Genomic DNA, 57148 nt, shown 5'->3' with positions numbered 1-57148 from the left:
CGGCACCACCGTCGAGTGGTACGACTTCTTCCTCTACGGCTCGGCCGCCGCATTGGTGTTCAACCAGCTCTTCTTCCCGGCTGGCGATCCGCTCATCGGCACCCTGCTGGCGTTCATCACCTACGCGGTGGGGTTCGTGGCGCGACCGTTGGGCGGGTTGGTCTTCGGGCACTACGGCGACCGGCTCGGCCGCAAGAAGCTGCTGGTGCTGAGCCTGATCATGATGGGCGGCGCGACGTTCCTGATCGGTCTGCTGCCCACCTACGAGTCGATCGGCGTGGCCGCGCCGCTGCTGCTCACCGCGTTGCGGTTGGTGCAGGGCTTCGCGATCGGGGGCGAGTGGGGCGGCGCGGTGCTCATCGTCTCCGAGCACGGTTCGGCACGACACCGCGGGTTCTGGGCTTCCTGGCCGCAGGCGGGCGTGCCGTTGGGGAACCTGCTCGGCACGGCGGTGCTGGCCGTGCTGGCCGCGGTCCAGACCGATGAGGCGTTCCTGGCGTGGGGCTGGCGGGTGGCGTTCCTGCTGTCCGGGGTGCTCGTGCTGATCGGGCTGTGGGTGCGGCTGGCGGTGGCGGAATCGCCGCTGTTCCTGGAGGCCGCGAACAGGGCCGCCGAACGCGGCGAGCCGGACAAGGCGCCGATCACCGAGGTCCTCCGGCGGTACCGACGGGAGGTCGTCACCGCGATGGGCGCGCGGTTCGCGGAGAACGTCGTGTACTACGTGCTGACCTCGTTCGTGCTCACATACGTCGCGACCTTCCTGGAACTGCCGCGCGGTGTCGCGCTGAACGCGTCGCTGATCGCCGCGGTGGTGCACTTCATCAGCATTCCGCTGTGGGGCGCGCTTTCCGACCGGGTGGGTCGGCGGCCGGTGTACCTGCTGGGCGCGATCGGCACCGGGGTCTGGGCGTTCGTGTTCTTCGCGATGCTCGACACCAAGTCGTTCTTCGTGATCACCTTCGCGACCACGGTCGGTCTGGTGTTCCACGGCGCGATGTACGGCCCGCAGGCGGCCTTCTTCGCGGAGCTGTTCGGGACCCGAGTGCGGTATTCCGGCGCGTCGATCGGCTACCAGTTGGCCTCCATCGTCGCCGGCTCGCTGGCTCCGATCATCGCCACCGCGCTGCTGTCGGTCTCCGGCTCGTCGATCCCGATCTCGATCTACGTGGCGCTTTGCTCGGTGGTCACGATCGCCGCGGTGGTCTGGTCGCCGGAAACCCGGCAGCGCGACCTGGCCGCCGACCACGCGGTCTGAGCCGGGCCCGCTTCCCGCCCATCGCGGGCGCACGGCCCACCTGGGCGGAATTCGCCCAGGTGGGTGCCCACGCTCGCGGTCGGGCCGACAGCCCGGCTGCCGCGTCCGCTCAGCGGCCGAGGCGACCGCGGCCGAGGCGCAGCAGGATCATCGCGAGCTCGCGACCTTCCGGGCCGAGCTCGCGGTAGCGCGCGAGCACGTCCATCTCGCGGTTGTAGACGATGCGAGGTCCGCCAGCGGCCATCCGGGCTGCCCCGACCTGGCGGGAGACCTCGGCGCGGCGCTTGACCAGGCGCAGGATCTCGGCATCCAGGTAGTCGATCTCCTCGCGGAAGTTGCTGATGACCTCCGCGGCGGCCTGCTGCGCCGGGGCGGTCTCGGACTGCGGCTGGTCACCGTCCACAGTGGCGTTCATCGGGCGTTGTCCTCCGGCTCCAGCCCCGGCCCCAGCCCGGAACGCGCGAACGCCCCGAGTCCGAGGACTCCGGGGCGTCGTAGTGGTTTGAGCTCACGCAGCTACGGGCGCCGGAATCCCGGGCCCGTAGTAAAACTCGTAGGTCTGCGTTCGCACGTGGCCAGTTTGCCACAGCACGCACGGGTCGGCCATGAGGTGGGCCACTCTTCCCGAATAGTGGACGAAGAGGTTCGCCTGCACTGTCCGCGTGAGGGCGACGTGGAAGAACCCGCGGGCGGTCATTTCGGGCAGCCGGACGTGGCTGGCCTGGTTCGACCCGGTCGCGAAATCATCGATCACTAGTTCGAGTTAATCGCTTGCCAATGCTCCGGACCAGCGAGGATCTTGGTCGCATGACGATCAATTCTCTCGATGACCAGAACGACTTTCGACCGCGACAGGTGGGTCCTTCGGCGCCTGCTGCCCGGACTGCCGCCGAGCGCTGCGGATCACGGTGCCGATCGCTACAGCACCGCCCGCACAGGTCAGGCCCAACGCCGCCCAGCCGTAACCGACCACTCGTGCGGCCTCTCCGAGCGCCACCGCCAGGGCGGTCAGCACGGCCGCCCACAGCGTGGCGCCGATCGCCGCGAGTCCGAGGAATCGGCGGAACGGCAGCCGCAGAGTGCCCACCACGGCGGGCACCACCGCGTGCACCACCGCGATGAAACGCGTGGTGATCAGTGCTCGCGCACCGGTGTCGTGCACGATCGCCTCGGCCGCCTGCCATCGGCGCGTGCCGATCTTCCGTCCGGCCCAGGTGTTGCGGAGGCGGGGGCCGATCAGCCGACCGAGCCAGTAGCCGCCGGTCTGCCCGATCAGGTTGCCCAGCACAGCCGCGACGAACAGCGCCGGTGCCCACCGGGGGCCGAGCACGGCGGCGAGCATCAGCAGCGTCGCCTCACCAGGGATCAACAAGCCGATGAAGAGGGAGGTTTCCAATGACAGCAGGCCCAGCGCCAGCAGCACGCACAACCACGGGTTCAGCGTCGCCGCCCAGGAGATGAACTCCCGGATCGAGATGTCGATCTGGTTGATCAGATCCATGGGTTGACTCATTCCGTGGCAGGTGCGGGAGGTCGTGTTCACCGTCCTGGCCCGTGGCGCGCGGCGGATCGGGGTTAGTCCCTGGCTGATCCCGGAGTCGATGTCAGGGCGTGGTCGGGGGACCGCGGAGGTGTTGGAGATTGCGAGGCTGACAGCGCAGTGCACGTGACCGCGCGTTCGCGTCGGGCGGCGGCTCTCTGTCGTCCTGACAACTACCGCTGCGGGTTTTCAGAACTCGTCTCGCGAGGACAATCCAGGTGTGGTGGTTCGGACCCGCGCGGTGTCGGTGATCTGGTCGACATCAGCGGTGTGCGGAGGTCCACCGAGCACACTGCCCCGCAAGGCGATCTCGGACCCGGAACCCACCGGGATTCGGGTTTTGTCCGGGCCCGCCGGTAACGTGGAACAGCGATGAGCACCCCACTAAATCTCCAGTGGCACAGCGATCTCCCGCAGCACGGATCGGTGCAATCGGACGGATCCGGTCGCGCCGTGCGACCCGACCCGGATCCGGACGTCCTGCTGACCGGCCTGAACCCGCAGCAGCGCGACGCCGTGGTGCACACCGGCTCGCCGCTGCTGGTCGTGGCGGGTGCGGGTTCTGGCAAGACGCGGGTGCTGACCAACCGGATCGCCTACCTGCTCGCAAGTGGTGTGCATCCGGGCCAGATCATGGCGATCACCTTCACCAACAAGGCTGCGGCCGAGATGAAGGAACGCGTGGTGGACCTGGTCGGGCGCCGTGCCAACGTGATGTGGGTGTCGACGTTCCACTCGATGTGCGTCCGGGTGTTGCGCCGCGAGGCCAAGACACTGGGGCTGTCGTCGAACTTCTCGATCTACGACGCCGACGATTCACGGCGGCTGATCACCATGATCGCGCGGGAGCAGGACCTGGACTCCAAGCGCTACCCGGCGCGCACCCTCGCGGTGCACATCTCGAACCTGAAGAACGAGTTGCTGACCCCCGAGGTCGCCGCCGAGCAGGTCGGCAACGACATGGAGCGCAAGGTCGCCCAGGTCTACGCCGCCTACCAGCGTCGCCTCGTCGACTCCAACGCGATGGACTTCGACGACCTGATCATGCGTACGGTCGAGCTGCTGCGGGACCACCCTGCGGTGGCGGAGTACTACCGGCGGCGCTTCCGTCATGTGCTGGTCGACGAGTACCAGGACACCAACCACGCGCAGTACTCGTTGGTGCGCGAGCTGGTCGGCACCGAGGCGACTGACAGCGGCATCGAGCCTGGCGAGCTGTGCGTGGTCGGTGACGCAGACCAGTCGATCTACGCCTTCCGAGGCGCGACGATCCGCAACATCGAGGAGTTCGAGCGCGACTACCCGCAGGCCCGCACGATCCTGCTGGAGCAGAACTACCGCTCCACGCAGACGATCCTGTCCGCGGCCAACGCGGTGATCCGGCGCAACCCGAACCGCCGTGACAAGCGATTGTGGAGCGATGCCGGGGACGGTGACCCGATCGTCGGCTACGTGGCGGACAACGAGCACGACGAGTCGGCGTTCGTGGCGGGCGAGATCGACCGGCTGGTCGACGAGGGCGCCGCGACGTTCAACGACATCGCGGTGTTCTACCGGACCAACAACCAGTCGCGGGTGTTCGAAGAGGTTTTCATTCGGCTCGGGCTGCCGTACCGGGTCGTCGGTGGGGTTCGCTTCTACGAGCGCCGCGAGGTTCGGGATGCGCTGGCGTACCTGCGGGTGCTGGACAACCCGGACGACACGGTGAGCCTGCGCCGCATCCTCAACGTGCCCAAGCGCGGCATCGGGGACCGAGCGGAGGCCGTGGTCGCCGTGCACGCCGAGCAGGAGCGGATCACCTTCGCGGCGGCGCTGCGGCAGGCAGCGGCTGGCGAAGTCGCGCTGCTCAACCCCAGGTCACGGAAGGCCATCGCCGGGTTCGTCGCGCTGCTCGACGAGTTGCTGGAGGTGGCGGCGCAGGCCGATGTCGCCGAGATCCTGGAGACGGTGTTGGAGCGCACCGGCTACCGAGCCGAACTGGAAGCCAGCGACGACCCGCAGGACGCCACGCGGCTGGAGAACCTGACCGAGCTCGTCACGGTCGCGCGGGAGTTCACCGAGGCCCGCGCGGGTGTTGCCGGAGTCGGCGAGTCCAGCGCCGAGGTCGATCCGTCGGCGGAGGCAGTGGTCTCGGCGGTGGTACCGGCTGCCGAGGACGAGGAGGAGACGTCGCTCGGGCTGCCCGCCGACGATTCGCTGTCGGCGTTCCTGGAGCGCGTCTCGCTGGTGGCGGATGCGGACTCGCTGCCCGAGGCCGGGGACGGCGTGGTCACTCTGATGACCCTGCACACCGCGAAGGGCCTGGAGTTCCCAGTGGTGTTCTGCACCGGCTGGGAGGACGGCGTCTTCCCGCACCTGCGTGCACTGGGCGACCCGGCCGAGTTGGCCGAGGAACGGCGGCTGGCGTACGTGGGCATCACCCGCGCCCGGCAGCGGCTGTACCTGTCGCGGGCGTTGCTGCGGTCGGCGTGGGGTCAGCCGATGACCAACCCGGCCTCCCGGTTCCTCACCGAGATTCCGGACGAACTGCTGCACTGGCGGCGGATCGAGCCGGAGCGGGCCGCCCCGCAGGTGCGCAGCACGTGGGGCAGCCGAGGCGGTTTCGATCGCACCGGGTCGGATTCGGCGCAAGCCAAGCTGGCCGCGCAAGGCATGCGCAGCACCGGCATGAAGGGCTGGAAGGACACCGTCGCCATCAAACTCGAGGCTGGCGACCGGGTCACCCACGACAAGTACGGGCTGGGCACCGTGCTGTCGACTGAGGGCGAGGGGCCCCGAGCCACCGCGACGATCGATTTCGGCAGTTCGGGCACGGTCCGCCTGATGCTGATCGGCAGCGTCCCCCTGACCAAGCTCTGAACCGTGGTTTCGCGCGAAACCGTCATCCGCTCCCCGCGGAAAGCACCGGTTTCGCGCGAAAACCGCCACACCGCCGCCCGCCGCAGCGCGCGCGACAGGGAAAAGTCAGGTACTGACGACGCTCAACGAGATTCAGTCGGCGGTCGCCAGCCGTCGGCGATCAGCGCTTGAACCGGTCCGAACAGCGGGCTGGGCAGCGCGTCCCAGGCGTGCCAGCTCCAGCCTTCGAGCTTGTCCGGCTCCTGGACCGTCGGCTCGCCGCTAGCGATGACGAGGTGGTGCAGCGTGACGAAGTGCAGCCCTTCGGCGGCGAAAACATCGCTGGTCCAACCGATCGGCGTGACGGCGGTGGCGACCAGGCCGGTCTCCTCCGCCAGCTCGCGCGCGGTGGCGTGCTCCGGCGACTCCCCGGCGTCGACCTTGCCGCCGGGAAACGACCATTCCCCGGCGCCGTGGGCTCCCAACCGTCGCCCGAGCAACACCCGCCCGTCCCGCACCACGACCGCACTGGTCCCGACGAAGGGGCCCCGAAAAAGGTGATCGCTGCTGGATTCCACGAAACCAATCCTGGCAGACGCAAAGCACCTGCGGCGAGCGAGAGTTCCGCAGTCCAAAGAGGACTGATCGGGACCTTGTCCTTCGTCCACGCGGTTTCAAGCGAAATCAACGCCAGTCCCGCGAAATCCCGGCGCGCACGGTCTGGCTACGTACTGACCGGTCGCGGGTGCTTGGGTTCGTAGAGCCCGATTTCGGTGCCGCTGGGTAGGCGGATCGCGGTGAGCAGCCCCCAACCCTCGTCGCTGACCGGGCGCGTGACGTCGACCCCCTTGGCCTGCAACTGGCTGACGGTGGCCGCAACGTCGTCGCACATCAGGTACAGCTCGCAGCTGGGGTCTCCGTCGGTCGGGTGGGTGGCGAGCTCGGCGGGCGGCAGCCCGAAGATCAGCCATCCACCTCCGGCATCCACGGACCTGAACCCGAGCACATCGCGGAAGAAAGCCCGATCCTGCTCGGCGTCCCGGCTGAACAACAACAGATGAGCACCGTTGATCATCGTTTCCACCTCCGGTTCGGCGACCACCGTCCCACGGCTGCGTACCTACCGCCGTCCAGAACTCGCCGTCGGGCACGCCGTGCCTAGCGCGGGACGCAGAACCGGCACTGCGCGAAATCGCTCGGGATCAGAAGCGGTAGCGGAGCATCCTGCCGAGACGGCGAAGCGGAGTGAAGTGCCCGGATGCGTGCAGCGCTGCCCGCACCGGCATCGGGTACCGGTCCAGCTCCGGGGCATCGGTGAACGACCACTCGTCGATCAGCCGCAGGCCCGGCACTGCGGTTTCCAGCGATCGCGGATCGTCGATGCCCCACTCCAGGTGCGCCCCGGCCTGCACCACCGCGGGGTTGAACCGGTTGGACACTCGAACGCCCAGGCAGCTGAAGGCATCGAAAAGCAGCTCCCCGCTCGGGAAGTGTTCGGTGATCCGGCGCAGCAGCGCGATACCGTCCGATTCGGACAGGTACATGGTGAGTCCTTCGGCGATCATCAGGACCGGTCGGTCGCCTGGGATGTCGTCGAGCAGGTCGGGTGCGGTCACCGACGAGGCGATCGTGTGGCGGTGCGGGGATTCCGGGAAGAGGCGCTTGCGCAGGTCGATGACGTCCGGCTGGTCGATGTCGTACCACTCGACGCCCGCTGGCGGATCGACGCGCTCGAAACGGCTGTCGAGCCCGCAGCCGAGGTGCAGCACCGTCATCTCGGGCCGGATGGCCTCCTCGGCCCAGCGGTCCAGGGCCTTGGCGCGGATCGCCACCGAACCGGCATTGCGCGCCCCCATCTTGAACTTGTCGAAGTCGAAATCGATGCGCTGCACCGCCTCCTCGGCCCAGCGGTCGCCGAGCATCGGATCGTCCGAGCGGTTGTCCAGCGCGCGCAGGTAGACAGTGGCGAGCATGGTCGCCTGCGATCCGGTGAGCTCGACCTTCTCCACCGGCCGGTGGACGAAGCTGTAGCGCAGCAGGCGCAGCGCGTTGCGCATCGACCTGGTGCTGTTCATGATCTTCGCGGCGGCCCGTTCACCGGCCGTCATCTTCGCCAGGCCGGGCCGATCCACCAGCGTTTGCTCACGTTGCAGGCGGAGTCCGGGCACCCGCAGCTCCAGGGTGTGCGGATTGCCGATGCCCCAGTGGAATTCGGCGCCGGTCCGGGCCAGGAAACGCGAGTAGCCCGCCAGTCGGACGGTGTAGGGCAAGACGGCGTCGAACATCATCTCGCCGACCTGGAAGCGCTCGACGAGCCGTCGCAGCAGCGCGACCCCATCCGCTTCGGTCAGGTACATGGTCAGCCCTTCGGCTACGACCAGCGTCGGTCGTCCCGTCGGAATCTCATCGAGCCATTCCGGTTCGGTCACCGAACTCGCGATCGTGCGGTAGTTCTCCGGGGTGTCCGGGTACAGCTGGTCGCGCAACTCGATGACGTTCGGCATGTCGACGTCGTACCAGTTCACGCCAGCGGGCAGGTCGAGCCGGAAGGCGCGGCTGTCCAGGCCGCAAGCGAGGTGCAGCACCACCGCGTCGGGGTGTTCGGCGAGGTAGTCGGCGACCCAGTCGTCGAGTTCCTTGGCCCGCAGGATCACCGTCATCCGGTCCCCGACGCTGAGCTTGGCGGAGAGGTCGGAGCCGAAGCGGTTCAGCAGTCGATCGGCGGACTCGTCGCCGAGCACCGGATCGGGCCTGCGGGAGTCCACCGCCCGCGCGTAGAGCGGGCCGAGAAGCGTTGCTTGCACACCGGTCAACTGGATCTGTTCGGTCACGGCGCCCAAGCTACACTGGTTTCACAACTTCGTGAAATATAGAAACCGTATAAAATCTTCCCGATGATCGAGAAGGTTGGTGAGGATCGGGACATGGCGCGCGACGAAGGGACTGGGGAACCGGAGGAGGTTCGGCGGTTCGTCGAGCAATTCGCCTTGGACCTGACCAATGCTGGCCTACCGAGGATGGCGGCGCGGGTCTTCGCGAGTCTGCTGGCCGCCGAGGAGGGGCGCCGCACCGCTGGTGAGCTCGCCGACGTCCTGGACGTGAGTCCTGCCGCGGTCTCCGGCGCGGTCCGCTACCTGGCGCAGGTGAAGCTGGTGGTGCGCGAACGCAGCCCAGGAGAGCGGCGCGATCACTACCGGTTGGTCGACGATCTTTGGTACGCCAGCATCATGAACCGCGACGCGGAAATGGTCGCCTGGGAACGGACGCTCGCCGACGGCGTGGCGGCCCTCGGCCCGGACTCGCGGGCGGGGATGCGCCTGGACGAAACGCGGCAGTTCTTCGAGTTCGTGCGCGGCGAGGTCCCTGAACTGATGGCGCGCTGGCACCGGTTGAGACGACAGTAATCCGGCCGCCACGGCCTGAAGAGTGAGCCGCGTGCTTGCATCCAGGGCAGCGGGTTGATCTTCTTACCGCTGGCGTTCCACACCTCGAAGTGCAGGTGCGTACCGGTGGAGAAGCCGCGATTTCCCATCGTGGCGATCTGGTCGCCTGCCTTGACCTTGTCGCCCTCGTCGACCGTGATGGTGTTGACGTGGCCGTAGACGGTGATCGTGCCGTCGTTGTGCTGAACCCGCACCCACAGGCCGAAACCGCTGGCCGGACCCGCTTCGATCACGACTCCGTCGGCGACGGAATAGATCGGTGTGCCCTTGGCGTTGGCGATGTCGATGCCGTAGTGCGTGGTGCCCCAACGACCACCGAAACCGGAGGTGAAGTTGCCCAAGGCTGGAAGGACGAACTTAGGCGCCCGCGCTGCTTCCTCGGCGGCGATCCGAGCGGCGTCGCGTTCCTGGTTGATCCGCTCGCTCTTGACGAGCTTCTCCATCTCGGCGCCAGCGTCCGAGGTCTTCGCGACCGGGAGCATCGCCGGAGCGGGGGCGCTGCCGCCCATGCCGGTGTAGGAGGGGTCGACCATCGCGTTGTTGAGCGAGGCCGAGGCGTCCGACGGGTCGAAGTCGTGGTCCGGGGCGGCGTTTCCCTCACCGGCGGCCATCGACTGACCGGCGGCAGCGAAGGCGCCAGCGGCGACAGCGGCGACGACCACCCGGCCGCGCCAGACCGATGCGGGTGTGGAATCCCGGGTCCTGCCCGGACTGCTGGAGGGGTCGTCGGGGGACGCCTCCACATAGGCCGGGGGGTGTGCTACGCCGCCGGGGGAGCGGTGTCGAGCCAATGCCTGCCCTTCCGTCTCGGGGAGCCGGATCACGTTTCCGGGCGGGGATCCCGGGGCCGGTCGGGGAACCGGCCGAAGGTTGTCCTTCGTGATCAGACCGTGACAACGGACCGGGGGACAGTAACCAAGCTGATCCCCTAGGGGCAAATCCCGGTCCGTGACGCACCGGATACGGCGCGTGTTCGGCAAGGCCCGGATGTCAGGCGTGCGTGGATACTGGGTGTGGTCGTCGCGCAACGAAACTGCCTGCGGCTTCGTGATCGACGACACCCGCCACCGATTGGCCGATCGCGGGCTCCGAGATGCCTCGATCCAGATATCTCGCAGTAGCAGAAAGTGATGCGAGTCACACTCTAAGAGCGGCTTGATGGGCAGCTGCAAGTGCTCCGTTCGGTCGGTTCGCCATCGGGGATGTCCCGGAGGGGCGCGTCCGGTGGCGGCGCGCGGACTCGGGGTTGCTAGCGTCGGCGCGGTGACTGCGCGGCCTGACATCCCGTCCGGCGGTTCGTCGGCTCCGGCCACGAATCCACGGCCAGCCCCAGCTCCCCCGACGCAACTGCGAGTCGCGATCGCCGTCTCCATCGTCGGCGCCCTGCTCGTCGGCCTCGGGCCGTTGCTCGGACTCGTTGTTCCCAGCGCATCGGCGGCGTTCCCGGCGTGGCCCCTGTTGCTGGTGCTCGCCCTGCTCGCGCCCGCTGCGGCGATTGTCTTCGCTCGCCTGGGGCGGCACGCAACAGCTGCTGCGCTGCTCGTCGGCCCGGCAGTGCTCGCCCTCGGACGCCTGGTGCTGGACCTGCAGTTGGTCGTCGACGCCGGGCTGGCCACGCGCCCCGAACTGCTACGGGTGGCAAGCCTCGAACCCTTCGCCCCGTCGATCGGGGTTTGGCTGCTCATGGCCGGACATGTCGCGGTGATCGTCGCTGGAGTCATCGCGGTGCGCGGCACCGAGCACGGTGACGCGGGAACGGGATCGCACCGGCAAGGTCTGCTCACGCTCGTGCTTTGCGCCAGCGTGCTCGCTGTTGTCGGTGTCCTGATGGCGCCGTTCGGGTCCGATGATCCGTACTTGCTGTCGCACCCGGCCCTCGACGGGCCGCTGCTGGTGCTGATCGGCAGCGTCCTGCTCGCCATCGGCGTGCCGAGCGCCGCTGGGTTCGTGGCGGGTTCCACCGATCCGGACTTCGCCCGCGGCGGGCTGCTCGGCGTGGCCGCCGCGTTGGCCGGTGTGGCTGTGCCGCCGTTGGTCTCCGCCGCAGTGCTCGACGACATCCGGTTCGCCTGGGGACCCGTGCTGGGACTGGTCGCGGTCGTCGCGCTGGCCGTCCTGGCAGTGCCCGCCGGGCGCGCCGAGTCCACCGAGCCCGAAGAGCTGCGCCTGCCAGCGCTGACCCGGTTGATCACCCTGTCGGCCGTGCTCGCGCTGGCAGCCGGTGCGCTGGCGGTGCTCGCGGCGGCCATGCCGCAGGTGGAGATGCCCTTCGGGTTGCGCGATCCGTCTCCGTATCCCGCGCGGATGCTGTGGCCCGCCGGGATCTTCCTGGTGGTGCTCGGGGCTGGCCTGCTGGTGCCGCGTGCCGCGCTTTGGTTGCGTCCGATGCTGGCAGTGGTGTGGGCGGTGATCCCGTTCGCCGCGGCCGGTGTGCTCGACGCGGTGTTCACAGCCGTGCAGGCAGCCGACGCGCATGCCGGATTCGGTGCCTGGGCAGCCGGGATCGCGGTGCTCTTCGCCGGGTTCGCGGCGGCCACTGCTGCCATCGCCGGAGCTGTGGAGCGGGATGACGTCGACCTCACCGAGATCGCGATGCACCGCTTGGTGCTCTTCCCGTCGCTGGTCGCCTTGCTGCTCGGTGCCGGTGCGTTCAGCGTTCCGGTGGTGACCGCCCCGGACTACACCGCGCCCGGCGTGTTCACCGCCTTCGGCACGACGTCCTGGGGATTGGTGATCGCGCTGGTCGCCGTGGTGGGCGCGGCCGTGGTGGCGCCGATGTGCCGCCCCGCTCGGGCTGCCGCGCTGCTGTGCGGGGCCGCGCTGGTCGTCGCGGTCCGGGTGCTCGAATTCCCGCTGACCGCCGAGCGGCTACCGGACTCGACGCCTGGCCTGGGACTGTGGTTCGGCGTGGCCTGCGTGGTGGTGTTGCTCGGCACCGCCCTCGCCGCCGTTCGCAGCCCACGCACCGCGTGATCCGGCTGCGCGCATGGGTGCTGATCAGGGAAAATTCGTACTCGGTCGAGCCGTGAGCGGGGGCGCGGCGGCCTGCCCGAGGCCGAGTTTTCGCAATTCCCTCTGTTTGAGGTCTTGCCCAGGCCGAGCGCTCGGTCGAGAATGCCAGGAACACCGTCACGGTGCGTTGTTCCGTTCGTCACCACGAACGTCGATATCGGCCTGCCAGAGCAGGCGAATCTCCGTGCTGGACGGTTCGACCAGGCTTAACGCCTTATCTCAGGTGAGGCAGTTCACCAGGTGCGCCGCCCCATGCCTCATTGCAGGTCGATATCGTCACCGGAGTCCGACACCGACGTCGCAGGAGAGTCGAGTGGACCTGTACGAGTACCAGGCGAAGGAGATCTTCGCTTCCCACGGAGTGCCGACGCTGCCCGGCGCCGTGGCAACCGACCCACAAGGGGCCAAGGCAGCCGCCGCGGAATTGGGCGGGCCCGTCGTGATCAAGGCCCAGGTCAAGACCGGGGGCCGGGGCAAGGCTGGCGGTGTGAAGCTGGCCGAGACCCCGGACGACGCCGAGGCCAAGGCCGAGGCCATCCTCGGTCTGGACATCAAGGGCCACATCACCCGCAAGGTTCTGGTCGCCACCGCCTCCGACATCGCCGAGGAGTACTACTTCTCGTTCCTGCTCGACCGCGCCAACCGCAACTTCCTCGCGATGGCCTCGATCGAGGGCGGGATGGAGATCGAAGAGGTCGCGGCGACCAAGCCCGAAGCGCTGGCCAAGATCGCGATCAACCCGATCGAGGGCGTCGACCAGGACAAGGCTCGGGAGATCGTCACCGCTGCCAACTTCCCGGCCGATGTCGCCGATCAGGTCGCCGAAGTGATCGTCCAGCTCTGGGAGACGTTCGTCTCCGAGGACGCCACGCTGGTCGAGATCAACCCGCTGGTCAAGGACCCGCAGGGCAAGATCATCGCGCTGGACGGCAAGGTCACGCTGGACGAGAACGCCGCGTTCCGCCACGCCGCGCACGCCGAGCTGGTGGACAAGGCCGCGGAGGACCCGCTGGAGGCCAAGGCCAAGGAGAAGGGCCTCAACTACGTCAAGCTGGACGGCGAGGTCGGCATTATCGGCAATGGCGCCGGGCTGGTCATGTCCACGTTGGACGTGGTGGCCTACGCGGGCGAGAAGCACAACGGTGTGAAACCCGCCAACTTCCTGGACATCGGCGGCGGCGCCTCGGCCGAGGTGATGGCCGCCGGGCTGGACGTCATCCTCGGTGACCCGGCTGTGAAGTCGGTGTTCGTCAACGTCTTCGGCGGTATCACTGCCTGCGACGCGGTTGCCAACGGCATCGTGCAGGCGCTGAAGATCCTGGGCGACGAGGCCACCAAGCCGCTGATCGTCCGGCTCGACGGCAACAACGTCGAGGAGGGCCGTCGCATCCTGGCCGAGGCCAACCACCCGGTCGTGACGATGGTGGACACCATGGACGGTGCGGCCGACAAGGCCGCCGAGCTGGCTGCGGGGGCATGAGGCCATGGCTATTTTCCTCAACGAGAACAGCAAGGTCATCGTTCAGGGCATCACCGGCTCTGAAGGCACCAAGCACACCGCTCGGATGCTGCGCTCCGGCACCAACATCGTCGGCGGCGTCAACGCCCGCAAGGCTGGGCAGACCGTCGAGATCGAGGGCAAGCAGCTCACCGTCTTCGGCAGCGTCAAGGAGGCCATGAAGGAGACCGGCGCCGACGTGTCGGTCGTCTTCGTGCCACCGAAGTTCGCCAAGGACGCCGTGCTGGAGGCCATCGACGCGGAGATCGGCCTGGCGGTGGTGATCACCGAGGGCATCCCGGTGCACGACTCGGCCTACTTCTGGGCGCATGCCTTGGCCACCGGCAACAAGACCCGGATCATCGGGCCGAACTGCCCTGGCATCATCTCGCCCGGCAAGTCCAACGCGGGCATCATCCCGGCCGACATCACCGAGCAGGGCAAGATCGGTCTGGTGTCCAAGTCGGGCACGTTGACCTACCAGATGATGTACGAACTGCGGGACATCGGTTTCTCCAGCTGCGTCGGCATCGGCGGTGACCCGGTCATCGGCACCACTCACATCGACGCGCTGCAGGCGTTCGAGGACGACCCGGACACCGAGGCGATCGTGATGATCGGCGAGATCGGTGGGGACGCAGAGGAGCGGGCGGCCGACTACATCAAGGCCAACATCACCAAGCCGGTGGTGGGCTACGTGGCCGGTTTCACCGCCCCGGAGGGCAAGACCATGGGCCACGCAGGCGCCATCGTCTCCGGTTCCTCCGGCACCGCCGCGGCGAAGAAGGAGGCCCTGGAGGCCGCCGGGGTCAAGGTCGGCAAGACGCCGAGCGAGACCGCCAACCTGATGCGCGAGATCGTCAAGGGCTGAGCCCGATCTTGACAGGTCCTGTTCGGGGCCGGACGCCTTCGGGAGTCCGGCCCCGAAGGCTGTTTCGAGCCGGAACCGCGGTCCCCGACTCGGCTCCGCCGCTGGCGGAACCGGCCTGCGGTCATCCGGCACACTGGTGCCAGTCGACCCGATAACGTCAGCACGCCCAGCCCGGTGTCCCGCGAATGTTCATCGAGGAGTTTGCCCAGCCATGTCAGCGCCCTTCCCCCAGTCGCCACCACCGGCCGCCCCGGAACCCGCCGGTGCCGGGCTCGGCCTGAAAGACATCCTGGCCCTGGTGGCGGCTGGAGCTGGTCTGATCGGCTACCTGATCGGCTTCTTCGACGAGGTCGCCGGGGTTGCCATCGGCAGCCTCGCCGGGTTCTCCCTGATCGTGGCCGCCGCGCTGGCGGGGCTGCGGTTCGTGCCGAAGACGCCGAACGCGCTGTTCGCGGCCGCTCCGCTGGCCGCCTACGCGACGCTCGCGCTGCTGCAGGACCTCGTCGGTGGCACCGCGGGTGGGATCGTGGTGGTGCTCCTGCTGCTGGCGCTCGCGCAACTCGCCGCTGTGGTCGGGGTGCTGTTGATCGACGGCGGGATCATCAATGCGCCGTCGACGCCCGCGAAACCGGCGCGACCCGCGTTCGGCAAGCCCGGCCCGTTCCCGCCGGGCAAGCCTGGCGGTCCCAACGGTCCCAACGGTCCCAACGGTCCCGGCGGCTGGAGCCCGGCTGGGCAGCCCGGTCAACCTGGTCAGTTCGGTCAGCCGGGTGGTGGTTGGGGTCCCGCATCGGGTGCTCAGCCGCAGCAGCCGGGCGGCTGGAATCCGTCCTCGGGCGGCTTCCCAGTTCCGAACCAGCCCGGACAGTCGGGACAGCCCAGCCATTCCGGTCAGCCCGCGTCGCAGCAGCCCGGACAGGCCGGTCGGCCCGGTCCGCAGCCTGGTGGTGAGCCGGGCCAGCCCAACCAGCCCGCGTCGCAGTCGGGCCAGTCAGGTCAGCCCGCAACGCCGTCCAGCCAACCCGGCAAGGGCGGCGGACCGCAGGGCACCCAGCAGATGCCGCACCCCGGAGCCAACCCGCCGAACTTCTGACGTTCGACGTCGAAGGCGACCAAGCACCAGCGCAGGGTCCCTCGATGGGCGGAGGTAGCGGCGTGTTGTGACCCGTTCGACGGAATGCTGGTGCGACATTCGGCGGCGTGTCCGTGCTCGATTCGATCCCCCACGCCATCGCCGACGCACCGCACGAGCGCAGGCTCGGGATCCGCTGGTGGTTGCTCGCCGCGGCGATCGGCGCCGTCCTGCTCATCGGCTACCTCGCCACGGCGGGTCTGATCGCGCTGGTGATGGCCATTGCCTCCGGTGCGCACTTCGACCCGCTCGTGGTCCTGGTGGCAGCTTTGCCGGGGTGGCTCGCGCTGCACCAAACACCGCTGACGATCACGGGTGCGCCGCTGAGCGTCCTGCCGCTGCTGCCGACCGCGTTGGTGGTGCTGCTGATCGCTGCGACAGCCGCGTGGGTCGCCCGGCGATCCCGGCTGCGGCGCCCCGACCAGGCGTGGCCGGTGATCACGGCGATGGGACTGGTGCATGCATTCGTCGGCGCCAGTATCGCGATCGCCCTGGGCGGACCCGTCGGCGCCGTCCCGGTGGATGCCTTCCTGAGCTGCGGGCTGACCGCCACGATCGCCGCGACGGCGGGCGTGGCGAATCGGTGCGGGCTGATCTACCTGGTCTGGGAACGGGTCGAGGCCGAGGTCTGGTCGGGCATGCGGATCGGGCTGCTCGCGCTGGCCGCCCTGATCGCGGCCGGTGGAGTGGTCCTGCTGGTCGGCATTTGCGCGTCGGCCCCGGAGATGGCCGCCTCGCTGGCTCGATCCGGAGCGGCTGGTGACGCGTTCGGATCCACCCTGCTGTCGATCCTGTACCTGCCGAACGCGGTGCTCGCTGGCTGGTCCTTCGCCACCGGGACCGGCCTGGCGGTCGGTCGGCTGACGGCCCAACCGCTGCACGCCACCCCGGGCCCGGTGCCCGACCTGCCGCTGCTCGCGGTCCTGCCGACGCACGACTCGGCGGCCTGGTGGGTGACGTCGTTGGCGCTGCCGCTCGTCGTCGGCGCGCTCGTCGGGACTGCCTGTCGACGGGTCCCCGGCACCCTGTCGCGCAGGCTGCTCGCGCTCGGCGTGGCTGCTGTGGTCGCTGCGATCGGCGCGATGCTGCTCGCTTGCGTGGTCGGGGGCGTCGTCGGCAACGGTCCGATTGGTCCGGTGACGTTGCGGCCCATCGTGCTGGCTGTGGCGACGCTGTGCTGGCTCGCCGTTCCAGGTGCCGCCGTCACCTGGCTCGCCGGACCGGACGCCAGCGACGAGCTCGCCGATTCGGCGGACGATCCAGCCGCACCCGACACGGCTGTCGACAGCGCGGATGCCGATGCTGAGGACACCGAGTCCTCGGCTGACGTCGAACTGGACGACTCCGCACCGGAGATTCCGCATACCCGCGAGGTGGCGGACGAGGATCCGCCCGAGGACAAGCCCAGCGAGATCGACCCCACCGAGTTCGACGGCGACCTCATCGAGGACGACCAGCGGTGAGGGCTGCGCCACTCGCCTGGCCCCTGCCGACCTCGGCGCCGCGATCAGCGCTTACGCTGCTGCGAGAGATCGTGCCGAGGCATGTCAGGAGCGAACGCTGAACCCGAGTACGACCAACCAGCCGAGCACCGCCGCGCACTCCCGGCCCAACCGGTTCGCCACGACCGGCCCAGCGCGGGTGGTCGTGCTGGTGTCCGGCTCCGGCACCCTGTTGCAGGCGCTGCTCGACGCGACCGGTTCGCCGGACTACCCGGTGCGGGTGGTCGCGGTGGGCGCCGATCGCGACGACATCGAAGGGCTCGCCCGCGCCGAGCGAGCCGGGGTGCCGACCTTCGTGCGCCGGGTCGGGGACTACGCCACCCGCGCCGACTGGGATCGGGCGCTTACCGAGGCCTGTGCCGAGCACGAGCCGGACCTGGTGGTCTCCGCTGGTTTCATGAAGCTCGTCGGCGCGGATTTCCTGACCCGCTTCGACGGCCGGTACCTCAACAGCCATCCAGCGCTACTGCCGTCGTTCCCCGGCATGCACGGGGTGCGGGACGCACTGGAGTATGGGGTGCGGGTCACCGGCTGCACCTTGTTCGTGGTGGATGCCGGTGTGGACACCGGGCCGATCCTCGCGCAGGAGGCCGTCGAGGTACGGCCCGACGACGACGAGGTGAGCCTGCACGAGCGGATCAAGGCGGTCGAGCGGCGGCTGCTGGTCGACACTCTGGAACAGCTGGCGTTGCACGGTTGGACCGTGCAGGGACGGAAGGTGAGTATCCCGTGACCGCGAACTCGCAGGAGCGGCGAGGCGTTCGCCGCGCGTTGATCGGCGTGTCGGACAAGTCGGGTCTGCTGGAGTTGGCCACCGGGCTGCACGCTGCCGGGGTGGAGATCGTGTCCACCGGCGGCACGGCTCGCACCATCGCGGCGGCGGGCGTCCCCGTCACGCCGGTCGAGGAACTCACCGGGTTCCCGGAGGCGCTCGACGGCCGGGTCAAGACGCTGCACCCGCGGGTGCACGCCGGGCTGCTCGCCGACCTGCGCCGCCCGGAGCACGCCGACCAGCTCCGCGGCCTGGACATCGCGCCGTTCGAGCTGCTGGTGGTGAACCTTTACCCGTTCGTGCAGACGGTGGCCTCGGGTGCTGCCCAGGACGAGGTGATCGAGCAGATCGACATCGGTGGTCCGGCGATGGTGCGAGCCTCCGCCAAGAACCACGCGAACGTCGCCGTTGTGGTCGACCCGAGCCGCTACGAGTGGGTGCTGGAGCAGGTCCGCGAGGGCGGCTTCACGCTGGCCGACCGAGTCGAGCTGGCCGCGTCCGCGTTCCGGCACACCGCCTCCTACGACGTCGCGGTGGCGTCCTGGATGAGCAAGGTGCCGACCGGCGACGACTCGGTGTTCCCCGGCTGGATCGGGGAGACCTGGGAGCGCCGCTCCGCGCTGCGCTACGGCGAGAACCCGCACCAGCCCGCCGCGCTGTACGTCTCCGGCGGCGAGGCGACCGGACTCGCTGCCGCGGCTCAGTTGCACGGCAAGGAGATGTCGTACAACAACTACGTCGATGCCGATGCGGCTTGGCGCGCCGCGCATGACCACAGCGAGCCGTGCGTGGCGATCATCAAGCACGCCAACCCGTGCGGAATCGCGGTGGCCGATGACATCGCCACCGCGCACCGCAAGGCGCACGAGTGCGATTCGGTGAGCGCGTACGGCGGCGTCATCGCGACGAACCGCGAGGTGTCGGTGGCGATGGCCGAGCAGGTCGCCGAGATCTTCACCGAGGTGATCGTGGCGCCGGGCTACGCCGACGGTGCGGTGGATGTGCTGAGCCGGAAGAAGAACATCCGGATCCTGACCGCGCAGCCACCCAAGAGCGGTCGGATCGAGATGCGGGCGATCTCCGGGGGCATGCTGGTGCAGGGCTCCGACGCGATCGACGCCGAGGGCGACGATCCGGCCAACTGGACGCTGGCCACCGGCGCGCCGGTGGACGAGGCCACCCTGGCGGATCTGAAGTTCGCGTGGCGCGCCTGCCGCGCGGTGAAGTCCAACGCGATCCTGCTGGCCAACGACGGGGCCACCGTCGGCGTGGGCATGGGCCAGGTGAACCGGGTCGACTCGGCGCGGCTCGCCGTGTCGCGCGCGGGCGACCGGGCGAAGGGTTCGGTGGCCGCTTCCGACGCGTTCTTCCCGTTCGCGGACGGCCCGCAGGTGCTGCTGGACGCCGGGGTGCGCGCGATCGTGCAGCCGGGTGGTTCGGTCCGGGACGCCGAAACCATCGCGGCGGCGGAGGCGGCCGGTGTGCCGGTCTACCTCACCGGCACGCGCCACTTCGCGCACTGACGATCACGGGTGGGGTTTTGGGCCGTTGCCGCGGTCCAGGACCCCACCTGTCTGGTATTCGGGATACTCGGCGAACGCGGCGTCGAGTCCGTCACCGCTGCATTGATCGGCCAGTCGGAGCTCGTTCAGGCACTCGGCCCACTCATCGGCGTTCTGCCGCGGCCGGTCGTAGGCGGCCAGGGCTGCTTGTTCTTCGGGATCGAAGGTGTTCGTTTCCGGCATCGGAATTGGGCTCCTATCGGTAGACGTCGGCTCGGTAGGCGATGCGAATGACTTCGACGGCCACGGTCTTTGCCTTGAATCGCGTACACCACGCGGTATGAACTCCGTCGGGCCGAGCGCAGGCCCGTGAACTCGCCGAACAGCGGTTTGCCGAGGCGATGCGGTTTCGGTGGTGATCTTGATCGCACAGGTCACCGCAGGTAGCGCTTCTTGATCTCTTCGGCGCCAACGAAGCGTCCGCCACGCCTTCTCGGATGGCATCCGCCTCGCCAGGGGTTGTCATGAGGTCCAGGGTTTCTTCCAGGGATGACAGGTCGTCGGGCGAGATCAGCACAGCAGCGGGCCGACCGTGCCGGGTGATGGCCACCCGATCATGGGCGCTCTCGACCTGCGCGACGAACTCGGACAGCCGGTCACGTGCTTCTCCCAGCGGGATTGTGATCATGGGGCAATTTAGCCAGGACTTTGGCGACGACGTTCCCGTCGAACAAATGTTCACCCGATCTGGTCGAAACCCTTGACTCGGGTCGGTGCGCAGGGTTTACTTGAGTTTGTTCGAACTGAGGTTCGAGATCGGAAGTGGTCGGTGTCGGGGTCGGCCCACTACCGATGGAGCTGGCGCTGTGTTCGGGTGCAGGCGCAGCGCTGGCTCCACCGCTGTCTTCCCCACAGCGGCTGATGGGTGCCCGCGCCGGGGTCGGGCACCCATGCGGTCACGATGTGGGGAGGCAGCGATGTCCGCGACGGCGTCCTTGACGGCGCTTGGCGCGTCCACGGTTGACGGGGTGGCCGTGGGTGCGCAAGCCGTCGAGGCGGGCGGTGTTCCCGGAGCGGGCCGGGTGCTGCCCACGCGGACAGAACTCGCCGCCGTGCTGCCATGGCCAGGTCTGCGCCGTGGCAGCACGGTGGCGGTGCACGGATCGGTCTCGCTGCTGTTCGCGCTGTTGTCCGAGGCGACGGCGAACGGGTCGTGGGCGGTCGTGGTGGGGCTGTCCGGCCTCAGCCTGGTCGCTGCGGCCGAAGCGGGAGTGGAGCTCGCCAGGCTGGCGCTGGTTCCGCGGCCGGGCAGCGACCCGGTCGGCGTGATCGCCGCGCTGCTCGACGGGGTGGACCTGGTGGCGGTCGGGTGCACCCGGCGGGTGGCCGACGCGGATGCCCGGCGGCTCTCCGCGCGGGCGCGCAATCGTGGTTCGGTCCTGCTGCCGTTCGGTCCGTGGTCGGGGGCCGAGGTGCAGCTGCATTGCGTCGACGCCAATTGGCGAGGTCTTGGACAGGGCCACGGCCACCTGCGGGAACGGGCCGTCACGGTGCGCGCGGGCGGGCGCGGTGCGGCGTCCCGACCGCGTTCGCGCCGACTGCTGCTCCCGACGCGGGACGGGTCGATCGGGGTGCCGGTGGATGAGCCGGTGGAGTCCGCCCGGCCCCAGCTGCGTCCGGTGGCGGGGTGAGTGCGGTGCCACCTCGTCGACTTGTCATCTGGTGCCCGGACTGGCCGGTGGTCGCCGCCGCCCGCGCGGCCGATCTCGGGCTGCTGGTGCCTGCCGCGGTGTTCGCGGCCAACCGGGTGGTGGCCTGCTCGGCAACGGCGCGCGACAGCGGGGTGCGTCGCGGCATGCGACGTCGCGAAGCGCAAGGCCGTTGCCCGGAACTGGTGGTCTGCGAACACGATCCGGCTCGGGATGCGAGGTTGTTCGAACCGGTCGTGGCGGCGGTCGAAGAACTGGTTCCAGGGGTGGAAATCGTGCGCCCCGGACTGGTGGCTGTCCCGGCGCGGGGGCCCGCCCGCTACTTCGGTTCCGAAGAGGCCGTCGCCGAGCGCGTGGTGGACCAGCTCGATGCGCAGGTCGGCGTCGAGTGCCAGATCGGCATCGCGGACGGGCTGTTCGCGGCGGTCCTGGCGGCGCGGCGCGGCCAACTCGTCGAACCGGGGCGCAGTCGGGACTTCCTCGCTCCGCTGCTGATCGAGGAGATCGACCAACTCGCCGACCAGCTCACCGAGCAGCGCGCCACCGATCAGGCGGAGCTGGTGGATCTGCTGCGGCGACTGGGGATTCGCACGCTGGGCGAGTTCGCGGCGTTGGCCCCGTCGGATGTCGCGACCAGGTTCGGCCGGGCGGCGCTGCTGGCGCACCGCGCGGCCAGCGGTCGGGAAGAGCGGCCGGTCCAGCGGCGGCAGCCGCCACCGGACCTGGTGGTGGCCGAGCACCTCGACCCACCGGTGGATCAGGTGGACCGGGCCGCGTTCGTGGGCAAGGTGCTGGCTGATCAACTGCACGCCAGGCTGGGCGGCCTGGGTCTGGCGTGCACCAGGCTGGGAATTTCGGCCCGCACCGAGCACGGCGAGGAGTTGCACCGGGTGTGGCGGTGCGCGGCGCCGTTGACGCCAGCGGCCACCGCCGATCGGGTGCGCTGGCAGCTCGACGGCTGGCTGACCGGCCGCAGTGGACCACAGCGCCCGTCGGCCGGGGTGAGCGTGCTGAGCCTGCGGCCGGAGGAAGTCGTCGGGGCGGGCGGGCTGCAACTGGACCTGCTCAGTGCCGCGACCGGAGAAGCGGATGCCCGTGCTGGGCGTGCGTTCGCGCGGGTGCAGGGAATGCTCGGGCCGGAGGCGGTCCTGACCGGGGTGCTCGGCGGCGGCCGGGATCTGCGCGATCAGGTGCGGTTCGTGCCGTGGGGCGACGAACGCCGTCCGGCGCTGCTCCCCGACCGGCCGTGGCCGGGGCGGATCCCGTCGCCGTCGCCGTCGGTGGTGCCGGATTCGCCGTGGTCCGCGGTGGTGCTCGATGGCGAAGGCCGACCGGTGGGCGTCACCGACCGGCATCGGCTGACCGCCGCGCCATGCCGCGTCGAGGTGTCGGGCGGGCGGTCGCGGCCGGTGTCCAGGTGGGCCGGGCCGTGGCCGGTGGCCGAGCGCTGGTGGGTGGAACTGCTGGCGGCCGGTGCCGGGCAGACGGCTCCGGCCGCGCAGGTGCCGCCGCGGGAGGTGGTGCGGCTCCAAGTCGTGCTCGAAGCGGAGCCGGGGTCCGACGCGGCAGACCTCGAAGCGGGCGAGGTGGCGCTGTTGCTGGTGCACGAAGCGGCCCGATGGTGGGTGCAGGGCGCCTATCGATAGCGACGAACACTCGTTCGAGTGGAGAACCGGTTATTTGTTGGCGTCGATTATTCGAACAGGAGTTCACTGGGTTTCATGAGTTTTTTCAACCCTCCCCAGACCTGGTCGGAGCTGGAGAAAGCACTCTCCGGCCGACCCCCTTCGACCGGCGGCCACGGGCCTCGCGACGAACCGCATCCCGGCGACGGGAGCGACAGTCCAGCGTGGACTCGACGGCGCGCCAGGTACGAAGCGGATGTCGTTCCCACGACTCCGGCGGTGCCCTACGCGGAGTTGCATGCGCACTCCAACTTCAGCTTCCTCGACGGTGCGAGCCATCCCGAGGAACTGGTGGCGGAGGCGGCGCGGCTCGGCCTGGAGGCGATCGCGCTCACCGACCACGACGGGCTGTACGGGGTGGTGCGCTTCGCCGAGGCGGCGCGGGAGCATGGGGTGCGCACCGTGTTCGGCGCCGAGCTGAGCCTGGGGCTTTCGGCGCCGCAGAACGGGATCGCGGATCCCGAAGGTCGGCACCTGCTGGTGCTGGCCCGCGATCCGGCCGGTTACGCGAGGTTGTGCCGAGCGATCAGCGAGGCCCAGTTGAAGGGCGAGGAAAAGGGTCGTCCCGTGTACGACCTGGAGAAGCTCGCCGGTGCGGCGGACGGGCATTGGCAGGTGCTCACCGGATGCCGCAAGGGTGCCGTGCCGATGGCGCTCGCGGCGCACGGTCGGGAGGCGGCCGCCACGGAACTGGACCGGCTGGTCGCGCTGTTCGGCCGGGACCACGTCACGGTGGAGTTGACCGACCACGGCCTGCCCGCTGATTCGGCGCGCAACGACGCCCTGACCGAGCTCGCCGATCGCGCCGGACTGTCCACAGTGGCCACCACGGGTGCGCACCTCGCCCGGCCGGACCGCACTCGACTGGCCGGGACGGTGGCGGCGATCCGGGCCCGCCGCAGCCTGGACGACATGGACGGTTGGCTGCCCGCCTGGGCGGGCAACTACCTCCGCTCCGGTGCGGAGCTGGCCGAGATGTTCGCCCGCTATCCGGGAGCGGTGCAGCGGGCCGCCGAGCTCGGCCGGGCGTTCGCCTTCGACCTGAAGTTGGTCGCCCCGCAGTTGCCCCCGTTCGACGTGCCGACGGGACGCACCGAGGCGAGTTGGCTGCGCGAGAAGACCTACCAGGGCGCACTCGACCGGTACGGCCTGCCGCAGCAGAACCCGGCGGCCTACCAGCAGATCGAGCACGAGCTGGCGGTGATCGAGCGGCTGGAGTTCCCCGGCTACTTCCTGGTGGTGTACGACATCGTGGAGTTCTGCCGCAATCATCGGATCCTGTGCCAGGGGCGGGGTTCGGCGGCGAACTCGGCGGTGTGCTACGCGCTGCGGATCACCAACGCCGATCCGGTGCGCTACGAGTTGCTCTTCGAGCGGTTCCTGGCGCCGGAACGGGATGGCCCGCCCGATATCGACCTGGACATCGAGTCGGACCGCCGCGAGGAGGTGATCCAGTACGTCTACCGCAAGTACGGCCGCACGCACGCCGCGCAGGTCGCGAACGTGATCAGCTACCGGCCGCGGTCGGCGGTGCGGGATGTCGCGCGGGCCCTCGGCTACTCGCCCGGCCAGCAGGACGCCTGGAGCAAGGAGATCGAGCACTGGGGGCCGCTGCCCGCGGACTCCGAGATCCCCGCGCCGGTGCGGGATCTGGCCGCCGAGCTGATGGGTTTTCCCCGGCACCTGGGCATCCACTCCGGCGGGATGGTGATCTGCCACCAGCCGGTCAGCGAGGTCTGCCCGGTGGAGTGGGCGAGGATGCCCGGTCGCACGGTCCTGCAGTGGGACAAGGACGACTGCGCGGAGGTCGGACTGGTCAAGTTCGACCTGCTGGGCCTCGGCATGCTCTCGGCGCTGCACTACGCGATCGACATGACCCTTGAGCACCACGGGGTCGACGTCGACATCGGCGAGCTCGACCTGACCGACGACGCGGTGTACGAAATGTTGCGGCGAGCCGATGCGGTCGGGGTGTTCCAGGTGGAGAGCCGCGCGCAGCTGGCCACGCTGCCGAGGTTGAAGCCGCGGAAGTTCTACGACCTCGTGGTGGAGGTGGCGCTGATCCGACCGGGCCCGATCCAGGGTGGCTCGGTGCACCCGTACATCCGGCGTCGCAACGGGCTGGAGGAATGGGACTTCGAGCACCACTTGATGGCCGGTGCGTTGCAGAAGACCCTCGGCGTTCCGCTGTTCCAGGAGCAGTTGATGCAGTTGGCGGTCGATGTCGCGGGGTTCTCCCCGGCCGAGGCCGACCAGTTGCGGCGGGCGATGGGGGCCAAGCGCTCCGAGGAGCGGATGCGGCGGCTTCGCGGGCGGTTGTTCGAGGGAATGGCCGCCAACGGCATCACCGGGGAGTTGGCCGAGCGGATCTACCAGCGGATGCTGGCCTTCGCGAACTACGGATTCCCGGAAAGCCACGCCCTGAGCTTCGCGCTGCTGGTGTTCGCCAGCGCCTGGTTCAAGCACTACTACCCGGCGGTGTTCTGCGCGGCGCTGCTCAAGGCCCAACCGATGGGTTTCTATTCGCCGCAGTCGCTGGTCGCGGACGCCCGTCGGCACGGGGTGCGAGTGCGCGGGCCGGATGTCAACGCAAGCCGGGCCCAAGCCGACTTGGAGCCGGATGCCGCCAGCAAGGGCGGGCAGGCGGTGCGTCTGGGGTTGGCTTCGGTGCGCAAGCTCGGCGACAGCGTTGCCGAAGGATTGGTCGCGGAACGCGCGGAACACGGCCCGTACGTCGACATGGCCGATGTGGCGCGTCGGGTGCAGCTGAATGCCGCGCGGATGGAGGCGTTGGCGACGGCTGGCGCGTTCGGTTGCTTCGGCCTTTCCCGGCGGGAGGCGCTGTGGAATGCCGCCGCCGCTGCCGGTGACCGGCCGGATCGGTTGCCGGGAACCACCGCGTCGGCTCCCGCCCCGGCGCTGCCTGGGATGGACGGCGTGGAGATGGCCGCTGCGGACGTGTGGGCAACGGGGGTGTCGCCGGACAGCTTCCCGCTGCAGTTCGTGCGATCCAGGTTGGACGAACTGGGCGCCCTCCCGGCGGTGCGTCTGTCCGAAGTGGAGCACGGCGCCCGAGTGCTGGTGGGCGGTGCGGTGACGCATCGGCAGCGACCGGCCACCGCGGGCGGAATCACGTTCCTGAACCTGGAGGACGAAACGGGCATGGTCAACGTCATGTGTTCACCGGGTTTGTGGGCGCGCTACCGAAAAGTCGGGCTGAACAGCGCCGCGTTGTTGGTCCGCGGGATCGTGGAACGAGCCGAGGGGGTGATCAACCTCAGAGCCGATCGGCTGCAGAAGCTGGATGTGCGCATCCCCTCAACCTCACGCGACTTCCACTAGCGGCGCGAAGCCTCGTATCTCGGCCGCCATGCGGTCACCGAACTTGGCGTCGATCCCGCCTGACCGGCAGCGCAACAACACTCCTCCCTCCCAGGGTGTTGTCGAGCTGCCCCAGGCATCGGGGACGCCAAGCGCCCGGACACGACGTGCGTGCTGGCACGCCGTGTCCGGGCCTGCCCGGTGACGGTCGCGTCCTGCGGTGGGCTGGGCGCTGTATTTCCGCAGTACAGCGGTTCGCACATTTACCAGGGCGATCTCGGCACCGGTTGATGAGGTACATCGCGCAGCGGGCGACCGGCGGGCTTCAACGAGAAGAACCACCTGGCAGTGTTCGAGATCTTCGAGAAGACGCGCAGGCTCGGTGACCCTCGCGTCGGCCTGGCGTGCCAGTTAGCGTGAGATGCGTGGACAGGGTCGGGTCCGCGACGCCGTCCCGTCGTGCGTTCTTGCTGGGGATCGGTGGGCTTGCCGTCTCCGGCCCGCTGCTGGCTGGCTGCTCAGCGTTTCCCGAGGCGCAGACCGGCTGGTTGTTCGGCGAGTACCGGGCCGGGTGCACCGACATCGACTACGACGAGGCGGGCCTGGTACCGGTCGTCTTCCCGCACTGCGCCGCCGAGTTGTCCTGGTGGGAGTGGGATCCGGCGTCATGGAACCGGGTGTGGGTGTACCGGTGCCACGTGACCCGCGCCGGGCGGCGGGAGCGTGTCGTGCTGGCCTTCGACGGGGTGCTGTCGGCCGCGGAGGTGTTCGTCAACGGCCGAACGATCGGGCGGCAGGTCGGCGGCTACCTGCCGTTCGATCTCGAGATCACCGATGCGCTCGCCCGGGACGACAACGTGGTGGCCGTGGTCGTGGACTCCCGGTGGGGCATCAACGTCCCGCCGGATCGGCCCCGGCCGTGGCGGCCGCGGTCGATCGATTTCTACCAACCCGGTGGGATTCCGCGGCAGGTGCGCATCCGCCGCCGTCCGCCCGTGTTGATCGCCGATGTGCACGCGGCGCCGATGGGCGTGCTGCAGTCGTCCTCCGGCACCCCGCGCGTTGAGGTGTCCGGGCAGCTCGACTCGCGGGACACGGCCGGGCCGGTTTGGGTTACCGCGGTGCTCGTGGACGGTGTTCGGGTGGTGGCGGAGGCGACAACGCAGATCACTGTGGACAGTGGTGGTCGCTCGTCGTTCGCGCTCACCTTGCAGGATCTGGGCGAGATCCGGTTGTGGGACATCGATGCGCCGAACCTCTACGACGTCCGGGTTTCGGTCGTTGCCAGTGGTCGGCGGGTCGACGAGACGCGCACCAGGATCGGATTCCGGGACGTTCGATTCGAGCTGGGTGGCTGTTACTTGAACGGCCGCCGCTTGCAGTTGTTCGGCCTGAACCGGCACGAGTGGTACCCCTACGTCGGGGCTGCCATGCCGGACCGGGTGCATCGACGTGACGCCGAGATCCTCAAGGACGAGCTGAACTGCGTGCTGGTGCGGTGTTCGCACTACCCGCAGTCCGAGGCGTTCCTGGACGCGTGCGACGAGTTGGGGTTGTTGGTGTGGGAGGAGGCGCCGGGCTGGGACTACATCGGCGATGCGGATTGGCGCGGCCACGTGCTGAGCAATGTCGAGCGCATGGTGCGGCGGGACCGCAACCATCCGTCGATCATCGTCTGGGGAACGCGCCTCAACGAGACCGAGGACGACGTGCAGCTGTATTCCCAGACCCGTGCGATCGCCTATCGGTTGGATGGAACCCGTGCCACCACCGGTGCGGTGAACAGTTCCATCGTGGGCAACGGCCCGGTCATCCCGACCGAGTACCGAGATCCGTTCGTCACCACGCCGCTGGTGCAGGACGTCTTCGCCTTCAACGACTACCTGGTTCCACGCGGCCATCAGCTGCCGTCCCTACGGGAGCCGCGCACGGACCTTCCGTACCTGGTCAGCGAGGCGGTTGGGGTTTTGGTCGGGCCGCCCGCGTTCCGCCGCACGGACCGCGTCCGGGTGCAGGCCCGACAGGCGTTGTTGCACGCGGCGGTGCACGACAAGGCGATGTCCGATCCGCGCTACTGCGGTCTGCTCGGCTGGAGCGCGTTCGACTACCCGTCCGGGCACGGCAACACCAGCCACGGGGTCAAGTGGCCGGGAGTGTTCGACCTGTTCCGGGAACCCAAGCTGGGGGCGGGTTTCTACCGCGCTCAGGTGGACCCGGCGCGACGCGTGGTGATCGAGCCCGCGTTCTACTGGGGTGTGGACACGGTGCCGGGCACCGCGGAGGTCTGGTCGAATTGCGAGCGGTTGGCCGTGTTCGTCGACGGTCGCCCGGTCGCACCACCCGAAGTCGACCGGAAGCGCTTCCCACACCTGCGGTATCCGCCGTTCGTCGTCGAACTGCCGGAGGTCGCCGGTGACCTGCGGATCGACGGTTGGATCGGCGGAGCGGTCGCGCTCTCCCGGTCGTTCTCATCGGACCGCACGCTCGACCGGCTGGCAGTCGTCGCCGACGACGCCGAGTTGACCGCGAACGGGGCCGACGCGACGCGGGTCGTCGCCGCCGTTGTTGATCGCTACGGCAACCGGCGGGGGTTCGCGGGCGGAACGGTGTCGTGGTTCGTGACCGGTCAGGGTGTGCTGGTCGGCGACAACCCGCTCAACCTCGACGACAACGGCGGCACCGGCGCGGTGTGGCTGCGGACCCGACCGCGCTACCCCGGCTCGATCACCCTCACAGCAATCCACTCCGACCTAGGAACACAATCAGTCACGATCATCGCCCGCTGACCACGAACCGACGCGAATGCTGACGTCACCCGGGTGCATCCAAATTTCTCGTGAAATTGCGACCACCCTGATCCGATTCGTAGCGTTATCGCAGCTCAGCGATGGTTCAGTTGGTTCATTTTTGGTGGAGGTTTGGGGTACGGGTCTGATTGCGGTGGGTGCTCGCGGGGCCTTGCGGAACGCTCAAGCGATTCTGCAGCGGCGGATGGCCAGGAGGACGTATGTGCGGGCGGCCTGTTCCAGGTCGCTGAGCGGGGCGTGCTCGTCGTGCGCGTGGGCGTAGCGGACGTCGCCCGGCCCGTACTGCACTGTCGGAATCCCAGCTGCCGCGTAAAGTCGCAGGTCAGTGCCGTAGGGGGCGCCGACTGTCGGGGGCTGCGCGGCTCCGGCCGCAACAACGGCGTTCCGGGTTTCGGCCAGCAGCGGGTGCCCTTCCGGCAGGTGTCCGCTGGCGAACATCCCGCCGGGCCAGCTGACCCGCACCGGGTGCTGCGAGAGCCACCGATCCGCAGCGCAAGCCTTCGCGATGGCGGCGGTGAACTCGGCCTTGGCATCGTCGATCGATTCGCCGAGCCGGACTCCGTAGCGTCCTTCGGCGATCGCGAGATCGGGCACCGTGCTGGCCCAGTCGCCGACCCGAGCCATGCCGACCGACAGCGGATACGGCACTTCCAGGTGTGCGACCAGCGGATCGGGGTTGGCATTGCGGCGGGTCTCCAACTCGCGCAGCACCGGCAACAGTTCAGCGAGCTTGTCCAGCGCGCTCACGCCCTGGTAGCGGGTCGCGCCGTGGGTGCCCTGACCTGGTATTTCGAGCCGGAAGGTGAGCGATCCGCCGTTGGCGGCCACGATGGTCGCCGAACTCGGTTCGGCCAGGACGCATGCAGCGCCGCGATGTCCGCGCTGAAGCGTCGCGAACGCGCCGAGCCCACCGTCCTCCTCGCCGACCACGGTGTGCACCGCTACTGGCCGGGCAAGTTCGATCCCGGCGGTTCGGAGAGCCTGCAACGCCCCGAACACGGCGGCCAAGCCGCCCTTCATGTCGCAAGTACCCCGCCCGGCGGCGACGCCGTCAGCGATCCGCAGCGCGTACGGGTCGCGGTCCGGCCAGCGGTCCAGGTCGCCGGGCGGCACGACGTCGGTGTGCCCGCAGAACACCAGCGCAGGCTCCGGACCGTCACCACGCACCCCGACGCAGCCGTAGGCGACATCGCGGTCGGTTTCCTGACCGGGGAAGTCGTCGCGCTCGGCGAGGGCCTGGACGTCGATGCGCCAGTGGTCCACGCGGTGGCCCAACGCGGCCAGCCGGTCGGCGCACCACTGCTGGGCGTCGTGTTCGCCCGTGGTGCCGCCAACGCTGGGGATCGCGACGAGTTCTCGCAGGTCGTCCAGAATCCCGTTCACGTCCACCGCGTCCAGGGCGCGACGTTCGAGGTCGGAGAGGGTTTGCCCACCGTTCACGTTTCGAGTGTGTCGCATGCGTCCAACGGTCCGACGCGCGCCCACTACCATCTCCGCGTGGCCGAAGGCGACAAGACCGAGCGGGAATTCGAGATCGGCAAGGACGGGCTGGGCGGCATCGTCGTGGGCATGGACGGCAGCCCGGCCAGCTTCCACGCCGCGGCGTGGGCGGCTGGCCTGGCGCGGCGTGAGCGTGCCCGCTTGGTGCTGGTCTACGTCGAAGCGGTGGGCGGCGTCGCCTACTGGTCGCCGATGGGCGTCGCAGTGGCGAGTGAGGCCGCGGAGAGCCTGGTGGAGGAGCTGAAGAAAGAAGTCGTGTCGCACCTGAAGTGGGTGGACATCGACTGGGACTTCGTGCACCACCGGGGCGACCCGGCGGTCGGTTTGGAGCAGGTCGCCGAGCAGTACCGAGCGGATCTGATCGTGGTCGGTCGGTCCCGCCGCCGCGGTGGCCTGCTCGGCACGGTGCCAGCCACCCTGGTGGTCGAGGCGGTCCGGCCCGTGGTCGTCGTGCCGTGATCGTCGTGAGTGCGAAAATCGGCTCCAGCCGGTTTTCGCACTCACGACCCCTTATTCGCGGTGTCCAGCGAACACCGCGATTCGAAGCCGTCTCGTTCGCCGAGCAGCAGGCGACCGCCACGCCGCAGCCGAGATCAACGCTCTCAGTGGCGCGGCGTCTGACATCGGCGCGTTGAAGTCCAGGTCGGCGTGTGCGAGCACGATCGGATCCATCTGGGGCAGGTTGGCAGAGCCATCCGTCAGGTGCCACGGATTCTCATGCGCAGGAATCTGAACCGCTATTAATGCTCACCAGTGCGACAAGGTGTTGAGCGCGGTTCCGCTGGGGGCGCGGCAGAAGAAGCGGCGAACGCCCCACGGCTCGTCGCACGTGCACGGTGCCTTTGATCGGGTGTCGGCGTCGCGTGCCACCCTAGGGGCATGACGAGCTCGGTTGGCGAGGACTTCCAGGATGCGGTGCTGACGGACCAGGAATGGGAGGGTCGGACCTTCGAGCGCTGCGACTTCACCGACGCCGACCTGACCGGCCTGCGCACCCGCAACTGCGTGTTCACCGACTGCGTGTTCGTCGGGGCCGATCTCAACGGCTCCCAGCACATCGCTACCGCGTTCCGGTCCTGCAAGTTCGAGCGAACCGTGTTCGGGAAGTCCACTTTGGATGGATGCAGCCTGTTGGGGTCGAGTTTCGTGGACTGTCGACTTCGGGCGTGGACGCTGCACGAGACGGACCTGACGCTGGTCGGCATGGGCCGGGCGGACCTGCGGGGCCTGGACCTGCGCGGAATTCGGTTCCGCGAAGCCAATCTCAGCGATTGCGATCTGCGCCGATGCGATCTGCGCGAGGCGGATTTCACCGGCGCCCGAATGCTGAACACCCAGCTGAACGAGGCCGACCTCCGCGACGTCCGACTCGATGCGGACGCCCTGGTCCAAGCGAACCTCCAGGGCGCTCGGATCGACACGATGACGGCCCTCGCCTTCGCAGCGGCCCACGGCCTCCGCGTCGACTGACCCCGATTGGCCGTCCAAGGGGCGGTCTGAAGAGGCCTTTGTGGTCAGAGCCTGACCGATCGACCACGGCGCAAACGCCGTGGTGAGGTCGCGGACGTACATGAGTCGGGGATCCCCGAGTCGAGGTGGCTTCTGAGGTTCTTCCCTCCGTACCGCTAGGCAAACGAGTTCATATAAAAGCTCCTAGAAGGCGCGCGGATTGGGGTTCATTTCGTGGCCGTGAGTGGCAGTGGTCGTCATGGCGACCGCCATTCCAACCGAACGAACCACTCACAAGCCTCGGCGCCACGCACGCCAATTCGCGCACCCTCTTATTCGCTTGATGTGCTCGCTCGTGGCGGATTTCGGGACTCGCCGGTTTGAGCTCGCTTCTGCGTCGGTGAGGGCGCCCGCCTTGGAGGTCTGCCGCTTCTGCGACTGCGTCCCAGGCGGCCCGGTTCGGGGAGTCGGACCGGTATTTCACGGTGCGGGGAAAGCGCGAACCGCCGCGCGATCTCGCCGCTCCGCGTGCGTCAGCGGCGATCGGGACGTCGGGGAGGGCTCCGGTCAGCGACTGCGAGAGGTGGACATCGTGGACATTTCGCTGCTCTCCCAAGGAAAGTCCGGCGTGAAATATCGATCGTGCTGGAACCGGGCGTGGATCGTCGTCGCAGATTGCATGTGCAGGCTGATGAGATCCGAAGCCGGTGCCCATATCGTCCCATTTTTCGCAGAGTATCTGGATTCACCGAAGGCGCGCACAGCACGTCCTGTCGGTGCCGGTGTCGTCGCTGTCTCGCTCGCGGCTTGCAGTTCTTCGCCCAACTCGACCTCGCAGCCAGTGCCACCGAAGCCCGGCCAGCGCCGATCCGGCCGGCTTGACGATCCCGCAGGCGTTCGACAACGCGAAGGGCTGGACGGTCATCTACCCACGCCGATAGGAAGGAGCACACCGGGGATGAATCACCGCATCATTCGTGGGAGGGCAGGCGCCACGCTGGGCCTCGCCGCCGTAGGGCTCGCGCTGGTCCTGACCGGCTGCGGATCGGACGGCCTGTCCGACGGCGATACGAAAGCCTGCGCGGCGGCCGTCGACGAGAACCCGCAGGACCTCTACGGCATCGTCTCGCTGATCACCAACGAGGACATCCTGAAGCAGGCACAACGGGTCAAACCCGGCAGCAGCGACTCCAGCGACACCGACGCCATGGCGCAGATCGTCAGCATCTGCGAGCAGCAGGGATGGCAGCCACCGTGCCGCAGTGAAAGCGGACCGGTTCAACCGCTGAGAACCGGTGAGGGGCACCCGTGACCAAGTAACTGGGTCACGGGTGCCCCTCACCCGCAATGCGATTCGGTTACTCCATGGGTGGGCGGTCGGTGGCTGGCATTTCGGCCAGGGTGCCGTCCGCGAGCAGTTCGCTGATCGTCGTCGGCAGCACGAACGCCGTGCCGCCTCCCGGCTGCTCGAACCACGGCACCGCCGTGCCGCGCAGCGCCTGGATCGGTCGCTGCACTCGGTAGCAGGCGTATGTGCGGTTCGCCCACTGCGGCGGCAGCGAGCGGTGGGTGTACGGCGTGCGCATCGTGTACGTCACGTTCCCGTTCGGCTCGCCGAAGCGGTCCAGTTCGGTGCCGGGTTGCAGCATCACGACCCGCCGATCCCGGAACAGGGTCAGCGGCGGCTCACCGCTGAGCGGCTGGATCTGCGAACCACCGCCCTGCGGCTGTCCGCTCTGCGGTTGACCACCGTGCTGACCGCCCTGCGGCTGACCACCGTGCTGACCGCCCTGCGGCTGACCACCGGGCTGTGCGCCCTGCGGTTGGCCACCCTGCGGCGGACGCGGCGGTCCTGGCGGTGGACCTTGCCGGTGCGGACCGGCCATGCCCGGCCCGCCGGGTCCCGGCCGCCGCTCCGCGCCGCCGACCGGCGCCTGCGCGGGTCCGCCCGGCGGCACCGGCGCTCCGCTTTCCCGGCGCGGCTGGCGCTTCGGCAGCGGTGGCGGTGCACCCGGCCCGCCTGCGGCGGGACCGCCGATGGGCGGCTGCGCGGGCTGCCCGACCGGTGGTGACGGCGGAGCTGCCGGGGGCGGCGCGGGACGGTCGAGTCGCGGTGCGGGCTGGAAGCGGGTCGGCTCTTCCACCGGCTTGGCCGCGGGAGGCGTTTCCTGGATCGGCGGTTCCGACGCGGCGGGGGTCGGTTCCTGGTTCGCGGTGAACAGCGGATTCCCGCCGGTCGGTTCCGGTTCCGGCGCGGACCGCTGCGGCAGTTCAGCCGGTTCCGGCGCGACTGGCGGCGCAGCGACCGGAGGTGCAGCGGGCGGAGGTGCAGCGGGCGGAGCCGGAGCCGGTGCGGACCGGTTCATCAGCAGGCTGCCGAGCAGGTATGCGGCGGCGTGGTCGATCCTGGCGAACCGGACGTCCTCGCCGCCTTCGGCGCCGCCGGTGACGATCCAGTCCGGGCCTTCCTGGAGCAGGCAACGGGCATCCGCGCTGCGGCTGCCGACCCGGTAGCCGTCGCTGTCCACCCGGTAGTCGGTGAGCCGGTCGTGCAGCGTGGCCAGCACTTCCTGGGTGTCCGGTACGTCGGCGTCGTCGAGCACGTGCCGGGACCCGGCGGCCTGCTCCGGCGCGTCGAGGAACTCGTCGAGTTCTGCGGCGATATCCGGTTCCACGGCGATGTCCGGTTCCGGGGCGGGCTCCGAAACGTCGGGTTCGGGCTGCTCGGCGACCTCTTGCGGCTCGTCGTCGAAGTCGTCGGCGGGCTGGTCGAGCAGTTCGCTGACGGCCGCTTCGCGGGTGGCGTCGTCGACCTCGACGAGTTCGAAGCGGCGGCTGCGGATGTGCTCGACGAATTCGGTTTCCGGCGGCACGCCGTACTGCGCGAGGTAGAAGGCGACCGCGCCCGGCCACAGCCAGTCGCCGTCGGTGTGCCAGGTGCCCGGCACCGAAGCGGTGCGTTCCGGGTCGAGCTGGTCCTCTTCGTCCTCGCGGGCGGCCAGCACGATCGGAGCGTTCTCCAGGTACTGGCGCAGCGGGCCGATCTCCTCGGTCGAGATCGGCAGCCGGTCGGCCACCACCGGGCGTCCCTGCTCGTCGTAGTCGTCGAAGACGTTGACCACCCGGAAACCGTCGGCCGATTCCACGATCCCCGGCTCCGGGATCGGTGTTTCGGCGGGTTCCGCGCTCGGCGGTTCGACTACCGGAGGGGCGGCGTCGACTACCGGGGGCTCGGCCTCGACCGCTTGGGAGGGTGCTGTGCCGTCGAAGCGCTCCCGCATCCAGTCCGGGATGTTCTCCTCGGAACGCGGGTAGCGGCGCAGCTCGTCGACGTACGCGGCGCGCGGCAGCGGGCGCTGCCAAAGGGGTTCGGAGTCGAAGTTGATATCAATTCGATAGCTCGAAGGGCGCTCCACGACGTAGAGAGCGCTGAGCCAGGTGCCCACATCGGGCCGGTACATGCCTTCGCGCAGGCGCTCGAAGATGTCCTGCAGTTCGGCTGGCGGCTCCCAGGGGCGGGAACTGCCGTCCTGCGCGGCGACCTCACCCAGCAGGTCGTGGTACTCACCGGTGGCGCGGTACTCCACCGTGATCTCCTGCCAGTCCTCGGGAGCGCCCTGTAACAGCAGAACCCCGATCCTGCGGGCGATCTGCTCCTGCTCTTCCGGACTGATCGCTGTCGGACGCGACATGGGTGACATCCTCCCCCTCTCGACGAGGCAACCCGACTCCACCCCGCCAAGACGCTACTCGACGCGGGCACGGCCATGTGCGTTGTGTGTGAGTTCAGTGCCGTTGGTCCAGGACACGTGCTCGCTTTCAAGATCCGCATCACCGTGCGCGGTGATCTCGTCAGGGAAGCCTGCCCGCTTGGCGGCCGGATGACCATCACACCACCAGGTGGATTGGATCAGCGGTGGCTCCGCGGCGGCGGATGGTCGGCGCAATTCACTAGCGGTACGGGTGTGCCAGAAGCCAAAGTGGTTGGTGTGCTTCGTCCCTACCGATTGCTGGCGGCGGTTCCGCACGCTTCGAGCCTGATGACCTTCAGTCTGCTGGGGCGCTTGCACATGCCCGCACTCGGGATGGTGTTGGCCTTCCTGGCGGTCGACTGGACGGGTTCCTACGCCATCGGCGGCGTCATCGGCGCGACGGTGACGGGCGGCCAGGCCGTCGCCGGACCGCTGCGCGGGCGGGCGGCCGACCGCAGTTCCGCGCCGAAGCTGTTGCTGCTGACCGGTTTCGGCTCGGGGCTGGGGATGACCGCGATGGTCGGGCTGACGGGCTGGTTGGATCCGGCGCACTGGTGGCTGATCCTGCCGTTGGCGGTGCTCACCGGGCTGTCCCATCCGCCGGTCACCCAGCTGGGCCGGGCGATTTGGCCGCGGCTGACCAGCGGCCCGGCGCGCGAGGCCGCTTTCTCGGTCGAAGCGACGTTGCAGGAGCTGCTGTTCGTGGTGGCGCCGATGCTGGCCGCGTTCGCGGTCGCCTTCTGGGGACCGGTCGCCGCGATGTTGTGCTGCGCGTCGTGGGCTGTGCTCGGCCCCGCGCTGTTCGCGGCGGCGCTGTGGCGCGCGGGTTTGCGGGAGGCGCCACCCCCGGAGGCAGGCGGTGCCCGCGAATCCGGGTCGCTGTTCCGGATGCCGGGTTTCGCCTCGCTGCTGGCGTTTTTCGGTCTGCTGGTCGGCGGGTTGATCTCGGTGGACTTGGTGCTCGTCGGCTGGGCGCGGGAGCGCGGTACACCGGAGTTGGCGGGCCTGCTGGCGATGGTGTGGGCGGTCGGTTCGCTGGTCGGTGGCCTGGTGGCAGGCGGTTTCAACGGGCGGCCTCGGCTGCTGCGGCGTGCGGCGCTTTCGGCGCTCGGTCTGCTCGCGCTGGTGCCGGTGTTGCCGCCGATCGCCGATCCGGGCTCGCCGTGGTTGGTCGGTGCGATCTTGCTGGTCGGGGGTTCCGCAGTGGCGCCGACGTTGGCCGCCAGCAACGGGCGGCTGGCGGACTTGGCACCTGCTGACCGGCGCAGCGAAGCGTTCGGCTGGATGGCCAGTGCGACGACGCTCGGCGCGGCCCTCGCCGCCCCGCTGGCCGGGTGGATGCTCGACCTGTCCGGCCCAGCGGCGGCTGCCACTGCGGCGGCCGTGCTGGCCGCGATGTCCGTTGGATTTGTCGCACATCACATGGTCCAGGCATCGCGCACGCCGCGGGAGAAGACGCAGAGTGCGGTTACGTGACTGTTTCTCCCGTGCATCAACAGCCTGACCGACCGCAGGTCGGCAAGCGCGCCCTCGGGCTGGCCGCGGCAGCCGGGATCGGGGTGCTGCTCGCGATCCAGGCCCGGATCAACGGCACGCTCGGGGCTCGGATGGACGATGCGCTCGCGGCCGGGGTGATCTCGTTCTCGGGCGGGTTCATCGTGCTGATCGGCTGCACCTTCGTGGTTCCGCGTGCTCGGCGCGGCTGGCTGAACCTGGCCACTGAGCTGCGCAAACCAGGCGGACTGCGGCCGTGGCAGTGCCTCGGCGGCGTGTGCGGCGGGTACCTGGTGTTCTCCCAGGGGATGGCGGCGACCGCGCTCGGCGTCGCGATGTTCACCGTCGCCGTGGTGGCCGGGCAGGTGACCAGCGGGCTCGTCGTCGATCGGCTCGGGTTGGGGCCGGCCGCGCCGCAGCACGCGACCCCGGCCCGGCTGTTCGGGGCCGGGCTCGCCGTGGTGGCGGTGGTGATCGCGGTGTCCACCCAGTTGGGCGGTGCGCAGGCGAGTTGGTTGGTCGTGCTGCCCGCGTTGGCCGGGCTCGGGCTCAGCTGGCAGGCGGCGGTCAACGGCCGGATGCGACACGCGGCCGACTCGGCGTTGTTCGCGGCGATGGTCAACTTCGGCGTCGGGATGGCCGCCCTCGGGTTGGGCTTCGCGGTCGAGGTCGTGGTGCGCGGCCTACCGCAGTTCCCGGCCGACGCGTGGCTGTACACCGGTGGTTTCCTGGGGATTTTCGTGATCGGCGGGTCAGTGGCGCTGGTGCGCTACACCGGCGTGCTGGTGCTCAGCTTGGGCATGATCGCCGGGCAACTGGTCGGCGCCCTGCTGCTCGACGTGTTCGCGCCGGTGGCCGGAGCTGGCATCGCGACGTCCACGGTGGTCGGCGTGCTGCTGACGTTGGTGGCGGTCGGCGTGGCCGCAATGCCGGACCGGGCGGGACGCGCCGCACGTCATCTGCCACGATGAACAGCCGTGAGCGCGACGATTCTCGACGGCAAGGCCACCAAGGACGCGATCTTCGACGAACTGCGGCCGCGGGTCGCCCGGCTCGTCGAGCAGGGGTACGCACCCGGACTGGCCACGGTGCTGGTGGGGGACGACCCCGGCTCGCAGTCCTACGTGCGGGCCAAGCACAACGACTGCGCCAAGGTCGGCATCAACTCGATTCGCCGGGACCTGCCCGCTGACGTCAGCCAGGCCGACGTCGAGGCGGTGCTCGACGAGCTCAACGCCGACCCGGCCTGCACCGCCTACATCGTGCAACTGCCGCTGCCCAAGCACCTCGACGCCGGGCCGCTGCTGGAGCGCATCGCGCCGGAGAAGGACGCCGACGGGCTGCACCCCATCAGCCTCGGTCGGCTGGTGCTGGGCGAGGCAGCTCCGCTGCCGTGCACCCCGCGCGGCATCATCGAGCTGCTGCGCCGCTACGACGTGCCGCTGAACGGCGCGCGGGTCGCCGTCGTCGGCCGCGGCATCACCGTGGGGCGGCCGATCGGTCTGCTGCTGACGCGGCGCAGCGAGAACGCCACCGTCACGCTCTGCCACACCGGCACCAAGGATCTCGCCGCTGAGGTGCGCCGCGCCGACATCGTCATCGCGGCGGCCGGGAAGCCGCACCTGATCACGCCGGACATGATCACACCGGGTACTGCGGTGCTCGACGTCGGTGTGACCCGCACCGATGCCGGACTGGCTGGCGATGTGCACCCGGACGTCGCGGAGGTCGCCGGGTTCCTGTCGCCGAACCCCGGCGGGGTCGGTCCGATGACCCGCGCGATGCTGTTGAGCAACGTCGTCGAGGCGGCGGAGCGCAACGTCGGCTGATGGTTTCGCGTGAAACCGGCTGGTTTTCCGCCTACGACTCCGGGAGGAACGGCGTGAGCGATCGGTTCGGCGCCAGGTCGCGACTTTCGGTGCACGTGCCGTTCGGCTTGGTGCTGCTGGTCGTGCTGATCGGGCTCCTGCTGATCTCCCTGGGGCATTGGCGGCGGGGTTCGATGCTGCTCGGCGGCGCGCTGCTGCTCGGCGCGGCGCTGCGGGCCGTGGTCCCGCAGGAGCGGATCGGGCTGCTGGCGATCCGCAGCCGAACAGTGGACATCCTGTTGTACGGCGGGTTCGGGCTGGTGATCATCGCGGTGGCGGTGACCATCCGGGGCTGGCTGTTCGGCTGACCGACCGGACGGGTAACTGATCTGGTCCTTGGGTGGGTGTTCATCTGCGGTTCGCTCCGCCTGCACGGGGTATTCGTCGCCGACGGCGAGCGTGGGCTTTGTGCGAGTTCTCATTGTCGGCGGCGGTGTGCTCGGCACCATGCACGCGCTGCGGGCCCTGGAACGGGGCCACGACGTGGTGCAGTTGGAACGCGAAGCGGAGGCTCGCGGCGCTTCGGTCCGCAACTTCGGCCTGATCTGGGTGAGCGGCCGCCAGCTCGGCCCGGACCTCGAAGTCGCGATGCGCGCTCGCCACGACTGGGAGCGCATCGCCGCTGACGTACCTGCCCTCGGTTTCCGCAGCAACGGCTCGCTGACCGTGCTCCGCACGCCCGCCGAACTGGCGGTCGCCGAAGACTTCGTCGCTCGCCCGGACGCCGCCGAGCGCGCCACGAAGCTGCTGGACGCCGCCGAGGCCAGGGCGCTGAATCCGGCGTTGCGCGGCGAAATGCTCGCCGCGCTGTGGTGCGAGATGGACGCCGCCGTCGAGTCGCGGACCGCGCAGCCCGCGTTGCGGGCGCACCTCGCCGCCACGGGTCGCTACACCTGGCTGTCCGGCCGCGAGGTTCGGGACATCGGCGAAGGCTGGGTGCGCGACGACACCGCCGAACGCCACGAAGCCGACCTCGTGATCGTCTGCACCGGCGCGGCTCTCGGCGGCTTGGTGAAGGAACTGCGGCCGAACCTGCCGGTGCGGCGCGTGCGGCTGCAGATGATGCAGACCGGTTCGCTCGACGAACCCCTACTGACTTCCGTGGCCGACGCGGACAGCATGCGGTACTACCCCGGCTATCGAGGCCCATCGCTGGACGAGCTCAACGCCTCCCAACCTCAGCCGGAAGTGGCTGCGGACAACGGCATGCAGCTGCTCATGGTGCAGCGTGTCCACGGTGGACTGACCATCGGTGACACGCACGAGTACGACGAGCCGTTCGCCTTCGACGTGCGCGAGGATCCGTACGAACACCTCAAGCAGCGGGCCGAGGAACTGCTCGGCCGACCGCTGCCGCGCATCATCCGCCGCTGGGCCGGGGTTTACGCGCAGACCGAGGACAAGTCGCAGGTCGTGCATCGCGAACAGGTGCTGCCCGGCGTCTGGCTGGTGACCGGTCCCGGCGGTCGCGGCATGACCGGTTCTCCGGCGATCGCCACCGACACCTGGCGGGAGGTGGACGCGTGATCAAACTGGTAGTGCTGGACATGGCGGGCACCACGGTCGCCGATGACGGTCTGGTCGAGCGCGCCTTCACCCAGGCGATCCAGGAGATCGGCGTCGCCGGATCCGCGGTCCCCGGCATGCTCGACTACGTCCGGCGCACCATGGGCGAATCGAAGATCGCGGTCTTCCGGCACCTGCTCGCTGGTGACGAAACCCTTGCGCGGCAAGCGAACCAGGCGTTCGAGCAGGCGTATGCGGCACGCGTCGCCGACGGCGATTGCCGCGAGATCGACGGCGCTGCGGCGGCCATCCGGCAACTGCGCGACGCCGCCGTCAAGGTCGCGCTGACGACCGGTTTCTCAGAGCTCACCCAGAAGCAGATCCTCGACGCACTGGGCTGGGGCGGGCTGGCGGATCTCACCCTGACACCGGCGCAGGCCGGTCGCGGCCGTCCCTACCCGGACATGGTGCTCACCGCGCTGTTGCGACTGCGCATCGACGACGTGCGGCAGATCGCCACCGTCGGCGACACCGCCTACGACGTGCGCTCCGGCCGCAGCGCCGGGGCGTCGATCGTCGCTGGTGTGCTCACCGGCGCGCACGAGCGCGCCGCGCTCGCCGCGGCCGGTGCCACCCACATCCTCGAATCTGTCAGGCAACTCCCGGAACTCGTGCTGTCCGCGAAGGATGATCTGTGAACACCAACGGCGATTTCGCCTCCCACAACGGCTTTTGCGAGAGGACGGGGGACGAGCCGTGTCCGTGATCTCCTTCGAGCGGGTCAGCAAATCGTTCGGCAGCGTGCAGGCCCTCCACGAGGTGTCGCTGGACGTACCGGCCGGTGAGGTCGCCGTGCTGCTCGGGCTGTCCGGATCGGGCAAGTCGACGCTGCTGCGGCACGTGGACGGGTTGCAGCGCGCCACGTCCGGCAGCGTCCGGGTGCTCGGCAACGACGTCGGTGCACTGCGCGGGTCCGCGCTGCGGGCGTTGCGCCGCCGGGTCGGGTTCGTGTTCCAGCAGTTCCACCTCGTGGGATCGCTGACGGTGCTGGAGAACGTGTGCACCGGTGCGCTCGGCGGTCTGCGCGGCCCGCGACTCGGTCTGTTCTCCTACCCGAAGCAGGTTCGCCACGCCGCTCTGGAGCAGTTGGAGCGGGTTGGTCTCACCGACCAGGCGTTGCAGCGCGCCAGCACCCTCTCCGGCGGACAGCAGCAGCGCGTCGCGGTCGCGCGGGCGTTGTTGCAGAAGCCCGAGATCCTGCTGGCCGACGAGCCGGTCGCCTCGCTGGATCCCGACTCGGCCGCGCAGGTGATGAACCTGATCGCGGAGATCGGTCGGGAGGACGGGCTCACCGTGTTGTGCAGCCTGCACCAGGTCGACCTCGCGTTGAGCTGGGGACATCGGATCATCGGGCTGCGCTCCGGGCAGGTCGTGCTGGACACCCCGGTCGACGGGCTGAGCCGGGACGCGGCGATGGCGATCTACTCCAAGGTCGGATCCGAACTCGCGACGACGGGGTGAATTCCGTGACCACCACAGTAGAAGCGCCCCGTGCACGTCGGGTGAAGTCTCCGCCGCACCGCCGCACGCTCGCCCGTCCCCAGCCCGAAGGGGCGATCGCCGCGCTGGTCGTGCTGGCCCTGCTCGGGTCCGCCGTCTGGGCCTTCAGTGCGCTGCGGCTGAACGTGGCGACCATTGTGGACGGTTTCGGCAACGCGGTGGACTTCGCGTCCCGCACCTTGCCGCTGGACTTCCCGTCGATCGGCGAATTGCTGTCGCTCAGCGGGCAGACGCTGGCGATCGTGGTGTGCGCGACGCTGGTCGCTTCGCTGCTCAGCATGCCGATAGCGGTGCTCGCGGCCCGCAACACCGCATTGGGCAGCACCAGCCGGTTCGGGGCGCGCGTGCTGATCGTCGTGGCGCGTGCCGTGCCGGACGTGGTGCTGGCGATCGTGTTCTTCCGGATGTTCGGATTCGGCGGGCTGACCGGTGTGCTGGCCATGGGGCTGCACTCCACCGGCATGATCGGCAAGCTGTACGCGGACGCCATCGAGCAGGTCGACGAAGGGCCGCGCACCGCGATCCGCGCGGCTGGCGGGACCCGGTTGCAGCAGTTGGTCAGCGGGGTGTTGCCGCAGGTGGTGCCGTCGTTCGTGGCGACCTCGCTGCACCGGCTGGACATCAACCTGCGGGTGTCGGTGGTGCTCGGCTTCGTCGGCGTCGGGGGGCTGGGCAAGGCGATCGCCGATTCGCTGCGCACCCTCGACTACCAGCGCGGGATGGCATTGGCGTCGGTGGTGTTCCTGCTGTGCGTGCTGGTCGAGATCGTGTCCGGTTCGATCCGGCAGGCGTTGCTGGGGGTGCGGGAGGAACGCCGCGGCGTGGTCGCGGCGCTGACCCGGCGCGCTGTGGTGCGGAAATCCTCCAGCGCAGTGCCGAAACCCGCGCGCCCGAGTGCGGCGCCGCGGATCAGTCCACCGTGGACCGCCGGGCGGCTGCGGCGGACCGGCTACTGGCTGCTGACCGCGCTGATCGTGGTCGCTTCGATCTGGGGCGCGGACATCTCGTTCGCCCAGTTCGAGCGGGCCGTCAGCGGTTTCGGTCCGACGCTGGGGCTGTTCTGGCCGCCGGAAACCGGTGGCATCCTCGACGAGTTGCTGGGCGAGTTGCTGGTGACCATCCAGATCGCCTTGGCCGCCACGCTGATCGGCGCGGTGCTCGCGCTGCCGATCGGCGCGCTGGCCGCCGACAACGTGGCGCCGAACCCCGCGGTGGCGAAGTTCTTCCGCGGCGTGGTGCTCGCGGTTCGCGGTGTGCCGGAGCTGGTGCTGGCCATCGTGTTCGTGGTGATCACCGGGTTGGGCGCGGTAGCGGGTGCGCTCGCGCTGGGCGTCGGATCGGTCGGGTTGCTCGGAAAACTCGTCGCCGACTCGTTGGAGGAGGTGGATCGCGGCCGCGAGCAGGCGCTGCGCGCCACCGGGGCGAACCGGCTGCAGGTGTTCTTCGCGGCGACGGTGCCGCAGGCTGCTCCGGCGTTCGTCGCGCACGTGCTGTACCAGCTGGACACCAACCTGCGGTCGGCCACGCTGCTCGGTCTGGTCGGCGCGGGCGGCATCGGCTACTACCTGCTCAACGCATCCCGAGTCCTGGACTTCGGCGTGGTGACCACGGTTCTGCTGCTCACCTTCGCCACGGTTCTGCTCGTCGAACTCCTGGCCGTCTGGCTGCGCAGGGTGCTCCGAGGGTCGTGAGTGCACAGCCGGGCTCCAACCCGGTTATGCGCTCACGACCTCATTCCCACCAGAAGGACCAGGTGCGGCGGCCGCGGATCTCCTGGGCGTAGGCCGAGATGGAGCCGGTCTCCTGCAGGATCCGGTCCGGGCAGAACGTCCAGTGCTCCGCCGCGACCGCAGCGGCGTGGTCCGGGTCCTGCGGCGGTGCCGCCACGCTCAGGTCCAGGCGGTCCGGACCGAGCCGCAGCAGCCGCGCCCCGAACCGCTCCTCCCAGCTGCGCGCCATCGCCGAGAGTCCGGCGGTCCGCGACACGTGGTTGGCCGCGCCGGACCAGCCCAGCGCGGTCAGCACGTCCGCGCCACGGCGCACCGGGATCAGCGCGAGCCGGGTGTCGGTGTCGATGAACCGCGGCAACTGCTGGTTGGCCAGAATGTCCGGATCCGCCAGCAGATTCCCGGCCCGCGCCGGTCCCGGACAGGTGTAGTCGAACGGCGCCAGCACTTCCAGGCTGTACGCGGGGCCGAGGTCGTCGTCGACCTGCACCAGGCCGTCCCAGATCCGGGCCATCACGTCGGTCACCCGCCACCGGTCGATGTGTTCGAGCGGTTCCGGCGGTACCACGCCGACCGTGCAGCGTTCCCCGTAGACCTCGTCGCTGTCGCACAGCAGCAACGGCCACAGCCCGCTGCGCCGGTGCTCGGCGCGAAGCGTGGCGACCAGCTGCGGCGCCGGTGCTTCGTCGCTGATCCAGCACAGCGGGGTCGGGTTGTCGGAGAGTGTTGTTTGTTCGGTCAGGACCTCGCCGGGGGGTAGTGGGGCGGAAACCCCCGCACCGGTGCCGAAAACCGCGGACAGGTCGGCAGTTGCCCCCGCTTGCCGGTCGTCTCGCAACACTTCACCGCCTCCTAGCCAAGCCCCTCGTCCGGACCACCTTAAGGAGCGGAGTGCGACACCGGGCGGTCGGGCTGGCCGTCACGCCTCGGTGGCCTCCGGGGAAAGTCCAGGGACCAGCACGATTCTGCCGGTCCGCGCGCCGGAGATGTGCAGGTCGAGCGCTTCGGCCGCGGATTCCAGCGGCAGTCGCCGGGCGATCATCGGTCGCAACTGTCCACTGGCGACCATTTGGAGCAGCCCCGCCAAGTCTGTTCGGAACTGGGCGTTGGACTTGACGTAGTACAGCCGGGCGCGTCGGCCGCCGGTGCGTCCGATCAGGCGTAGCAGTTCCCACCGGGCGAGTCGGCCGACCAGCCGGAGGTACGGGAGCCACCACGGTCCGGTGTCGTGCAGCGTCGCCGCGCTGCCGTAGGTGACCAACGTGCCGCCAGGCGCGAGCAGCTGCCAGGACGCGTCCAGGCTCGCCGGGCCGAGCGGGTCGAAGATGGCGTCCACTCCGCCAGGCGCGAGTTCGGCCACTCGGCTGGGCACGTCCTCGGCGCGGTGGTCGATCAGTTCGATCCCGATGTCCCGGAGCGCGTCGTGCCGATGCGCGGAAGCCGTCCCGATCACCCGGACACCGGCGGCGACGGCGAGCTGTGCGAGCAGGGTGCCGACCCCGCCGCCGACGCCGTGCACCAGCACCGTCTGTCCACGTCGGACTTTTGCCGCGCGGTGCAGCAGTTGCCACGCGGTGACGCCGTTGAGCACCACCGCGACCCCGGTCACGGCATCGACCTCGTCCGGCACCGGAACCAGTTCGCGGTCGCGGATCTCGACGTACTCGGCCCATGCGCCGGTGACCGGCATCGCCGCGACCCGCTGCCCGACCTGCCACGAGGTCACCGCCGAGCCGACTTCGACGATCTCGCCGACCAGGTCGTAGCCGGGCACGAACGGGACCTTCGGTTGTCCCGGATAGCGCCCGTGCACCATCTGTACCTCGGCGAAGGCCACTCCGGCGGCTTCGGTGCGGACCAGCACCCCGTGCGGTCCCGGTGTCGGCGGTGCGCTGCGGCGGGACGTGAGGAGTTCGGTCCCGCCCAGTCCGGTGAGGACGATCTCGGTGCCGGTGGTCGGCTTGCCCATGGCATCTCCTGTTATAAGCCGTCGTGTTAGTTAGAGCTTCTAACAAAACTATGAACCTGTTACGGTTGAGCCGTCAAGGGAAGGGGAGTCGGGCATGGCACCAGCGCCGCGCAGCCCCCGCGAGCGGTTCCGGGAGCAGACCCGGAACGAGGCCAAGCGGGTCGCGCTCGAACAGCTGGCCGAATCAGGGTCGGCAGGGGTCTCGGTGAACGCGATCGCGAAGCGGATGGGTGTCACCGGCCCGGCGCTGTACCGGTACTTCGCCAACCGCGACGCGCTGCTGGCCGAGTTGATCGTGGACGCCTACCGAGACCTCGGCGACGCGCTGGAAGAAGCGGCGCACGCACACCGGCGCAAAGCGCCCGCGGCCCGGTTCCGGGAGTTGGCGGCGCGATTCCGCTCGTGGGGGCTGGAGCAACCGCATCGGTACCTGCTGCTGTTCGGCACCCCGGTGCCGGGCTTCCGAGCCCCGGAGCTCACCTTCGACCTCGCCGACCGGGCGATCCGGCCGATCCTCGAAGTGCTCGCCGACCTGGCCCCGGAAGGGCTGCCCGCGCAGCGCTCCGCGCTGGACCGGCAACTGACCGCCTGGCGCGAACTGCGCGGCGGCCCGGTGTCGCCACCGGCGGTCCTGCAGCGCGGGTTGCAGGCGTGGACGCGGCTGCACGGGCTGGTCAGCCTGGAGATCGAAGGGCAGTTCGTCGGAATGGGCATCGACCCGGCACCGCTGTTCCGCGCCGAGGTGGAGTCGCTCATCGACCAGCCCTGGCGATGACGAAGGCCGGTCGCGCGCCATGCCGCCGATCGGATCGGGGGGCGCGGCGACCGGCCGGTGTCGTTGCGGGTCAGTCGCCCTCGCGGGGACGGGGGGTCTCGATCACGCAATCGCTGCCCGGGAACACCAGACCTTCGTGGCCGTCCTTGTACCGGACCTTGTACGGCGGCGCGCCGTCCGGACCGCGAACTTCCAGGATCTCGGCGAGTTGGTCGGCTTCGTCGACGTGCTTGCTGTGCACGTGCAGTTGATCGCCCACGGCTGCTTTCATCACCCATCACCTCCGCGAACCCAGACTAAGTGACCGGAGCCACACCGCGCATCGGGTGCCGCGCCGAAGAACCCGCGCTGGTTGGGCGTGACCGCAGGTGGTCGTCAGGCAAGCGGCGTCAGCCGCTTTCCGTCACTCTCGCAACTCGCACCGCCGCGGGTTCGCGGTGCCCACCCCTCTGGGGTTCTCCCCGCGAGGACAGCCCCGACGCCGCGTATCGGACATGCAGAAGTCGGGGATCCCGGAGTCGAGATAGCCCGGGGTGCGGGGTGTCCCCGCATAGCACTGTTGAGGTTCCGCTACCCGCACCGCCAAGCAAACCAATCCGCGCACCCTCTAGCTGCCTATCTGGGAGCAGGTCGTGGTTACCTGCTGGTACTTCTCCAGTTGGGTGGTGGTCCACTCGGCGCTGGACTCCAGGTTGATCTCACCGGAGGCGACCTGCTGCACCGACTGCTGCACGTCGAGCAGGTTCTGCCGCAAGGTCTGATCCGCGGTTTGCTCGGCCAGTTGACGTAGTTCCTCGGCCTTCGCCTGCGCGTCGGCCTGCGCCTGCTGCGGGTCGGCGAAGTTGGGCATGAAGTTCGCGACGTTGATCGCCTGCAGGCAGGCTCCCGCCGCGTCCAGGTCCTGCTGGGCCTGCTGGACCTGCTCGTTGGCGTCCTGCAGGCCCTGCTGCGCTTCCTGGATCTCACCGCACGCGGCGAGGCCGACCAGCAGCGGCAAGGACAGCGCCGCCATCACGAACCGCTTTCGAGCTCGCATCTTCCCTCCGGGGCTTCGAGCGGCACCGTGGTGGTGCCGCCCTTGTACCCTATCGACCCCCGAACGTGTGATGGGCGAAATGTCTCATCCGACCGCACGCTGTCCATCAGATGGCCGATTAAGAACTTCCGGTGGCGGTGTGCGCGGCTTGCGCCGGAATCGCGTCAGGACGGGGCGATCCAGGACATGACCTCGGATGGCAGGTCGAGTTGGGCGAGCCAGGGGGCCGCGCCGATCCGGTAGAGGACCACCGAGCTCAGCGCCATGGCGGCGATCGTCAGGCCGGGGCCGACCAGCACCATCTCGACCTTGCCGCCGGTCTTCATCCGCAGCAGCTTCGGCGGGGCCACCGGGAACCAGGTCTTGCCGCCCAGCGGTACCGGCCACAGCATCGGGCAGCCCTGCTCGGTGATCGCATCGCCGATGAAGTGCGCGATGCAACCGATCATCACCGCCAGGCCGAACGCCGCCGCGTCGGTGGGCTGGTCACCGGCCCACGCCCAGCAGGCGAGGGTGAGCAGCAGCGAAGCCACGGTGATCAGCAGCGCGTCCCGGTTCGAGGACCAGGTGTGCAGGAGCCCGCGAACCGCGAGGCCGGCGAAGAAGAACATCAGCACGCCGAGCGCGGCGCCCTCGCTGGTCTGCACGATGGCTGTGGTGATCAGCCCGGCCAGCACCGCGAACACGACGGTGTGCGTGAAGCCGCGGTGCGTGCCCTCCCGGTTGCTGTCCCGCTTGGTGCGGGTCAACCGGTACAGGAACCCGCTGAAGCCGCTGATCCCGGCCGATGTGCCGCGCGAGATGGCACCGAAGGTGCTGGCCACCGTCGACTTGGGGTGGTCTATGTCGGGCAACAGCGCTGCCCCGGCGGACAACGTGGCCCCGACCACCCAGGTCTTCGGGGATAATTGCCCTATCGCGTGCGTGTCGGCCAAGGCGGTCACTGCCGCCCAAGCGGCCAACCCGCTCATCGCGTGCGTCGGTCCAGTCGCCACCGAGCCCCCCTCCAAGATCGCTCGTTCGGGTGTCGAGCGTAGAAGAAGATCACGACACCGGGTCGCCACCGCAGAAGTGGCGCATCGCGCCCCCGCGAGGGTGGTGGCAGGAGAAGGGTGGAGGGCACAATCGAGTTCGATAGCAGTACGCTTGTACCGCTTGCATTCTCGCGAGAGGAGCACCCCGCCACATGAGCAAGATCAAGGTCCAGGGCACCATCGCCGAGCTCGACGGCGACGAGATGACCCGGATCATCTGGTCCTTCATCAAGGACAAGCTGATCCACCCATATCTGGACATCAACCTCGATTACTACGACCTCGGCATCGAGCACCGGGACGCCACGGACGACCAGGTCACGGTCGACGCGGCGAACGCCATCGCCAAGCACGGGGTGGGCGTGAAATGCGCCACCATCACCCCAGACGAGGCCCGCGTGGAGGAGTTCGGCCTGAAGAAGATGTGGCGGAGCCCGAACGGGACGATCCGCAACATCCTCGGCGGCGTCATCTTCCGCGAGCCGATCGTCATCTCGAACATCCCGCGCTACGTGCCGACCTGGACCAAGCCGATCGTCATCGGCCGTCACGCGCACGGCGACCAGTACAAGGCATCCGACTTCAAGGTCCCCGGGCCGGGCACCGTCACCATCACCTACACCCCGGACGACGGCGGCGAGCCGATCGAGTTCGAGGTCGCCAAGTTCGGCGAGGACGGCGGCGTCTCGATGGCGATGTACAACTACCGCAAGTCCATCGAGGAATTCGCCCGCGCCTCCTTCCGCTACGGCCTGGAGCGCGGCTACCCGGTCTACATGTCGACCAAGAACACGATCCTCAAGGCGTACGACGGCATGTTCAAGGACGTGTTCCAGGAGATCTTCGAGGCCGAGTACAAGGCCGACTTCGACGCCAAGGGCATCACATACGAGCACCGGCTGATCGACGACATGGTCGCCAGCGCCTTGAAGTGGGAGGGCGGCTACGTCTGGGCGTGCAAGAACTACGACGGTGACGTGCAGTCCGACACCGTGGCGCAGGGCTTCGGCTCGCTGGGCCTGATGACGTCGGTGCTGATGACCGCCGACGGCAAGGTGGAGGCGGAGGCCGCGCACGGCACGGTCACCCGGCACTACCGCCAGCACCAGCAGGGCAAGCCCACCTCGACCAACCCGATCGCGTCGATCTTCGCTTGGACCCGCGGTCTGCAGCACCGCGGCAAGCTGGATTCGACCCCGGATGTCGTCGGCTTCGCCGGCACGCTGGAGAAGGTCGTCATCGAGACCGTCGAGAGCGGGCGGATGACCAAGGACCTGGCGCTGCTGGTCGGTGGCGACCAGGGCTTTCAGACCACCGAGGAATTCCTCGCCACCCTGGACGAGAACTTGCAGAAGAAGATGGCCAACCGCTGATCTTCGACGCGAACCGCGAACGCCGCTCCCGTTTTCGAGGGAGCGGCGTTTCGTTTCTGGGGCGGCGTTTTCGCCGGGAGCGGTGGGCCGGGCTACCGCGCGCACATGGTGGCCGGGCGGGCGACACCCGAGGCGTTGAACCGCGCGCGCCGTCGGGTGCCTGGGCTTTCGCGGTCGCCGCGCGTCCCGCTATAGCTGGGATGACGCTCCTGACCGGGAGGTATGCCGTGATCCCGCTGCCCCGCACAGTTCTGCTCGCCGGTGCTGGCCTGCTCGGAGTTATCTACCTGATCGGCGCCAGCCAGACCGGTAGCAGCTCCGGCGAGCCCAAGCCGTGCACGTTCCACGTGACCGCCGACGTCCTCAACGTCCGTTCCGGGCCCAATGCCGGTGAGGACCGGGTGGATTCGTTGCAGCAGGGCGAGGAGGTCGCCGCGACGCCGAACGTGATCGGCGGCTTCCGCGCGCTCGACGACGCTCGTTGGGCGGCGGCCGAGTTCTTGGCGCCCATGCCGGGCAGCACCTGCGATCCCTGACGGAACTGGCGCCCGGCGAACATCGTTGGACTCCTGAAAGGTGTTCACGAGAACCGGGGGCCGAGATGCCGTACCAGTACAAGGTCGTGGAGCTCAGGGAGAAGTGGCTCGGCGGCAAGATGTCCGGCGAAAAGCTGGAACGGGTGCTCAACGACCACGCCGCCCAGGGCTGGCAGCTGAAGGCGATCACCGGAGCGGACGTCAAGGGCCGCATCGGGCCGGGTGGCGTGGAAGGATTGCTGGTCACCTTCGAGCGGCCGGTGTGAAACCGGGGTGGGTGCGCAACCACGAGCGGGGCTCGGCTAGGCTGATTCCCGCACGCGGTCGAGCCGCTCAGCGCGATTAGCTCAGTGGGAGAGCGCTACCTTGACACGGTAGAGGTCACTGGTTCAATCCCAGTATCGCGCACCAGTTTTGCCAGTTCGGCGGCACTACGTCGGCTGGGATCGTTGTTGCCGTGCGACGTGTGCGGCGCCTCGTCCTCCTGGGCGGCGCCGATCAATATCACGTCCATTGTGGATACTCCGGTTCGCGATCCGGGTATGATTTTCGAAATGATTTCCACTTTCTTTCATGTATCGTCCACTGAGGAATTGATCAATTTAAGTCGATCTTTTCGGAATGTAACATCCCACTCTTTGTGGTGATCCGGTGCGAGATTCTTCAGAAATGCTGGTAGAGATCTTATTCAGGTGATCTGAAACCTGATCGCCTATTTCGGAAAGTTCTTCGTAGAGAGGGGAAATCATGACCCGCGCTCGCTGGATGTTGGGCACCCTCGGCGCCTTGGCGACGATCGCCCTAGTCCCGGCTCTACCCGCGTCGGCGCAATCCGATCCGGCGCTTTTCACGGAGATCACCAACTCGGCTGACGGATCCCGGTGGGCTGTGCACGGCGACCAGGTGATCAAGACGATCAGCGGACCGGCCAGTTCACCGACCAACAGCGACAAGTGGGTCGTCTCCGAGCAGTCCGATGGTTCGGTGACCATCCGGAACCAGGCGACGCGCGAGTGCGTGGAGTCCCAGCCGTGGTTCGACGGGGCGGTCTACTCCGCGCGGTGCGAGCAGCGCAGCGACCGTCAGAAGTGGATCCTCAACTGGAGCGAGGACGGCTACGTCATCACCCCGAAGAACGCCCCCGACCTCGCGGTTTCCGTCCAGGAACTGGGTGCTTCCGACAGTTGGCTGACGCTCAAGCCGCGTTCCTCGACGCCGTCCGGTTCGGCGCAGGACGACCTGGCGAGCGTTTTCCGGCTCAGCGCCTAGGAGCTGAACCGGGCGTAGCCTGAATTGGTACCGGCCCGCTGATCTGGTGCCCTCGCGCCGGATCAGCGGGCTTTTCCGCGGGCGCTCGATTAATAGACAAATCGATGTGAAATTTCGGCGGCTTTCTTCGGGTGCGACACACTCCTGGGGCGATTGGGGCTACCCGGAGTTGTCATGCTGCCCGGTCCTGTCGCCGGTTCGAATCCCCGCTGAACGATCGTGGTAGTGCTCCGGGGTCACGCGCCGCGCCGCGAGGTGGCGGGCGGTAGCGATTACCGCTTCGGGGGAATCCGATCAGTGATCCTTTTCTGCTCGTTCGGAGAGATCGTTCTAGGTGCGGTAAGGAGAACACCGTTCCTATTCTTTCGGCCAGGACGGAGGATGACGCGAAATGACCGGTATTCGGTTGCTCGGCCGTGCCGTGGTGGGGATCGCATTCGCTGCGGCGGTGCTGGTTCCAGGGGGCGCTTCGGCCGCATCCGACAACGCGGCGCAGAGCACGATCACGCTGACGGTGACGGAACTCCGCGGTTCAAGGACCGTGACCCTGAACTGCGACCCCGCGGGTGGGAACCATCCGCGGGCGACCACCGCGTGCGACGAATTGCGCCGAGTCGATGGGAACCCGGCGCGGATGGACCTGGGCAAGTCCATGATCTGCACCAAGGAGAGCCGCCAGGTGCGGGCGACTGGCGCGGGTGCGTGGCGCGGTCAGCAGGTGGACTTCGACGTGAAGGCGGCCAATCCCTGCGAGCTCAAGGCCCGGACCGGCGCCGTGTTCGACTTCTGAACACCTGGATCTGAACTCGTTTTGCTTTGCGGTGCCAGTGGCGGAACCTCAGACGCCGTCTCGACTCCGGGATCCCCGACTCATGTATGTCCTGATACACAGCGTCGTGGCTGTCCTCGCGAGACGACGTCTGAGAACCCGCAGCGGTGCGAGTTGCGTAGGTGGGCTAAGCGGCCTCGCCGCTTCAAAAACAAGATCGAAGACAGGCGCTGAGCATTCGAACGGGCCCACATTTCCGCGCGATTTGTGCGTACGGATTCGAAGAATTCGGTCCCGGCCGCGAATGCGTCGGGGGCGGACATCGCCTGCTCCCCGACGCATCGTGCGGAACGTCAGCCGCCAGCCATCGCTCCGACGATCAGGTACGGCTCCTTGCCGGTTGCCACTTCGTCCGGCAGCGGGGTGTCCGGGGACTCGTGGGAGAGGTCCTGTTCGCAGGCGAAGAACCGGATGAACGCCCGGCGGCGTTTGGTGTCCTGGTCGCGGACCGTGCCGCGCAACATCGGGAACCGGGCTTCCAGCGCGTCGAGCACCTTCCGTTGGGTGGGCGGACCTTCGACGTCCAGGGTGACCTCGCGGTCCGCGATCTTGGCCAGCGTCCGCAGGTGGTTGGGCAGCGCGACGCGGATCATGGCAGCGTCTGCACCTCGACGGACAACACCGCTGGCAGGTCTCGGACGATCGGTCGCCAGTTGTCCCCGGCATCCGGCGAGACGTACACCTGGCCGCCGGTGGTGCCGAAGTAGATGCCGCAGTCGTCCAGCGAATCCACCGCCATCGCATCCCGCAGCACATCGACGTAGCAGTTGCTCTGCGGCAGGCCGTTGGTCAGCGGCTCCCACTCGTAGCCGCCGGACCGGCTGCGGTACACGCGAAGCTTGCCGTCCAGCGGGTAGTGCTGCTCGTCGCTCTTGATCGGCACGACGTAGACCGTGTTCGGCTCGTGGGCGTGCACGTCGATCGGGAAGCCGAAGTCGGTCGGCAGGTCGCCGCTGATCTCGTACCAGGAATCGCCCGCGTCATCGCTGCGCATTACGTCCCAGTGCTTCTGCATGAACAGCACGTCCGGGCGCTGCGGGTGCAGGGCGATGCGGTGCACGCAGTGGCCGACCTCGGCGTCCTCATCGGGCAGGCCCACCGAGCGCAGCCCGCGGTTGATCGGCTGCCAGGACTTGCCGCCGTCGTCGGTGCGGAAGGCGCCCGCTGCCGAGATCGCGACGTAGATCCGGTTCGGATCGTTCGGCGCCTGGATGATCGTGTGCAGGCACATCCCGCCAGCGCCGGGCTGCCAGCCAGCGGCCGTGCCGTGTTCGCGCAGCGCGGGCAGTTCGTGCCAGGTCTGACCGCCGTCGGTGGTGCGGAACAGCGCGGCGTCCTCGACCCCGGCGTACACCGTGTCCGGATCGGTCAGGGACGGTTCGAGGTGCCAGACCCGCTCGAATTCCCAGGGATGCGGCGTGCCGTCGTACCACTGGTGCGTGCCGGGCGTGCCTTCGTAGCTGAACTTGTTGCCCACCGGTTCCCAGGTCTGGCCGCCGTCGTCGGAGCGCTGGATCAGCTGCCCGAACCAGCCGAGCGACTGCGAGGCGTACAGCCGGTTCGGGTCGACGGGCGATGCCTTGAGGTGGTAGAGCTGCCAGCCGCCGAAGTGCGGGCCGCTGACCTCCCACTGCTCGCGCTTGCCGTCCGCAGTCAGGACGAACGCCCCCTTGCGGGTGCCGACGAGGACTCGGACACGGCTCATGACTACTCCCTGGGACGTCCGCCGCGGAAATGTTTTGCCTGCTGGGGGTCAATGTAGGGCGAGCAGCGGGGACTGTCTTCTCCGATCTTGCGCAATCGGTGACGCCAGCGGCGGGAGCGCGACCAGCACCGGTGTCGACCACTCGGCGGCCACGTCGAGGTGCACCTCGCGGTGGTGGCAGGGCTGTCGCGCGGACACCCGCACCGGCCACGGCGAACCGCCGACCACGTTCCAGGCTGGCACCAGCTGGGCTGGAGCCTCCGCGCGCGACGCGAACGCCGTGGATAGCAGCCAATAGTTGCCCGGCGGGACGCCGGTAAGCGTGAAGTCGCCGGTTTCGTCCAGCAAAGAACCGCTGATCGGGATTCCGCGCGGGGACCGGCGCGGGAACAGACCGACGTAGACCGAGGCGGTGTCCCGCAGCGCCGCCAGCGCGGCCGTGCTGAGGTGGACTTTCCCGGTGACTACGCCGCCGCGCGGCACCGAACCCGGGATGTGAACGGGTTTCGGCGGTGCGTCCGCGAGCGAGTGGGGGAGTCGGCGGAAATCGGTCGGGCAGACGCCGACGTCGGCGGTGAACCGCCTGGTGAACGTGCCGACCGAGGTGAAGCCGACCGCGAAGCAGATGTCGATGATCCGGTCGTCATCGGCGAGCAGCAGTCGCTTGGCGCGTTGGAAGCGGTGCGCGGCGAGGAACTGCCCCGGTGGCACGCCGAGCTGCCGTTCGAACGATCTGGCCAGGTGGAAGGGGCTGTAGCCGACGTGGTCGGCGACGTCGGCCAGCTTGATCCGCTCTTCGGCGCGGGCCGCGATGAAGCGCGCGGCCTCGGTTACGACATCCGGCATGCCCGCACCCTCCAAACGGACCCAGGTCACGGCCCCAGTCGGTGGCTGGCCACGACGGTAGCGCCGGTGACCGACCCGCCTACCCCGTGCAACACTCCAATCGACAACCGCCCCTTCCGCCTCGACCGCGTTCGCAGCGGATCCCGGACGGCCCACGTAGTCGGCGTACCAGGAGGTTTCGCATCGTGACCGGTAGGAAGTCCGCCGCCGCACCCCGAATCGCCTCGTCACTCGCCCTGGTCGGATTGCTCGCAACCGGCTGCGCCACGGCGCAGGGAGCCGAAGGGACGAAATCTGCCGAACCGGCCCCGAACCTGTCCGACCTGAAGCAGTCCATCGTGGCGTACCACGACTCGGGCCGGTGGGACGCCGACATCGCCCGCGCCGACCAGCGGGGCCAGGACTACCTGGCCCGCCGCCTCGCGCAGGGGGTGCCGAAACCGGCCATCGTGCTCGACATCGACGAGACCGGCCTGTCCACCTACGGCTACGAGGTCGAGCACGATTTCGGTTACGACGCGGCGGCTTTCGACGGGTACGTGCTGGCCCGCGAAGCCACCGGGATCGCCCCGACGGTGGATCTGGTGCGCTTCGCCGACTCGCACGGCGTCGCGGTCTTCTTCATCACCGGCCGCCGGGAGGGCCCGGAAATGCGCGCTGCCAGCGCGCAGGACCTCCGCGAGGAGGGCTACCCCGAGCCCGACGGCCTGTACCTGCGACCGGCCGACGACCACGACCCGTCAGTGGTGCCGTACAAGAGCGGGGCCCGCGCGAACATCGAGCAGCAGGGCTACCAGATCATCCTGAACGTCGGTGACCAGGACTCCGACCTGACCGGCGGGCACGCCGAACGTGCCGTGAAGATCCCGAACCCGATGTACGAAGTCGCCTGACCGGCGCACGACCGTTCAATCCCGTGAGAGGTTGGCGCCGGAGGATCTGCTCAAGCCGACAGGAGAACACGGACATGGGATCACCAGCGGCGGCGTACCAGAGCGGTTCTGGGGCGTTGGACGTGGACAGGGAGTTCTACCGGACGCTCGGCGCGACGCAGCGGCGCGAGTTGGTCGAGTCGTTCGTGCTGCCGATCCGGTCCGGGATCGCGTGGCAGGTCCCGGCCGGGCATCTGTGCCGGATCGTGGCGATCGACGGGCCGCAGGTCGGCGACCTCAACATCTGGAACCGGCACGATCCGCGGGAACGGATGTGGGCCGCGCGCACTCGGCAGTTGCAAGCCGCGCACGTGTCGATCTTCGACCGGTTGTGGTCGACGCTGCCGTTCCTGCGGCCGCTGGCCACCATCACCGGCGACAGCTTGGCCGATTACGGGATCGACGGCGAAGGCGGTCGGGTGCACGATCTGCTCGGCACCCGCTGCGATCCATACGTCAACCGGATGCTCACCGGCGAGGACTTCGACTTCCACTGCCACTCGAACCTCACCCGCGCAGTGCTGCCGCACGGGCTGACCGAGTTCGACGTGCACGACGTGCTCAACGTGTTCCAGTGCACCGGGCTGAACGACGAGGACCGGTACTTCATGAAGGCATGTCCCGCGAAACGCGGCGACTTCTTCGAGTTCTTCGCCGAAATCGACCTGCTGTGCGCGTTGTCGACCTGTCCGGGCGGTGATCTGTCGGTCCCGCTGTGGGGACCGGATGCGCGTGATCCCATCGATGTGTGCCGCCCGCTCGGCATCGAGGTCTACCGAGTGGACCCGGATCTGCTCAGCGGCTGGTCATCGCCGCCGACCGCGGCGTACCGGAACCTGCACGGGATCGAACTGCCGCGCTGGGAATCGTGACGCGCTGGGCGGCAGCCCCGATCGAGTTCCCGCGCTGGGGCGCCAGATGCGCGGGAACTCGATCTTCTCGGGGGATGCCCGGTGCCGGGGCGCGGTCCGGCGCCGGGGTCGGGGCGGGGGCCTCGGGCAGCGGCCACGAGGGTCCGCCGGGGGGTCAGGCGGAGGCGGCCAGCCAGGCCGAGCGGCCCGCGTGGGTCGGCAGCCAGCAGCCCTTGGCCTCGGCACCGAC

The 57148-nt window shown here is 69.0% G+C and carries 52 protein-coding genes, 1 tRNA gene and 1 pseudogene (1 of these 54 cut by a window edge); 34 read left to right on the top strand and 20 right to left on the bottom strand.

Going from position 1 to position 57148, the window contains the following annotated elements; all coding sequences use genetic code 11:
- Positions 1–1255, top strand: the 3' portion of a protein-coding gene (locus MOQ72_RS18390; RefSeq protein WP_242185002.1) for an MFS transporter. Its footprint begins 62 nt before the window's first position; the window shows 1255 of its 1317 coding nt (coding positions 63–1317); its start codon lies beyond the left edge, outside the window; its stop codon occupies positions 1253–1255.
- A 109-nt stretch (positions 1256–1364) separates the two neighbouring features.
- Here the strand turns inward: MOQ72_RS18390 and MOQ72_RS18385 are convergent, their stop codons facing one another.
- The 3 genes from MOQ72_RS18385 to MOQ72_RS18375 form a co-directional block, all read right to left on the bottom strand.
- Positions 1365–1670, bottom strand: coding sequence for a chorismate mutase (locus MOQ72_RS18385; protein WP_242185001.1), 306 nt, complete (start codon positions 1668–1670; stop codon positions 1365–1367).
- Between the two features lie 93 nt (positions 1671–1763).
- The gene (locus tag MOQ72_RS18380) at positions 1764–2009 is read right to left on the bottom strand and encodes a hypothetical protein (protein ID WP_242185000.1); all 246 of its coding nucleotides are present in this window, start codon (positions 2007–2009) and stop codon (positions 1764–1766) included.
- Positions 2010–2069: 60 nt separating this feature from the next.
- Positions 2070–2756, bottom strand: a complete 687-nt coding sequence (locus MOQ72_RS18375; RefSeq protein ID WP_242184999.1) for a DedA family protein — start codon at positions 2754–2756, stop codon at positions 2070–2072.
- A gap of 411 nt (positions 2757–3167) precedes the next feature.
- Here MOQ72_RS18375 and MOQ72_RS18370 point away from each other — a divergent pair, with 411 nt between their 5' ends.
- Entirely contained in the window at positions 3168–5654 is a 2487-nt protein-coding gene (locus tag MOQ72_RS18370) for a UvrD-helicase domain-containing protein (protein WP_242184998.1), read from the top strand.
- Positions 5655–5776: 122 nt separating this feature from the next.
- Here MOQ72_RS18370 and MOQ72_RS18365 read toward each other — a convergent pair whose 3' ends face one another.
- The 3 genes from MOQ72_RS18365 to MOQ72_RS18355 all read right to left on the bottom strand — a co-directional run bounded on the left by MOQ72_RS18365 (position 5777) and on the right by MOQ72_RS18355 (position 8464).
- Complete coding sequence (locus MOQ72_RS18365) at positions 5777–6211, bottom strand: nucleotide triphosphate diphosphatase NUDT15 (protein ID WP_242184997.1); 435 nt, start codon at positions 6209–6211, stop codon at positions 5777–5779.
- A gap of 146 nt (positions 6212–6357) precedes the next feature.
- Positions 6358–6708 carry a VOC family protein gene (locus tag MOQ72_RS18360; protein WP_242184996.1) on the bottom strand — a complete coding sequence of 117 codons (351 nt, stop codon included), beginning with the start codon at positions 6706–6708 and terminating at the stop codon, positions 6358–6360.
- 127 nt (positions 6709–6835) lie between these two features.
- Positions 6836–8464, bottom strand: coding sequence for a class I SAM-dependent methyltransferase (locus tag MOQ72_RS18355; protein ID WP_242184995.1), 1629 nt, complete (start codon positions 8462–8464; stop codon positions 6836–6838).
- A 63-nt stretch (positions 8465–8527) separates the two neighbouring features.
- Here MOQ72_RS18355 and MOQ72_RS18350 point away from each other — a divergent pair, with 63 nt between their 5' ends.
- Positions 8528–9037 (top strand): GbsR/MarR family transcriptional regulator, encoded by a 510-nt coding sequence (locus MOQ72_RS18350; protein ID WP_242184994.1) that lies wholly within the window; start codon positions 8528–8530, stop codon positions 9035–9037.
- Between the two features lie 26 nt (positions 9038–9063).
- Here MOQ72_RS18350 and MOQ72_RS18345 read toward each other — a convergent pair.
- Positions 9064–9867 (bottom strand): annotated as a pseudogene (locus tag MOQ72_RS18345) (M23 family metallopeptidase); the annotation flags it as partial.
- 472 nt (positions 9868–10339) lie between these two features.
- Between MOQ72_RS18345 and MOQ72_RS18340 the strand changes: the two are divergent.
- From MOQ72_RS18340 to purH, 7 genes are all read left to right on the top strand, one after another.
- Positions 10340–12049, top strand: a complete 1710-nt coding sequence (locus MOQ72_RS18340; RefSeq protein WP_242184993.1) for a hypothetical protein — start codon at positions 10340–10342, stop codon at positions 12047–12049.
- A 352-nt stretch (positions 12050–12401) separates the two neighbouring features.
- Positions 12402–13568 carry an ADP-forming succinate--CoA ligase subunit beta gene (sucC, locus tag MOQ72_RS18335; RefSeq protein WP_242184991.1) on the top strand — a complete coding sequence of 389 codons (1167 nt, stop codon included), beginning with the start codon at positions 12402–12404 and terminating at the stop codon, positions 13566–13568.
- A 4-nt stretch (positions 13569–13572) separates the two neighbouring features.
- Positions 13573–14457, top strand: a complete 885-nt coding sequence (sucD, locus tag MOQ72_RS18330) for a succinate--CoA ligase subunit alpha (protein WP_242184990.1) — start codon at positions 13573–13575, stop codon at positions 14455–14457.
- Positions 14458–14668: 211 nt separating this feature from the next.
- Positions 14669–15550 carry a DUF5336 domain-containing protein gene (locus MOQ72_RS18325; protein WP_242184989.1) on the top strand — a complete coding sequence of 294 codons (882 nt, stop codon included), beginning with the start codon at positions 14669–14671 and terminating at the stop codon, positions 15548–15550.
- Positions 15551–15657: 107 nt separating this feature from the next.
- Positions 15658–17052 carry a cell division protein PerM gene (locus MOQ72_RS18320; RefSeq protein ID WP_242184988.1) on the top strand — a complete coding sequence of 465 codons (1395 nt, stop codon included), beginning with the start codon at positions 15658–15660 and terminating at the stop codon, positions 17050–17052.
- Positions 17053–17242: 190 nt separating this feature from the next.
- Positions 17243–17824: a phosphoribosylglycinamide formyltransferase gene (purN, locus tag MOQ72_RS18315; RefSeq protein WP_308197906.1), complete on the top strand. Its 582-nt coding sequence runs from the start codon at positions 17243–17245 to the stop codon at positions 17822–17824.
- Positions 17821–19386 carry a bifunctional phosphoribosylaminoimidazolecarboxamide formyltransferase/IMP cyclohydrolase gene (gene purH, locus MOQ72_RS18310; protein WP_242184986.1) on the top strand — a complete coding sequence of 522 codons (1566 nt, stop codon included), beginning with the start codon at positions 17821–17823 and terminating at the stop codon, positions 19384–19386. The genes purN and purH overlap by 4 nt, the downstream gene beginning before the upstream one ends.
- A 3-nt stretch (positions 19387–19389) precedes the next feature.
- Here purH and MOQ72_RS18305 read toward each other — a convergent pair whose 3' ends face one another.
- Positions 19390–19608, bottom strand: coding sequence for a hypothetical protein (locus MOQ72_RS18305; protein WP_242184985.1), 219 nt, complete (start codon positions 19606–19608; stop codon positions 19390–19392).
- A gap of 13 nt (positions 19609–19621) precedes the next feature.
- Complete coding sequence (locus tag MOQ72_RS44545) at positions 19622–20053, bottom strand: type II toxin-antitoxin system Phd/YefM family antitoxin (RefSeq protein WP_277954287.1); 432 nt, start codon at positions 20051–20053, stop codon at positions 19622–19624.
- Positions 20054–20342: 289 nt separating this feature from the next.
- On the opposite strand from MOQ72_RS44545, the gene imuA' reads away from it, so the two are divergent.
- The 4 genes from imuA' to MOQ72_RS18275 all read left to right on the top strand — a co-directional run bounded on the left by imuA' (position 20343) and on the right by MOQ72_RS18275 (position 28866).
- Positions 20343–21056 (top strand): DnaE2-dependent mutagenesis accessory factor ImuA', encoded by a 714-nt coding sequence (gene imuA', locus MOQ72_RS18290; protein WP_242184984.1) that lies wholly within the window; start codon positions 20343–20345, stop codon positions 21054–21056.
- Entirely contained in the window at positions 21053–22720 is a 1668-nt protein-coding gene (locus MOQ72_RS18285; RefSeq protein ID WP_242184982.1) for a DNA polymerase Y family protein, read from the top strand. Before imuA' ends, MOQ72_RS18285 begins: the two co-directional genes overlap by 4 nt.
- 75 nt (positions 22721–22795) lie before the next feature.
- Positions 22796–26101 (top strand): error-prone DNA polymerase, encoded by a 3306-nt coding sequence (locus MOQ72_RS18280; protein ID WP_242184979.1) that lies wholly within the window; start codon positions 22796–22798, stop codon positions 26099–26101.
- A 404-nt stretch (positions 26102–26505) separates the two neighbouring features.
- Positions 26506–28866, top strand: coding sequence for a glycoside hydrolase family 2 protein (locus MOQ72_RS18275; protein ID WP_242184977.1), 2361 nt, complete (start codon positions 26506–26508; stop codon positions 28864–28866).
- Between the two features lie 183 nt (positions 28867–29049).
- On the opposite strand, the gene MOQ72_RS18270 is transcribed toward MOQ72_RS18275, so the two are convergent.
- On the bottom strand, positions 29050–30327 hold the full coding sequence (locus MOQ72_RS18270; RefSeq protein ID WP_242184975.1) for an ArgE/DapE family deacylase: 1278 nt from the start codon (positions 30325–30327) through the stop codon (positions 29050–29052).
- Positions 30328–30384: 57 nt separating this feature from the next.
- On the opposite strand from MOQ72_RS18270, the gene MOQ72_RS18265 reads away from it, so the two are divergent.
- From MOQ72_RS18265 to MOQ72_RS18255, 3 genes are all read left to right on the top strand, one after another.
- Positions 30385–30846 (top strand): universal stress protein, encoded by a 462-nt coding sequence (locus MOQ72_RS18265; RefSeq protein ID WP_029536194.1) that lies wholly within the window; start codon positions 30385–30387, stop codon positions 30844–30846.
- Positions 30847–31266: 420 nt separating this feature from the next.
- Positions 31267–31857, top strand: a complete 591-nt coding sequence (locus MOQ72_RS18260) for a pentapeptide repeat-containing protein (RefSeq protein ID WP_242184970.1) — start codon at positions 31267–31269, stop codon at positions 31855–31857.
- A gap of 562 nt (positions 31858–32419) precedes the next feature.
- Positions 32420–33148: a hypothetical protein gene (locus MOQ72_RS18255; protein ID WP_242184968.1), complete on the top strand. Its 729-nt coding sequence runs from the start codon at positions 32420–32422 to the stop codon at positions 33146–33148.
- Positions 33149–33194: 46 nt separating this feature from the next.
- Here the strand turns inward: MOQ72_RS18255 and MOQ72_RS18250 are convergent, their stop codons facing one another.
- Both MOQ72_RS18250 and MOQ72_RS18245 read right to left on the bottom strand, forming a co-directional pair.
- The gene (locus tag MOQ72_RS18250; RefSeq protein ID WP_242184967.1) at positions 33195–35528 is read right to left on the bottom strand and encodes a TNT domain-containing protein; all 2334 of its coding nucleotides are present in this window, start codon (positions 35526–35528) and stop codon (positions 33195–33197) included.
- 54 nt (positions 35529–35582) lie between these two features.
- Positions 35583–35864, bottom strand: coding sequence for a hypothetical protein (locus MOQ72_RS18245; protein ID WP_242184966.1), 282 nt, complete (start codon positions 35862–35864; stop codon positions 35583–35585).
- A gap of 12 nt (positions 35865–35876) precedes the next feature.
- On the opposite strand from MOQ72_RS18245, the gene MOQ72_RS18240 reads away from it, so the two are divergent.
- The 8 genes from MOQ72_RS18240 to phnE all read left to right on the top strand — a co-directional run bounded on the left by MOQ72_RS18240 (position 35877) and on the right by phnE (position 43707).
- On the top strand, positions 35877–37064 hold the full coding sequence (locus tag MOQ72_RS18240; protein WP_242184965.1) for an MFS transporter: 1188 nt from the start codon (positions 35877–35879) through the stop codon (positions 37062–37064).
- A gap of 11 nt (positions 37065–37075) precedes the next feature.
- Entirely contained in the window at positions 37076–38053 is a 978-nt protein-coding gene (locus MOQ72_RS18235; protein WP_242184964.1) for a DMT family transporter, read from the top strand.
- A gap of 6 nt (positions 38054–38059) precedes the next feature.
- Complete coding sequence (locus MOQ72_RS18230; RefSeq protein ID WP_242184963.1) at positions 38060–38911, top strand: bifunctional methylenetetrahydrofolate dehydrogenase/methenyltetrahydrofolate cyclohydrolase; 852 nt, start codon at positions 38060–38062, stop codon at positions 38909–38911.
- 53 nt (positions 38912–38964) lie between these two features.
- Positions 38965–39258: a DUF3017 domain-containing protein gene (locus MOQ72_RS18225; protein WP_242184962.1), complete on the top strand. Its 294-nt coding sequence runs from the start codon at positions 38965–38967 to the stop codon at positions 39256–39258.
- 100 nt (positions 39259–39358) lie between these two features.
- Positions 39359–40477, top strand: coding sequence for a TIGR03364 family FAD-dependent oxidoreductase (locus tag MOQ72_RS18220; protein WP_242184961.1), 1119 nt, complete (start codon positions 39359–39361; stop codon positions 40475–40477).
- Entirely contained in the window at positions 40474–41154 is a 681-nt protein-coding gene (locus MOQ72_RS18215; RefSeq protein WP_242184960.1) for a phosphonatase-like hydrolase, read from the top strand. Before MOQ72_RS18220 ends, MOQ72_RS18215 begins: the two co-directional genes overlap by 4 nt.
- 58 nt (positions 41155–41212) lie before the next feature.
- On the top strand, positions 41213–41977 hold the full coding sequence (gene phnC, locus MOQ72_RS18210; RefSeq protein WP_242184959.1) for a phosphonate ABC transporter ATP-binding protein: 765 nt from the start codon (positions 41213–41215) through the stop codon (positions 41975–41977).
- A 5-nt stretch (positions 41978–41982) separates the two neighbouring features.
- Positions 41983–43707: a phosphonate ABC transporter, permease protein PhnE gene (gene phnE, locus MOQ72_RS18205; protein ID WP_242184957.1), complete on the top strand. Its 1725-nt coding sequence runs from the start codon at positions 41983–41985 to the stop codon at positions 43705–43707.
- A 40-nt stretch (positions 43708–43747) separates the two neighbouring features.
- Here the strand turns inward: phnE and MOQ72_RS18200 are convergent, their stop codons facing one another.
- Together MOQ72_RS18200 and MOQ72_RS18195 are read right to left on the bottom strand one after the other, a co-directional pair.
- Entirely contained in the window at positions 43748–44584 is an 837-nt protein-coding gene (locus MOQ72_RS18200) for a DUF4253 domain-containing protein (RefSeq protein ID WP_242184956.1), read from the bottom strand.
- Between the two features lie 78 nt (positions 44585–44662).
- The gene (locus tag MOQ72_RS18195) at positions 44663–45712 is read right to left on the bottom strand and encodes a medium chain dehydrogenase/reductase family protein (RefSeq protein WP_242184955.1); all 1050 of its coding nucleotides are present in this window, start codon (positions 45710–45712) and stop codon (positions 44663–44665) included.
- A gap of 94 nt (positions 45713–45806) precedes the next feature.
- On the opposite strand from MOQ72_RS18195, the gene MOQ72_RS18190 reads away from it, so the two are divergent.
- Entirely contained in the window at positions 45807–46487 is a 681-nt protein-coding gene (locus MOQ72_RS18190; protein ID WP_242184953.1) for a TetR/AcrR family transcriptional regulator, read from the top strand.
- Positions 46488–46557: 70 nt separating this feature from the next.
- On the opposite strand, the gene MOQ72_RS18185 is transcribed toward MOQ72_RS18190, so the two are convergent.
- The 3 genes from MOQ72_RS18185 to MOQ72_RS18175 all read right to left on the bottom strand — a co-directional run bounded on the left by MOQ72_RS18185 (position 46558) and on the right by MOQ72_RS18175 (position 48518).
- Positions 46558–46758, bottom strand: coding sequence for a DUF1918 domain-containing protein (locus MOQ72_RS18185; protein ID WP_242184951.1), 201 nt, complete (start codon positions 46756–46758; stop codon positions 46558–46560).
- Between the two features lie 336 nt (positions 46759–47094).
- Positions 47095–47523, bottom strand: a complete 429-nt coding sequence (locus MOQ72_RS18180) for a DUF8711 family protein (protein ID WP_242184949.1) — start codon at positions 47521–47523, stop codon at positions 47095–47097.
- A gap of 164 nt (positions 47524–47687) precedes the next feature.
- Complete coding sequence (locus MOQ72_RS18175; RefSeq protein WP_242184947.1) at positions 47688–48518, bottom strand: metal-dependent hydrolase; 831 nt, start codon at positions 48516–48518, stop codon at positions 47688–47690.
- A gap of 191 nt (positions 48519–48709) precedes the next feature.
- Between MOQ72_RS18175 and MOQ72_RS18170 the strand changes: the two genes are divergently transcribed.
- From MOQ72_RS18170 to MOQ72_RS18145, 6 genes are all read left to right on the top strand, one after another.
- Entirely contained in the window at positions 48710–49930 is a 1221-nt protein-coding gene (locus tag MOQ72_RS18170) for an NADP-dependent isocitrate dehydrogenase (RefSeq protein ID WP_242184946.1), read from the top strand.
- Between the two features lie 227 nt (positions 49931–50157).
- Positions 50158–50466 (top strand): SH3 domain-containing protein, encoded by a 309-nt coding sequence (locus MOQ72_RS18165; RefSeq protein ID WP_242184945.1) that lies wholly within the window; start codon positions 50158–50160, stop codon positions 50464–50466.
- 65 nt (positions 50467–50531) lie between these two features.
- Positions 50532–50732, top strand: a complete 201-nt coding sequence (locus tag MOQ72_RS18160; RefSeq protein WP_242184944.1) for a DUF4177 domain-containing protein — start codon at positions 50532–50534, stop codon at positions 50730–50732.
- Between the two features lie 70 nt (positions 50733–50802).
- Positions 50803–50877: transfer RNA gene (locus MOQ72_RS18155), tRNA-Val, on the top strand.
- 336 nt (positions 50878–51213) lie between these two features.
- A complete protein-coding gene (locus tag MOQ72_RS18150) occupies positions 51214–51735 on the top strand; it encodes a ricin-type beta-trefoil lectin domain protein (protein ID WP_242184943.1) in 522 nt (173 codons plus the stop codon).
- Between the two features lie 391 nt (positions 51736–52126).
- The gene (locus MOQ72_RS18145; protein WP_242184942.1) at positions 52127–52525 is read left to right on the top strand and encodes an SSI family serine proteinase inhibitor; all 399 of its coding nucleotides are present in this window, start codon (positions 52127–52129) and stop codon (positions 52523–52525) included.
- A 332-nt stretch (positions 52526–52857) separates the two neighbouring features.
- Here the strand turns inward: MOQ72_RS18145 and MOQ72_RS18140 are convergent, their stop codons facing one another.
- From MOQ72_RS18140 to MOQ72_RS18130, 3 genes are read right to left on the bottom strand one after another with little or no spacing between them, the layout of a single operon-like run.
- Complete coding sequence (locus tag MOQ72_RS18140) at positions 52858–53157, bottom strand: MoaD/ThiS family protein (RefSeq protein ID WP_242184941.1); 300 nt, start codon at positions 53155–53157, stop codon at positions 52858–52860.
- Positions 53154–54269 (bottom strand): WD40/YVTN/BNR-like repeat-containing protein, encoded by a 1116-nt coding sequence (locus MOQ72_RS18135; protein ID WP_242184940.1) that lies wholly within the window; start codon positions 54267–54269, stop codon positions 53154–53156. The genes MOQ72_RS18140 and MOQ72_RS18135 overlap by 4 nt, the downstream gene beginning before the upstream one ends.
- Before the next feature lie 48 nt (positions 54270–54317).
- Positions 54318–55115 carry a helix-turn-helix transcriptional regulator gene (locus MOQ72_RS18130; RefSeq protein WP_242184939.1) on the bottom strand — a complete coding sequence of 266 codons (798 nt, stop codon included), beginning with the start codon at positions 55113–55115 and terminating at the stop codon, positions 54318–54320.
- Between the two features lie 185 nt (positions 55116–55300).
- On the opposite strand from MOQ72_RS18130, the gene MOQ72_RS18125 reads away from it, so the two are divergent.
- Positions 55301–56008, top strand: a complete 708-nt coding sequence (locus tag MOQ72_RS18125; RefSeq protein ID WP_242184937.1) for an HAD family acid phosphatase — start codon at positions 55301–55303, stop codon at positions 56006–56008.
- Positions 56009–56082: 74 nt separating this feature from the next.
- Complete coding sequence (locus MOQ72_RS18120) at positions 56083–56919, top strand: urea carboxylase-associated family protein (RefSeq protein ID WP_242184936.1); 837 nt, start codon at positions 56083–56085, stop codon at positions 56917–56919.
- The last annotated feature ends 229 nt before the right edge of the window (positions 56920–57148 follow it).

The sequence above is a fragment of the Saccharopolyspora soli genome (assembly GCF_022678645.1).
GTDB lineage: Bacteria > Actinomycetota > Actinomycetes > Mycobacteriales > Pseudonocardiaceae > Saccharopolyspora > Saccharopolyspora soli.
Note: the sequence above shows the minus strand (reverse complement) of the source record. Positions and strands in the feature narration are given on the sequence as shown.

Excerpts from the sequence above, each read along its gene's own strand:
- MOQ72_RS18385 (WP_242185001.1), bottom strand. The coding sequence starts at position 1,670 with ATGAACGCCACTGTGGACGGTGACCAGCCGCAGTCCGAGACCGCCCCG.
- MOQ72_RS18375 (WP_242184999.1), bottom strand. The coding sequence starts at position 2,756 with ATGGATCTGATCAACCAGATCGACATCTCGATCCGGGAGTTCATCTCC.
- MOQ72_RS18370 (WP_242184998.1), top strand. The coding sequence starts at position 3,168 with ATGAGCACCCCACTAAATCTCCAGTGGCACAGCGATCTCCCGCAGCAC.
- MOQ72_RS18360 (WP_242184996.1), bottom strand. The coding sequence starts at position 6,708 with ATGATCAACGGTGCTCATCTGTTGTTGTTCAGCCGGGACGCCGAGCAG.
- MOQ72_RS18350 (WP_242184994.1), top strand. The coding sequence starts at position 8,528 with ATGATCGAGAAGGTTGGTGAGGATCGGGACATGGCGCGCGACGAAGGG.
- sucD (WP_242184990.1), top strand. The coding sequence starts at position 13,573 with ATGGCTATTTTCCTCAACGAGAACAGCAAGGTCATCGTTCAGGGCATC.
- MOQ72_RS18325 (WP_242184989.1), top strand. The coding sequence starts at position 14,669 with ATGTCAGCGCCCTTCCCCCAGTCGCCACCACCGGCCGCCCCGGAACCC.
- MOQ72_RS18305 (WP_242184985.1), bottom strand. The coding sequence starts at position 19,608 with ATGCCGGAAACGAACACCTTCGATCCCGAAGAACAAGCAGCCCTGGCC.
- MOQ72_RS44545 (WP_277954287.1), bottom strand. The coding sequence starts at position 20,053 with ATGATCACAATCCCGCTGGGAGAAGCACGTGACCGGCTGTCCGAGTTC.
- imuA' (WP_242184984.1), top strand. The coding sequence starts at position 20,343 with ATGTCCGCGACGGCGTCCTTGACGGCGCTTGGCGCGTCCACGGTTGAC.
- MOQ72_RS18280 (WP_242184979.1), top strand. The coding sequence starts at position 22,796 with ATGAGTTTTTTCAACCCTCCCCAGACCTGGTCGGAGCTGGAGAAAGCA.
- MOQ72_RS18260 (WP_242184970.1), top strand. The coding sequence starts at position 31,267 with ATGACGAGCTCGGTTGGCGAGGACTTCCAGGATGCGGTGCTGACGGAC.
- MOQ72_RS18250 (WP_242184967.1), bottom strand. The coding sequence starts at position 35,528 with ATGTCGCGTCCGACAGCGATCAGTCCGGAAGAGCAGGAGCAGATCGCC.
- MOQ72_RS18240 (WP_242184965.1), top strand. The coding sequence starts at position 35,877 with ATGACCTTCAGTCTGCTGGGGCGCTTGCACATGCCCGCACTCGGGATG.
- MOQ72_RS18195 (WP_242184955.1), bottom strand. The coding sequence starts at position 45,712 with ATGGGCAAGCCGACCACCGGCACCGAGATCGTCCTCACCGGACTGGGC.
- MOQ72_RS18190 (WP_242184953.1), top strand. The coding sequence starts at position 45,807 with ATGGCACCAGCGCCGCGCAGCCCCCGCGAGCGGTTCCGGGAGCAGACC.
- MOQ72_RS18185 (WP_242184951.1), bottom strand. The coding sequence starts at position 46,758 with ATGAAAGCAGCCGTGGGCGATCAACTGCACGTGCACAGCAAGCACGTC.
- MOQ72_RS18180 (WP_242184949.1), bottom strand. The coding sequence starts at position 47,523 with ATGCGAGCTCGAAAGCGGTTCGTGATGGCGGCGCTGTCCTTGCCGCTG.
- MOQ72_RS18170 (WP_242184946.1), top strand. The coding sequence starts at position 48,710 with ATGAGCAAGATCAAGGTCCAGGGCACCATCGCCGAGCTCGACGGCGAC.
- MOQ72_RS18160 (WP_242184944.1), top strand. The coding sequence starts at position 50,532 with ATGCCGTACCAGTACAAGGTCGTGGAGCTCAGGGAGAAGTGGCTCGGC.
- MOQ72_RS18150 (WP_242184943.1), top strand. The coding sequence starts at position 51,214 with ATGACCCGCGCTCGCTGGATGTTGGGCACCCTCGGCGCCTTGGCGACG.
- MOQ72_RS18145 (WP_242184942.1), top strand. The coding sequence starts at position 52,127 with ATGACCGGTATTCGGTTGCTCGGCCGTGCCGTGGTGGGGATCGCATTC.
- MOQ72_RS18140 (WP_242184941.1), bottom strand. The coding sequence starts at position 53,157 with ATGATCCGCGTCGCGCTGCCCAACCACCTGCGGACGCTGGCCAAGATC.
- MOQ72_RS18135 (WP_242184940.1), bottom strand. The coding sequence starts at position 54,269 with ATGAGCCGTGTCCGAGTCCTCGTCGGCACCCGCAAGGGGGCGTTCGTC.
- MOQ72_RS18130 (WP_242184939.1), bottom strand. The coding sequence starts at position 55,115 with ATGCCGGATGTCGTAACCGAGGCCGCGCGCTTCATCGCGGCCCGCGCC.
- MOQ72_RS18120 (WP_242184936.1), top strand. The coding sequence starts at position 56,083 with ATGGGATCACCAGCGGCGGCGTACCAGAGCGGTTCTGGGGCGTTGGAC.